The sequence below is a fragment of the Desulforadius tongensis genome, from assembly GCF_016907915.1.
Taxonomy (GTDB): domain Bacteria; phylum Bacillota; class Desulfotomaculia; order Desulfotomaculales; family Desulfohalotomaculaceae; genus Desulforadius; species Desulforadius tongensis.
The window spans coordinates 1-57,671 of sequence record NZ_JAFBCW010000001.1; the positions used below are offsets into that span (position 1 = coordinate 1).

53 protein-coding genes, 1 pseudogene and 1 riboswitch (1 of these 55 running past the window's edge) are annotated in these 57,671 nt (G+C 51.7%); of the genes and pseudogenes, 5 read left to right on the forward strand and 49 right to left on the reverse strand.

Annotation, left to right across the window (positions count from 1 at the left end):
- The 16 genes and pseudogenes from JOC37_RS00005 to uvrC form a co-directional block, all read right to left on the reverse strand.
- Positions 1 to 424 (reverse strand): RNA-guided endonuclease InsQ/TnpB family protein (locus JOC37_RS00005; RefSeq protein WP_204614794.1); only part of this gene is annotated, 424 nt, incomplete at its 3' end.
- A pseudogene (locus JOC37_RS13645) lies at positions 387 to 470 on the reverse strand (IS200/IS605 family transposase); the annotation flags it as partial. The pseudogene JOC37_RS13645 and the gene JOC37_RS00005, both read right to left, overlap by 38 nt.
- A gap of 344 nt (positions 471 to 814) precedes the next feature.
- Positions 815 to 2,917, reverse strand: coding sequence for a sodium-translocating pyrophosphatase (locus tag JOC37_RS00010; RefSeq protein WP_204614926.1), 2,103 nt, complete (start codon positions 2,915 to 2,917; stop codon positions 815 to 817).
- Positions 2,918 to 2,965: 48 nt separating this feature from the next.
- The gene (secG, locus tag JOC37_RS00015; RefSeq protein WP_204614795.1) at positions 2,966 to 3,193 is read right to left on the reverse strand and encodes a preprotein translocase subunit SecG; all 228 of its coding nucleotides are present in this window, start codon (positions 3,191 to 3,193) and stop codon (positions 2,966 to 2,968) included.
- A 163-nt stretch (positions 3,194 to 3,356) separates the two neighbouring features.
- A complete protein-coding gene (gene eno / locus JOC37_RS00020; RefSeq protein WP_204614796.1) occupies positions 3,357 to 4,646 on the reverse strand; it encodes a phosphopyruvate hydratase in 1,290 nt (429 codons plus the stop codon).
- A gap of 75 nt (positions 4,647 to 4,721) precedes the next feature.
- A complete protein-coding gene (gpmI, locus tag JOC37_RS00025) occupies positions 4,722 to 6,272 on the reverse strand; it encodes a 2,3-bisphosphoglycerate-independent phosphoglycerate mutase (protein WP_204614797.1) in 1,551 nt (516 codons plus the stop codon).
- Between the two features lie 15 nt (positions 6,273 to 6,287).
- The gene (tpiA, locus tag JOC37_RS00030) at positions 6,288 to 7,043 is read right to left on the reverse strand and encodes a triose-phosphate isomerase (protein ID WP_204614798.1); all 756 of its coding nucleotides are present in this window, start codon (positions 7,041 to 7,043) and stop codon (positions 6,288 to 6,290) included.
- A gap of 21 nt (positions 7,044 to 7,064) precedes the next feature.
- On the reverse strand, positions 7,065 to 8,246 hold the full coding sequence (locus JOC37_RS00035; protein WP_204614799.1) for a phosphoglycerate kinase: 1,182 nt from the start codon (positions 8,244 to 8,246) through the stop codon (positions 7,065 to 7,067).
- 73 nt (positions 8,247 to 8,319) lie between these two features.
- Complete coding sequence (gene gap, locus JOC37_RS00040) at positions 8,320 to 9,387, reverse strand: type I glyceraldehyde-3-phosphate dehydrogenase (protein WP_204614800.1); 1,068 nt, start codon at positions 9,385 to 9,387, stop codon at positions 8,320 to 8,322.
- Between the two features lie 120 nt (positions 9,388 to 9,507).
- Positions 9,508 to 10,914 carry an RNA polymerase factor sigma-54 gene (gene rpoN / locus JOC37_RS00045; RefSeq protein WP_204614801.1) on the reverse strand — a complete coding sequence of 469 codons (1,407 nt, stop codon included), beginning with the start codon at positions 10,912 to 10,914 and terminating at the stop codon, positions 9,508 to 9,510.
- 70 nt (positions 10,915 to 10,984) lie between these two features.
- A complete protein-coding gene (gene whiA, locus JOC37_RS00050) occupies positions 10,985 to 11,932 on the reverse strand; it encodes a DNA-binding protein WhiA (protein WP_204614802.1) in 948 nt (315 codons plus the stop codon).
- Between the two features lie 43 nt (positions 11,933 to 11,975).
- Positions 11,976 to 13,286 carry a gluconeogenesis factor YvcK family protein gene (locus JOC37_RS00055; protein WP_207754819.1) on the reverse strand — a complete coding sequence of 437 codons (1,311 nt, stop codon included), beginning with the start codon at positions 13,284 to 13,286 and terminating at the stop codon, positions 11,976 to 11,978.
- A 21-nt stretch (positions 13,287 to 13,307) separates the two neighbouring features.
- Complete coding sequence (gene rapZ / locus JOC37_RS00060; protein ID WP_204614804.1) at positions 13,308 to 14,162, reverse strand: RNase adapter RapZ; 855 nt, start codon at positions 14,160 to 14,162, stop codon at positions 13,308 to 13,310.
- A 23-nt stretch (positions 14,163 to 14,185) separates the two neighbouring features.
- On the reverse strand, positions 14,186 to 15,160 hold the full coding sequence (locus JOC37_RS00065) for an ROK family protein (RefSeq protein WP_204614805.1): 975 nt from the start codon (positions 15,158 to 15,160) through the stop codon (positions 14,186 to 14,188).
- A 69-nt stretch (positions 15,161 to 15,229) separates the two neighbouring features.
- The gene (locus tag JOC37_RS00070) at positions 15,230 to 16,033 is read right to left on the reverse strand and encodes a Cof-type HAD-IIB family hydrolase (RefSeq protein WP_204614927.1); all 804 of its coding nucleotides are present in this window, start codon (positions 16,031 to 16,033) and stop codon (positions 15,230 to 15,232) included.
- 26 nt (positions 16,034 to 16,059) lie between these two features.
- On the reverse strand, positions 16,060 to 17,922 hold the full coding sequence (uvrC, locus tag JOC37_RS00075) for an excinuclease ABC subunit UvrC (RefSeq protein ID WP_204614806.1): 1,863 nt from the start codon (positions 17,920 to 17,922) through the stop codon (positions 16,060 to 16,062).
- Positions 17,923 to 18,115: 193 nt separating this feature from the next.
- Here uvrC and JOC37_RS00080 point away from each other — a divergent pair, with 193 nt between their 5' ends.
- From JOC37_RS00080 to JOC37_RS00090, 3 genes are read left to right on the forward strand one after another with little or no spacing between them, the layout of a single operon-like run.
- Positions 18,116 to 18,772 carry a TetR/AcrR family transcriptional regulator gene (locus JOC37_RS00080; RefSeq protein ID WP_204614807.1) on the forward strand — a complete coding sequence of 219 codons (657 nt, stop codon included), beginning with the start codon at positions 18,116 to 18,118 and terminating at the stop codon, positions 18,770 to 18,772.
- Positions 18,756 to 19,733, forward strand: coding sequence for an HlyD family secretion protein (locus tag JOC37_RS00085; RefSeq protein ID WP_204614808.1), 978 nt, complete (start codon positions 18,756 to 18,758; stop codon positions 19,731 to 19,733). Before JOC37_RS00080 ends, JOC37_RS00085 begins: the two co-directional genes overlap by 17 nt.
- 3 nt (positions 19,734 to 19,736) lie before the next feature.
- Positions 19,737 to 20,918, forward strand: coding sequence for an ABC transporter permease (locus JOC37_RS00090; RefSeq protein ID WP_204614809.1), 1,182 nt, complete (start codon positions 19,737 to 19,739; stop codon positions 20,916 to 20,918).
- A 22-nt stretch (positions 20,919 to 20,940) separates the two neighbouring features.
- Here the strand turns inward: JOC37_RS00090 and uvrA are convergent, their stop codons facing one another.
- From uvrA to JOC37_RS00110, 4 genes are all read right to left on the reverse strand, one after another.
- Positions 20,941 to 23,790: an excinuclease ABC subunit UvrA gene (gene uvrA / locus JOC37_RS00095; RefSeq protein ID WP_204614810.1), complete on the reverse strand. Its 2,850-nt coding sequence runs from the start codon at positions 23,788 to 23,790 to the stop codon at positions 20,941 to 20,943.
- Positions 23,791 to 23,864: 74 nt separating this feature from the next.
- Positions 23,865 to 25,856: an excinuclease ABC subunit UvrB gene (gene uvrB, locus JOC37_RS00100; RefSeq protein WP_204614811.1), complete on the reverse strand. Its 1,992-nt coding sequence runs from the start codon at positions 25,854 to 25,856 to the stop codon at positions 23,865 to 23,867.
- A 279-nt stretch (positions 25,857 to 26,135) separates the two neighbouring features.
- Positions 26,136 to 26,513 carry a helix-turn-helix domain-containing protein gene (locus tag JOC37_RS00105; RefSeq protein WP_204614812.1) on the reverse strand — a complete coding sequence of 126 codons (378 nt, stop codon included), beginning with the start codon at positions 26,511 to 26,513 and terminating at the stop codon, positions 26,136 to 26,138.
- A gap of 197 nt (positions 26,514 to 26,710) precedes the next feature.
- Positions 26,711 to 28,108 (reverse strand): sugar ABC transporter substrate-binding protein, encoded by a 1,398-nt coding sequence (locus JOC37_RS00110; protein WP_204614813.1) that lies wholly within the window; start codon positions 28,106 to 28,108, stop codon positions 26,711 to 26,713.
- A 129-nt stretch (positions 28,109 to 28,237) separates the two neighbouring features.
- Here JOC37_RS00110 and JOC37_RS00115 point away from each other — a divergent pair, with 129 nt between their 5' ends.
- Entirely contained in the window at positions 28,238 to 28,513 is a 276-nt protein-coding gene (locus JOC37_RS00115) for a DUF2508 family protein (RefSeq protein ID WP_204614814.1), read from the forward strand.
- On the opposite strand, the gene JOC37_RS00120 is transcribed toward JOC37_RS00115, so the two are convergent.
- On the reverse strand, positions 28,510 to 29,070 hold the full coding sequence (locus tag JOC37_RS00120) for a uracil-DNA glycosylase (protein WP_204614815.1): 561 nt from the start codon (positions 29,068 to 29,070) through the stop codon (positions 28,510 to 28,512). The two genes, JOC37_RS00115 and JOC37_RS00120, sit on opposite strands and share 4 nt — an antisense overlap.
- 363 nt (positions 29,071 to 29,433) lie before the next feature.
- On the opposite strand from JOC37_RS00120, the gene JOC37_RS00125 reads away from it, so the two are divergent.
- Positions 29,434 to 29,706 carry a DUF3243 domain-containing protein gene (locus tag JOC37_RS00125; RefSeq protein ID WP_204614816.1) on the forward strand — a complete coding sequence of 91 codons (273 nt, stop codon included), beginning with the start codon at positions 29,434 to 29,436 and terminating at the stop codon, positions 29,704 to 29,706.
- A gap of 57 nt (positions 29,707 to 29,763) precedes the next feature.
- On the opposite strand, the gene JOC37_RS00130 is transcribed toward JOC37_RS00125, so the two are convergent.
- From JOC37_RS00130 to JOC37_RS00265, 28 genes are all read right to left on the reverse strand, one after another.
- Positions 29,764 to 31,020, reverse strand: a complete 1,257-nt coding sequence (locus tag JOC37_RS00130) for a PDZ domain-containing protein (protein WP_204614817.1) — start codon at positions 31,018 to 31,020, stop codon at positions 29,764 to 29,766.
- A 92-nt stretch (positions 31,021 to 31,112) separates the two neighbouring features.
- Positions 31,113 to 32,255 carry a S41 family peptidase gene (locus JOC37_RS00135; protein ID WP_204614928.1) on the reverse strand — a complete coding sequence of 381 codons (1,143 nt, stop codon included), beginning with the start codon at positions 32,253 to 32,255 and terminating at the stop codon, positions 31,113 to 31,115.
- A gap of 92 nt (positions 32,256 to 32,347) precedes the next feature.
- Positions 32,348 to 33,475, reverse strand: coding sequence for a murein hydrolase activator EnvC family protein (locus JOC37_RS00140; protein WP_338017305.1), 1,128 nt, complete (start codon positions 33,473 to 33,475; stop codon positions 32,348 to 32,350).
- A gap of 17 nt (positions 33,476 to 33,492) precedes the next feature.
- Entirely contained in the window at positions 33,493 to 34,386 is an 894-nt protein-coding gene (gene ftsX, locus JOC37_RS00145) for a permease-like cell division protein FtsX (RefSeq protein ID WP_204614818.1), read from the reverse strand.
- A complete protein-coding gene (gene ftsE / locus JOC37_RS00150) occupies positions 34,376 to 35,062 on the reverse strand; it encodes a cell division ATP-binding protein FtsE (RefSeq protein WP_204614930.1) in 687 nt (228 codons plus the stop codon). Before ftsE ends, ftsX begins: the two co-directional genes overlap by 11 nt.
- A gap of 188 nt (positions 35,063 to 35,250) precedes the next feature.
- Positions 35,251 to 36,195 (reverse strand): transketolase family protein, encoded by a 945-nt coding sequence (locus JOC37_RS00155; protein ID WP_204614819.1) that lies wholly within the window; start codon positions 36,193 to 36,195, stop codon positions 35,251 to 35,253.
- A gap of 49 nt (positions 36,196 to 36,244) precedes the next feature.
- Positions 36,245 to 37,063 carry a transketolase gene (locus JOC37_RS00160; RefSeq protein ID WP_204614820.1) on the reverse strand — a complete coding sequence of 273 codons (819 nt, stop codon included), beginning with the start codon at positions 37,061 to 37,063 and terminating at the stop codon, positions 36,245 to 36,247.
- Positions 37,064 to 37,084: 21 nt separating this feature from the next.
- Positions 37,085 to 37,936, reverse strand: coding sequence for a YitT family protein (locus JOC37_RS00165; protein WP_204614821.1), 852 nt, complete (start codon positions 37,934 to 37,936; stop codon positions 37,085 to 37,087).
- Positions 37,937 to 38,055: 119 nt separating this feature from the next.
- Positions 38,056 to 39,172, reverse strand: a protein-coding gene (prfB, locus tag JOC37_RS00170) for a peptide chain release factor 2 (protein ID WP_204614822.1) whose coding sequence is annotated in 2 segments (ribosomal slippage) — positions 38,056 to 39,099 and positions 39,101 to 39,172 — 1,116 coding nt in all. Because the reading frame shifts where the segments join, the coding sequence is not laid out codon by codon here.
- Positions 39,173 to 39,212: 40 nt separating this feature from the next.
- Entirely contained in the window at positions 39,213 to 41,858 is a 2,646-nt protein-coding gene (secA, locus tag JOC37_RS00175) for a preprotein translocase subunit SecA (protein WP_204614823.1), read from the reverse strand.
- Between the two features lie 113 nt (positions 41,859 to 41,971).
- Complete coding sequence (gene hpf / locus JOC37_RS00180) at positions 41,972 to 42,508, reverse strand: ribosome hibernation-promoting factor, HPF/YfiA family (RefSeq protein WP_204614824.1); 537 nt, start codon at positions 42,506 to 42,508, stop codon at positions 41,972 to 41,974.
- A gap of 181 nt (positions 42,509 to 42,689) precedes the next feature.
- Positions 42,690 to 42,887, reverse strand: a complete 198-nt coding sequence (locus tag JOC37_RS00185) for a cold shock domain-containing protein (RefSeq protein ID WP_204614825.1) — start codon at positions 42,885 to 42,887, stop codon at positions 42,690 to 42,692.
- A gap of 277 nt (positions 42,888 to 43,164) precedes the next feature.
- The gene (locus JOC37_RS00190) at positions 43,165 to 43,887 is read right to left on the reverse strand and encodes a double zinc ribbon domain-containing protein (protein WP_204614826.1); all 723 of its coding nucleotides are present in this window, start codon (positions 43,885 to 43,887) and stop codon (positions 43,165 to 43,167) included.
- An 86-nt stretch (positions 43,888 to 43,973) separates the two neighbouring features.
- A complete protein-coding gene (locus JOC37_RS00195) occupies positions 43,974 to 44,375 on the reverse strand; it encodes a hypothetical protein (RefSeq protein ID WP_204614827.1) in 402 nt (133 codons plus the stop codon).
- Positions 44,376 to 44,434: 59 nt separating this feature from the next.
- Entirely contained in the window at positions 44,435 to 44,653 is a 219-nt protein-coding gene (locus JOC37_RS00200; RefSeq protein ID WP_338017306.1) for a DUF2922 domain-containing protein, read from the reverse strand.
- Between the two features lie 29 nt (positions 44,654 to 44,682).
- Positions 44,683 to 44,907 (reverse strand): DUF1659 domain-containing protein, encoded by a 225-nt coding sequence (locus JOC37_RS00205; protein WP_204614828.1) that lies wholly within the window; start codon positions 44,905 to 44,907, stop codon positions 44,683 to 44,685.
- A gap of 157 nt (positions 44,908 to 45,064) precedes the next feature.
- Positions 45,065 to 46,255 (reverse strand): GAF domain-containing protein, encoded by a 1,191-nt coding sequence (locus JOC37_RS00210; RefSeq protein ID WP_204614829.1) that lies wholly within the window; start codon positions 46,253 to 46,255, stop codon positions 45,065 to 45,067.
- A gap of 520 nt (positions 46,256 to 46,775) precedes the next feature.
- Complete coding sequence (locus JOC37_RS00215) at positions 46,776 to 47,054, reverse strand: glycosyltransferase (protein WP_204614830.1); 279 nt, start codon at positions 47,052 to 47,054, stop codon at positions 46,776 to 46,778.
- Positions 47,055 to 47,127: 73 nt separating this feature from the next.
- A complete protein-coding gene (gene metK / locus JOC37_RS00220; RefSeq protein ID WP_204614831.1) occupies positions 47,128 to 48,315 on the reverse strand; it encodes a methionine adenosyltransferase in 1,188 nt (395 codons plus the stop codon).
- 155 nt (positions 48,316 to 48,470) lie between these two features.
- A riboswitch (SAM riboswitch) is annotated at positions 48,471 to 48,575 on the reverse strand.
- Positions 48,576 to 48,636: 61 nt separating this feature from the next.
- Positions 48,637 to 48,879 carry a YlmC/YmxH family sporulation protein gene (locus JOC37_RS00225; RefSeq protein WP_204614832.1) on the reverse strand — a complete coding sequence of 81 codons (243 nt, stop codon included), beginning with the start codon at positions 48,877 to 48,879 and terminating at the stop codon, positions 48,637 to 48,639.
- A gap of 55 nt (positions 48,880 to 48,934) precedes the next feature.
- A complete protein-coding gene (murJ, locus tag JOC37_RS00230) occupies positions 48,935 to 50,500 on the reverse strand; it encodes a murein biosynthesis integral membrane protein MurJ (protein WP_204614833.1) in 1,566 nt (521 codons plus the stop codon).
- Positions 50,501 to 50,665: 165 nt separating this feature from the next.
- Positions 50,666 to 52,900, reverse strand: a complete 2,235-nt coding sequence (locus JOC37_RS00235; protein ID WP_204614834.1) for a S8 family serine peptidase — start codon at positions 52,898 to 52,900, stop codon at positions 50,666 to 50,668.
- A 130-nt stretch (positions 52,901 to 53,030) separates the two neighbouring features.
- The gene (locus JOC37_RS00240; protein WP_204614835.1) at positions 53,031 to 54,488 is read right to left on the reverse strand and encodes a phosphoglucomutase/phosphomannomutase family protein; all 1,458 of its coding nucleotides are present in this window, start codon (positions 54,486 to 54,488) and stop codon (positions 53,031 to 53,033) included.
- Positions 54,489 to 54,793: 305 nt separating this feature from the next.
- Positions 54,794 to 55,699, reverse strand: coding sequence for an NAD-dependent epimerase/dehydratase family protein (locus tag JOC37_RS00245; RefSeq protein WP_207754821.1), 906 nt, complete (start codon positions 55,697 to 55,699; stop codon positions 54,794 to 54,796).
- Positions 55,700 to 55,792: 93 nt separating this feature from the next.
- Positions 55,793 to 56,203 carry a type VII toxin-antitoxin system HepT family RNase toxin gene (gene hepT, locus JOC37_RS00250; RefSeq protein WP_204614837.1) on the reverse strand — a complete coding sequence of 137 codons (411 nt, stop codon included), beginning with the start codon at positions 56,201 to 56,203 and terminating at the stop codon, positions 55,793 to 55,795.
- Entirely contained in the window at positions 56,196 to 56,603 is a 408-nt protein-coding gene (gene mntA / locus JOC37_RS00255; RefSeq protein ID WP_204614838.1) for a type VII toxin-antitoxin system MntA family adenylyltransferase antitoxin, read from the reverse strand. Before mntA ends, hepT begins: the two co-directional genes overlap by 8 nt.
- A 98-nt stretch (positions 56,604 to 56,701) precedes the next feature.
- Positions 56,702 to 57,577, reverse strand: a complete 876-nt coding sequence (gene galU / locus JOC37_RS00260) for a UTP--glucose-1-phosphate uridylyltransferase GalU (protein ID WP_204614839.1) — start codon at positions 57,575 to 57,577, stop codon at positions 56,702 to 56,704.
- Positions 57,578 to 57,659: 82 nt separating this feature from the next.
- Positions 57,660 to 57,671 carry the final stretch of a glycosyltransferase family 4 protein gene (locus JOC37_RS00265; RefSeq protein WP_204614840.1) on the reverse strand. Its footprint extends 1,068 nt past the window's final position, so only the last 12 of its 1,080 coding nucleotides appear in the window; the start codon falls outside the window, past its right edge; it ends in the stop codon at positions 57,660 to 57,662.

The following is a 57,671-nucleotide window of genomic DNA, read 5'->3' on the forward strand; positions in this document are numbered from 1 at the left end:
GTTTGAGCTTACCGTTTCGGAAAGACGCGCCCAGACCATCGCCGAACTGGGTGAAGGTGAGGGACTTGTATCTACCCTTACCCTTGAACCTGGGGCAGCCGGGAGTTTCCCCGTTTTTTACCCGGCGGAAGAAACCGGCAAAGGCTCTTTCCACCCGGAACAGCACTTCCTGGGCCACCTGGGAGTGAACTTCTTTGAAAAAGTGGTTTTCCTTCTTGGCTTCTTTAAGCCAAACCTGCTGTTCTGTCCGGGTAACTGAACATTTTTCTTTTTCCCATGCTTCTTTGCGTTGAGCCAAGGCAGTGTTGTATATCCGGCGGCAGGTTTCCAGCCAGCGCAGGAGTTTGTGCTCCTGTTCCTTATTGGGGTAGATACGGAACTTGTAGTTACGGATTACCTTGGGATTGAACGTATCGTTTGACATCCTCGAGTTTCACCTCACCCACGGTGGACAAAAAATAACTGGGAGATTTCATAGCTTTATTCTACAGGAAGTACTAATGCAAAACAATAGTTCTCCGGAAAAACACGGCCCGCCTTTCATCCCCGCCCTTCGCTCTCTCTTCGCGAGCAAGGAAAGCTCAGGACGGGGACTTCCCGGCGGGAAAGTTAAAGGTAACCTCTTTTTTGCTGTTAGATTGTTTTTTGTCTGCATGTTTAGTATAACCTAAAAAGTTTACAACATCATGACTATTATTTGACAATTTTGTAACAGAACTGACAATCAATCAGCTGTGTTAGTTAACGGCAGACATGCCGGGCAAACAACCAAAAAACGCCGAACAAAGCGTCCGGCGTTTTGTTGTTTTTGTTTTTACAGCTTGGTGAGCAGGGGACCGAGAATCAAGGAAATGGTACCTGCAACCTTGATCAGCGGGTTCATGGCAGGACCGGAAGTATCCTTGGACGGGTCACCAACAGTGTCACCGATAACAGCAGCTTTGTGCGGATCCGAGCCTTTACCACCGAGGTTACCCTGCTCGATCCACTTCTTGGCGTTGTCCCAAGCACCACCAGCATTAGCCAGGAACAGAGCCAGCAGCACACCTACTACAGTCAGACCGGCCAAGAAACCGGCCAGAGCCTTGGCACCGAGGATGAAGCCAACGAGAATCGGGCTGCCTACAGCAATAAGACCGGGGAAGATCATTTTACCGATAGCAGCACGGGTAGCGATGTCTACACAGCGAGCATAGTCAGGCTTGTTCTTGTACTCCATGATGCCAGGAATTTCGCGGAACTGGCGGCGAACTTCCTCTACCATGTCAAATGCAGCTTCACCAACGGCACGCATGGTGCGGGCAGCAACCAGGAACGGTACGGCACCACCGATGAACACACCAACCAGAACCATGGGCTCAGTGAGGTTAACTACAAATTCTTCCAAACCAAACTTGTGCTTAACACCGTCAACATAAGCGCTGAACAGAGCCAGAGCGGTTAAAGCAGCGGAACCGATGGCAAAACCTTTAGCGATAGCTGCGGTGGTGTTACCAACAGCATCCAGTTTGTCTGTTTTCTCACGCACTTCCGGCGGCAGTTCACACATCTCTGCAATACCACCGGCGTTGTCAGCAACGGGACCGAAGGAGTCCATAGCTACAACCATACCGGCGGTGGACAGCATACCCATAGCAGCCATGGCAATACCGTAGATGGACCACATAACTCCTGCTTCTGGAGTGGGAGCAAAGGATTGAACCATAGCGAATGAGAAGTAGATAGAACCTGCAAAGAACAGCATGGGGAACATTACAGATTCCATACCAACAGCTAAACCGTGAATTACGTTGGTAGCCGGACCGGACTTGGAAGCCTCGGCGATCATCATAACAGGCTTTTTACCGGCAGCGGTGTAGTATTCGGTCAACCAACCAATAGCTACGTTAACAATTAAACCGGCAGTAACAGCCAGGAAAATACCGGTACTTACATTACCGTAGGCAATACCGTTTTCAGCAACCCCGTCAGCCGGGAAGATTTTTTGAGTTAAGAACCAGGTAAATATCGCAGTAAGAATGTTGGTTACCCAAATACCCACGTTCAAAGCAGCCTGCGGGTTGCCGTTTTCACTGGTACGCACAAAGAAGGTACCGATAATGGCAGCAACGATACCCACAGCACCAACCAAAAGCGGGAATATGATACCGGCAAAACCAAACAAAGCGTTACCAATCAGCATACCAGCAATGGTGGTAGCTGCATAGGATTCAAACAGGTCCGCACCCATACCAGCTGTGTCACCAACGTTGTCACCAACGTTGTCAGCAATGGTAGCCGGGTTGCGGGGATCGTCCTCAGGAATACCTGCTTCTACCTTACCTACCAGGTCACCGCCAACGTCAGCAGCTTTGGTGTAGATACCGCCGCCAACCCGGGCGAAGAAAGCGATGGCAGAAGCACCAAATGCGAAACTGTTAATTACCAGGGGACTTTGGAAAATAATGTACAGTACGGAAACACCCAGCAGGCCAAGACCAGCAACGGACAGACCCATAACGGCACCGGCCTTGAAGGATACATCTAAAGCAGCAGCTAAACCTTGGCTGCGGGCAGCTTCGGTAGTACGGGCGTTTGACTTGGTGGTACTGTTCATACCAATGTAACCGGCAATGGCAGAACAAACGGCACCAACCAGGAATGAAATAGCGGAAGGAGCACCTACGGGCAGGTGACCACCTTCAGGAACTTCAATAACATATCCAACACCCCATAAAGCAGCAAAAATTACAAGTGCAAAAGGAATCAAAGTTTTGTACTGGCGGTTCATGTAAGCCATGGCACCTTCTTGTACCGCCAGGGAGATTTCACGCATTTTGGGAGTACCCATGTCCTTTTTCAGAACATTAGCCAGAGTGAAAAGTGCAAATAACAAAGCAAACGCACCGGCCCCGGCAGCATAATACGCCAATGTCATATTTTGCTCCACTTGAACATTACCCTCCTTAATCTTACAACTTTCTTTTTATTTCCAAGCAACCAAAATCAAAGAAAGCACCGCAAAAGCAACGCTTAGGGCAACCGTGACCCTGCTTAGCATTTCGTCCATGCCTTTTTTCTTTCCGAACAAGGTCTCCGCGCCTCCGGCAATGGCACCGGACAAACCGGCACTTCTACCGGACTGTAATAAAATCGATGCTATAAGTCCTAGTGCAACCAGTACTTGAAGACCGATCACAATGCCCTCGAGCAAAAAATTCACCTCCTTGTTAAGTATAATTTTCCAAAGTTATTATAGCATAACGTGAAAAATGTATCAATCATATTCTGTTTGGTTATTTAGTTTTAATGTTATGCCGGAATAGTTATAATTTTAAAAAAGCGAAACGGGAAAGGGGCGGAAAATCTCCAGCCCCTTATTTTTCAAGGTTGTAGAAAACTTTTGAGCCCTTAAACCTGGCGAAACGGTAAAGTTCTTCTTCAATTCTCAGCAGCTGGTTGTACTTGGCCACCCTGTCAGTGCGGGAAGGAGCCCCGGTCTTGATTTGCCCCGCACTGGTGGCCACCACCAGGTCGGCTATGGTAACATCCTCAGTTTCACCGGAACGGTGGGAAACCACGGCAGTGTAGCCTGCGCGCTTGGCCATTTCAATGCAGTCCATGGTTTCTGTCAGTGTACCGATTTGATTCACCTTAATCAAAATTGAGTTTGCTACTTTTGTAGCAATCCCCTGGGATAAACGCTCTGTATTGGTAACAAATAAATCGTCACCCACCAGCTGTACCCTGCCGCCCAGGTGCCGGGTAAGCTGTTTCCAACCATCCCAGTCATCTTCAGCCAGCCCGTCCTCGATGGAAATGATGGGGAACTTTTCTACCAATTGAGCGTAATAATCAATCATTTCTTCAGCGGTTTTGCTGACCCCTTCGCCTGCCAGCAGGTACCGGCCATCCTTGTACAGCTCCGTTGCCGCCACGTCCAGCGCCAGCATTACGTCTTCCCCCGGTTTGTAACCGGCAGCGTTAATGGCTTCAACAATAACCTCCAGCGCTTCCTGGTTTGAAGCCAGGTTGGGGGCAAAACCACCTTCGTCGCCCACCGCTGTGTTCATGCCCTTCTTCTTCAGCACCTTTTTCAGGTTGTGGAATATTTCCGCCCCCATGCGCAGTGCCTCGCTAAAGCTCGGGGCACCCACCGGCATAACCATAAACTCCTGGATGTCCACATTGTTGTCAGCATGTTTACCGCCGTTTAATATATTCATCATCGGCACCGGCAATTCCTTCGCGTTGGTACCGCCCAGATACTGGTATAACGGCAGGCCCAGAGATTCCGCCGCCGCTTTGGCCACCGCCAGGGATACTCCCAGTATGGCGTTGGCACCCAGCTTACCCTTGTTTGGCGTACCGTCCAGCTCGATCATCAATTGATCGATACCCAGCTGGTCGGTGGCATCCATGTCCATTATTTCCGGGGCAATGATGCTGTTAACATTCTCCACTGCCTTGGTTACACCCCTGCCCAGGTAGCGGTCGGTATCACCGTCCCGCAGTTCCACCGCTTCATAGGCCCCGGTGGAGGCACCGGAGGGAACTGCAGCCCGTCCCACAGTACCGTCTTCCAATACAACGTCCACTTCTACGGTGGGGTTGCCCCGGGAGTCCAGTATCTGCCGTGCATACACATCTACAATGGTTGTCGACATGGTGTTTTAGCCTCCTTAAATAATAGGTTCAATTTGAGCCGTTCTTATTTCCCATCACCCATTTTACTTCCTTTACTAATACTTTTCAATAAGAGAACGCCCCGTCATTTCCGGCGGTTTGGGTATCTGCAGCAGCTCTAAAATGGTGGGAGCTATATCCTGCAGGCTGCCCCTGCGCAGCTTGGCATGGCGCAGCCGGCCATGGCTGATTAAAAGAAATGGCACCGGTTCCGATGTATGGGCGGTTAAAGGATTGCCCTTTTCATCCTTCATGCGCTCGGCATTGCCGTGGTCAGCGGTAATAATGGCAGTGCCCCCCCGCTCCAGGATGGCATCTACCGCCTTCCCCAGGCATTCGTCCACCGCCTCTATGGCTTTAACCGCCGCTTCCATGTCCCCGGTGTGCCCCACCATATCGGTGTTGGCATAGTTCATAATTATTACCCGGAACCGGTCTTTTTCCAGATTTTCCAGCAGGGCAGCGGTAACTTCGTAGGCACTCATTTCCGGTTTCTGGTCATAGGTAGCCACCTTAGGTGACGGAATGAGCACCCTTTCCTCTCCGGGGTTGGGCATCTCCACCCCGCCGTTAAAGAAAAAGGTCACATGGGCATACTTTTCTGTTTCCGCCAATCGCAGCTGTTTAATATTGTTTTTGCTCAACACTTCACCCAGGGTGTTAACCAGCTTCTGGGGTTTGAAAGCCACCGGGGCAGCAATGGTTTTATCATACCGGGTCATGCAGGTAAAGTGCACCCCGGGGTGTTCACGGGGGCGTTTAAAGCCGTTAAATTCAGAATCGGTAAAGGCCCTGGTTATCTGCCTGGCCCGGTCGGGGCGGAAGTTGTAAAAGATGATGCTGTCACCGTCCACCACCGCGGCCAGCGGGCTGCCGCCGGGGCCAATAATAACGGTGGGGGTTACAAACTCATCGGTTTCTTCCCGCTGATAGGCTTCTTCCACCGCCTCTTCAGCACTCCCGGCCCTATACCCTTCCCCCATTACCATTGCCCGGTAGGCTTTTTCGGTGCGCTCCCAGCGCTGGTCCCGGTCCATGGCATAGTAACGGCCCATTACGGTAACAATTTTGCCCACCCCTAACCGGGCACATTTTTCTTCCAGCGCTTTGATGTATTTCCGGGCGTTGGCCGGCGGAACATCCCTGCCGTCCAGTATGGCGTGAATATATACCTGTTTCAAGTGCTGCTGTCGAGCCAGTTCTAACAAGGCAAAGAGATGTTCTATATGGCTGTGCACCCCGCCGTCGGACAGCAGCCCCATCAGGTGCAGCGCCCCGTTATTCTCTTTGGCCGAGCCCATGGCGGCCAGCAGTTCTTCGTTGGTAAAAAAACTTCCGTCTCTAATGGAACGGGAAATGCGGGTTAATTCCTGGTACACCACCCGGCCCGCCCCAATGTTCAGGTGCCCCACCTCTGAGTTGCCCATCTGCCCGGCGGGTAAACCCACATCCTCCCCCGATGCACTGAGAACGGTGTGCGGGTACTGCTGACAGTATTTATCCATGTTGGGCTTATCGGCCAGTGCAATGGCGTTTCCTTCTTCCCGGGCACTTATTCCCCATCCGTCCAGTATAATTAAGGCCACGGGCTTAACCTGTGCAGTCAAAATTTTTCCTCCTCGTTACACCTTTCCGGATTCCTTTATAATACCGGCAAAACTGTCCGGCTTAAGGCTGGCACCACCCACCAGCGCTCCATCAATGTCCGGCTGCGACATTAACCCGGCCGCGTTTTCCGGTTTTACGCTGCCGCCGTATTGTATTCTCACCTTGTCTGCACTGTCACCGGCCAGTTCTCTAATCACCCCGCGGATATAAGCGATAACCTGTTGGGCATCCTCCGCCGATGCCGTTTTCCCCGTGCCAATGGCCCACACCGGCTCATAGGCAATTACCAGTCCGGCCACCTTTTCAGCATCCAATCCCTTTAATGCCGCTTCGGTTTGGGCACGCACCACCTGTTCGGTGCGGCCGGCTTCCCGTTCCGGCAGCGTTTCACCCACACAAACAACCGGTGTCATCCCGTGCTTAAACACAGCCTTTACTTTCTTGTTCACCGTTTCGTCAGTTTCACCGAAGTACCGGCGGCGCTCAGAGTGGCCAACGATCACGTATTGGCATCCCACCTCTTTCAGCATGGGAGCGGAAATCTCACCGGTAAAGGCTCCTTCATCTTCCCAGTACACATCCTGGGCTCCCAGCGCAATGTTGGTCCCCCGGGCCGCTTCCGCCACCCCGTGCAGTGCAGTAAAGGGCGGGCACAAAACAATCTCCACACCGGCACCGGCCGCCAAAGAAGCCAGTTCTTTTGTAAAGTCCACCGCCTGCTGCACCGTTTTGTGCATCTTCCAGTTCCCCGCTATAATGAGCCTTCTCATCCAACCCCCCCTTTTTCCCTGCTAAGCATCCTGCAGCGCTGCTACACCCGGCAGCTCCTTACCCTCCAAAAACTGCAGCGAAGCGCCGCCGCCGGTGGAAATGTGGCTGATGCGATCTGCCACCCCGGTTTTCTTAACCGCTGCCGCCGAATCACCGCCGCCCACCACGCTGACGGCATGGGATTCGGCCAGTGCTCTGGCCACTTCTTCGGTGCCCCCGGCAAAGGCCTTCTGTTCAAATACACCCATGGGCCCGTTCCAAACCACCGTACCGGCCTTCTGAACGGCAGAGGCAAACTTTTTGGCACTGTCGGGCCCTATATCCAGTATCATATAATCCTCCGGCACCTTTTCCACCGGTACCGTTTTAATAGCGGTGGGAGATTCCAGTGAATCAGCCACCAGGGCATCGTCGGGCAGCAGCAGTTCAATTTTATTGGCCGCAGCCTTCTGCAGCAGTCCCTTGGCCAGATCAATTTTGTCTTCTTCCACCAGCGACCGGCCCACATTAAACCCTTTAGCTTTCAAAAAGGTGTTGGCCATGCCCCCACCAATAATCAGCGTGTCAACCTTATTCAGCAGGTTTTCAATAACACCGATTTTATCCGAAACCTTGGCCCCGCCAATGATGGCCACAAAGGGATGTTTAGGATTATTTACCGCTTCCCCCAGCATCTCCAGTTCCTTCTGCATCAGAAAACCGGCCACCGCGGGCAGATACCGGGCTACCCCGGCGGTGGAGGCATGGGCCCGGTGAGCAGTACCAAAGGCATCGTTAACATATACATCGGCCAGCTCTGCCAGCTGTTCGGCAAATTGGGGATCGTTTTCCTTTTCCCCGGCATAAAACCGGACATTTTCCAGCAGCAAAACGTCCCCCTCCCGCATTTGGGAAATCGCTTTTTTCGGTTCCTCACCGATGCATTGGTCAACCTTGGTTACCTCCCTGCCCAGCAGTTCAGAAAGGCGCCGGGCCACCGGGTCCAGGCGAAATTCTTCTTTCACCTGTCCTTTGGGGCGCCCCAGGTGGGAAACCAAAATCACCTTGGCCCCCCGATCTATCAGATATTTAATGGTGGGCAGCGCGGCACTAATGCGGGTATCGTCGGTAATCACCCCGTCTTTTAAGGGCACGTTAAAGTCTACCCTCACCAGCACCCTTTTCCCTTTAACATCAATATCTTTAACAGTCTTTTTAGGCAATAAAATCACCTTCCGAAACAATTATGTATTTTCTAGGGGCTCAATAAATTGAGCCCCCGTAATCAAACTTCGATTAAAGTTTTTCCGCAATGAATTGAACTAAATCAAGCACCCGGTTTGAGTAGCCCCACTCGTTGTCATAGAAGGCCACCACTTTAGCCATATTACCCTCCATCACCATGGTGGATAAAGCATCTACAATAGAAGAATGCGGGTTGCCGTTATAATCGGTGGAAACCAGCGGCAGCTCGCTGTAAGCCATAATACCCTTCAACTGGTTCTCGGAAGCTCTTTTCAAAGCAGCGTTTAATTCCTCCACCGTGGTGGATTTCTTCAGCACACATACCAAATCTACCACCGACACGTTGGGAGTGGGTACCCGCATGGCAAAACCATTTAATTTACCGTTCAGCTCCGGCAGCACCAGACCCACAGCCTTGGCCGCACCGGTGGTGGTGGGAATGATGGACATGGCGGCAGCCCGGGCCCGGCGCAGGTCCTTATGGGGTAAATCCAGGGTGTTTTGGTCATTGGTGTAAGAGTGTACAGTGGTCATTAAACCTTTCTCAATACCGAAATTATCATTAATCACCTTGGCCACCGGGGCCAAACAGTTGGTGGTACAAGAGGCGTTGGAAATAATATGGTGATTGGCCGGATCGTACTTATCTTCGTTAACACCCATAACAATGGTGATGTCCGGCTCCTTACCCGGTGCAGTGATAACCACTTTCTTTGCTCCCGCTTTTAAATGCCTGGCGGCATCGTCCCGTTTGGTGAAACGCCCGGTGGATTCCACAACAATATCCACGCCCAGGTCTCCCCAGGGCAGTTTTTCCGGATCAGCTTCGGCAAAAACCTTTACTTCCTGGCCGGCAACAATTAAAGAATCCTCAGTGGCTTCCACTTCCACATCAAGAATACCGTGTACCGAGTCATACTTCAGCAGGTGAGCCAATGTCTTGGAATAAGTCAAGTCATTTACCGCCACAAAATCCAACCCCGGTTTTTGTTCCGGTGCTTTTATGCGGCGGGATTTATGGTTAACACCAACCACTTCAAAAGCCCCTGTTTCGATAGCAGCCCGAAGCACAAGACGACCAATTCTCCCGAACCCGTTAATACCAACCTTTACTGTCATCGGTTAAATCCAACCCCTTTCAAATGTAAGTAATAATATCTTTTTGTGTCATACTATTTATATATATAATACTGTATACTATCTCATAATTCCTTTTTTATGATTAAAAAATCATCTTTTTTAATACCTTTTGCGTTTTCCTGCCGCAGGTATTCCCAGCTCATCCCTATATTTGGTAACAGTGCGCCGGGATATTTTTACCCCCTGCTGAGCCATCAGATCGGCAATTTTTTGATCGCTGAGCGGTTTTCGAGGGTCTTCGCCGGCAATAATTTCCTGCAGCAGCTTTTTAACACTTTTAGTTGATACCTGCGTTCCTCCCTTGTGCCCGATGCCGGTGGAAAAGAAAAACTTCATTTCAAACACCCCCCGGGGTGTTTGCATATATTTATTGGCGGCAGCCCTGCTCACCGTGGATTCATGCATTTTTACCTCGTCGGCAATATCCTTCAGGTTCAGCGGTTTCAAATATCTAATACCGTAATCCAAAAAATCCCTCTGCCGCTCCACCAGTTTTTGAGCCACTTTATACAGCGTCAACCTTCTCTGTTCAATGCTGCGGATCAACCACAGGGCAGAGTTCAGCTTGGACTGCACATATTTTCGCACACTGCTGTCAATTTCCGGGTTGTTTTTTTGTACTGCCTGCCGGTAAAAATTATTCACTTTAACCCGCGGGGCAGAAATATCATTCACCAATACAATGTACTCGTTTTCAATTTTTTCCACCAGCACATCGGGAACAATGTACTTGGTGTCATCGGAGTTGGAAAAATTACGACCTGGTTTGGGATCCAAAAGTTTTAATTTATCCGCCGCCTGCTGTACCTGTTTAACATCAACCCCCAGCGCGTCGGAAATTTTATCCAGACGGCCCCGGGCCAAATGGGGCAGGTAACTACGAATAATTTGTTCCAAAAGCCGGTCTTCTAATCCAAGATATTTCATCTGCAGCAGTAAACATTCTTCCAGCGTGCGGGCACCTACCCCGGCAGGTTCCAGCGACTGCAGCACTTCAATGGCTTGAACCACTTTTTCCGGGGATATACCCAGCTGCTGCGCCGTTTCTTCTTCACCGGCCTTTAAATAGCCGTTGTGATCCAGGCTGTCAATTAAGTAGGCCACCACAGGCTGCAGTTCTTTAGGGCAGCCGGATATAGCCAGCTGAAAATTCAAATGCTCAGATAAACTGGGAGCTTTGGCTGTAAAGGCTTCAAAACCGTATTCCCGGGAGGCGTATTCCTTCTCCCGGGCGGGATATCCCAAATCGCTGCTGTCCTGAAAGTATTCCTGCCAGTCAATATCGTACTTGTCTTCATCATCTCTTTTCCCTTCTCCGCTTGGTTCCGTCCCAGCGGTGCCCCCCTGCTCATTAAATTCCAACAGGGGATTTTGCTGCAGCTGTTCATTAACGTACTGGGTTAATTCAACAGCAGACATCTGCAGTATTTTGATGGCTTGACGCAGCTCGGGGGTCATTACCAGCTTTTGACTCTGTTCTAAATTTAATCCGTAGTCCAAACGCAAGCCCTATCACTCCCTTAGTCTATCCAGCACAACAATAACCATACATTCATCGGCGGCAGCAGATAAAGTTTTATCTCAGGCCTTTCCTGCGCAGTTGGTTGGCAATTTTATCTATCTTGCGCATCCGGTGATTAATGCCCGATTTTCCCACCGGCGGCTGCATCAATTCTCCCAGCTCTTTTAAACTGATATCCGGGTGAGCAATTCGCAGCTCCGCCGTCTCCCGCAGTGCGGGAGGCAGTTTATCCAAACCAATGGTGCGGGCAATATATTTAATATTCTCCTGCTGGCGCATGGCGGCATTGATGGTTTTGTTTAAGTTAGCCGTTTCACAGTTTACCAGCCGGTTCACTTTATTACGCATGCCCTTGTAAATGCGCACGTTTTCATAGTTCAAAAGTGCTGTGTGCGCCCCCATCAGGCTTAAGCACTCCACTATTTGATCGCTTTCTTTTAGGTAAACCACATGCCAGTTTTTACGGGTACTTATTTTGGCCTCCAGGCCCATTTTTTTCATCAGCTGAACAATTTCTTGGGCATGATGGCCATCGGTGGATATAATTTCTAAATGGTACGTTCCTTCCGGGTTGCTTACCGAACCACCGCCTAAAAAAACTCCCCGCAGGTATGCCCTGCGGCAGCATTCCCTGGCCAGCATGCCGGCCTTTATTCTGGTGGTGGGCAGCCGGTCCTGTTCATTCCACATGCCCAGTTTAACCAGTATTTTTTCCACCTCCGGTTGAGGCGGTATGCGCACCAGGTAAACGTTGTTCTTCTTTAACCTTACCTTGCGCTGCACCATCACTTCCGACTGCAGCCCGAATAATGTTTTAAACAGCGTCAGCACCTTGCGAGCCACGGCAGCATTTTCGGTAACAACGGAAATGGCCAGCTTCTGGCCGGCAATTTGTATACTGCCATCCATTTTTATCAGTGCAGCCAGTTCAGACAGCCGGCAGCACTGCCGGGGGCCAATAATTCTGGCCAGCTCATCTTTTGTAACCACAGAGAAAGACATGGCATCAACCCCACTTTCTGCCAGTGACAATTATAACATAATTTTACTTTTCATTTTTAAAGCAGTCTTTCATAAACTTCACCCGCTCGGAGGAACTTTGAGCCGCAAATATAATCTTTAAAATGGCCCGGGCCAATTTTTCCGGGTGGTGGCGCACCACGTCCGTTTCTAATACCAAATTCTCCCTAATGGGCCGCACCCCCATGCGCTCCAGCCTGCGGGTATCTGCTTTCACAGGAGCAGCCCCCTCGCTGCGGTAGCGTCTAAGCAGCCGCTCGGGGATTCTGCCGCTGTTCACAATCACATAGTCCACCAGCCTGCCGCCGTGCTTTTCAATGGCCTTCAGGTGGTCGCTGGCGGTGTAATTTTTAGTTTCTCCCGGCTGGGTCATAACATTACAGACGTAAATCTTCACAGCCTTAGACTGTCTAATGGCCCCGGGTATCCCCTTCATCAGCAGGTGGGGCATGACACTGGTATACAAACTGCCGGGGCCGAGCACTATGGCATCGGCCTCTTTAATGGCCGTCAGCACCTCCGGCAGCGGTTCACAGTCCGCCGGTTCCAAAAAAATGCGCCTTATTTTTTTTCCGCTGCCGGAAACGGAGCTCTCTCCCCGCACCACCGTTCCGTCGGACAGCTCGGCGCCCATCACCACGTTCTGCAGGGTAGAAGGCAGCACCCGGCCGCGGATGGCCAGCACCTTAGACAGTGCCCTGATACCGCTGTAAAAACCCCCGGACAGGTCGGACAGAGCCACCAGAAACAGGTTGCCCAAACTGTGACCGGCCATTTCACCGCCGGTAAAACGGTACTGCAGCACCCGCTCCATTAAACTCTCCTTATCGGCCAGGGCCACCAGGCAGTTGCGTATATCTCCCGGGGGCAGTATACCGAGATCCCCCCGCAGCCGCCCGGAACTGCCGCCGTCGTCGGTGACGGTAACAACGGCGGTTATGTTGCTGGTGTACTCTTTTATCCCTTTGAGCATTGTTGACAGGCCGGTTCCCCCGCCCATCACCACTATCTTGGGACCATACTGCAGGTATCGCTTGGCATAAATCACATCTACCACACTGCGCTCCCTGCTGGGGGACAGCTCTCCCACCACCAGGCCGAAGGCCTTCAGCAGTGCATAGCCGGCGGTGATTAAACCGGCTGTAAAAATCACAAAACCAGCTAACCAATTAGCAATTCCCACCCTGGTTTCGGCCAGCATGGTGGCCGCTTTTGAAATGCTGTAAAACAGCCGGGGATAAAAAAAGCCGATTCCCAGGGCAATTAACATCGTTCCGGCCCAACCCAAGATAATCCAGCGTTTGATACCCATACCCGGGTAAAGCCATTTCAGCATCTTCCACACACAAACACACTCCTAAGTTTCTTTTATGTCCCGGTGCCTAACGGCTACTTTGTAGCCTTTTTTTCTCAAAAACTCTCCCAGCCAGTTGGCCAGCGTTACCGAGCGGTGCATGCCGCCGGTACAGCCAATGGCTATCATTAAGGTAGCCTTTCCCTCCTTTATGTAGTGGGGAATTAAAAATTCAATCATCCCGGCATATTTTTCTTTAAACTCGGTGGTTACTTCCGAACTGCACACATGCTGCTGCACCTTGGGATCGTTGCCGGTGAGGTGGCGCAGCTCCGGCACGTAATAAGGGTTTGGTAAAAAGCGCACATCCATAACCAAATCCGCATCCAGCGGAATGCCGTGTTTATAGCCGAAGGACATGACGGTAATAAACAGGTCGCTTTCGCTGCGGTTTTGACCATAAATGCTGTAGATTTCTTCTTTTAGCTGTCTTGCGGTCAGTTTAGAGGTATCAATAATTTTATTGGCCATACCCCGCAGTTCTTTCAGGCGGGCCCGCTCTGCTTTGATATCCTCCAGCACTTCGCCGCCGGACAGCGGGTGACGGCGGCGGGAGGCTTTATACCGCTGTACCAGTATTTCATTGGAGGCCTCCAAAAATAGTATTTCATAAACAATATTTTTATTATCCAAATCACGCAGTACATCAAAAACGGTGTCAAAAAATTCTCCGCCCCGGATGTCCACCACCAGGGCAATTTTTTTCAGCGCCGACTGTTCACACAGTTCGGCAAATTTGGGTATTAAAGCAGGGGGCAGGTTGTCCACCACAAAGAAGCCCAGGTCTTCCAGGCTCTGCACCGCGGTGGTTTTACCGGCCCCGGATAATCCGGTAACAATTAGTAATCGTGAAGACATAAATGAACTCTCCTTAGGTATGTTTACATCTCACCCTTAACTGCCTGCAGCGCCAGTGCCACCGCACCCAGCGCCCCGGCTTTAGAACCCAGCGCCGCCGGCACCAGCTGTAAGTTCTGCAGCGGAACTTTAAATGCCCTCTCCCGCAGTTCCCTTTCCATCTCCGGCCATATCAGTTCCCTGCTTTCCATTACACCGCCGCCCAGCACCACCAGCGGCGGGTTGATAATATTGACTATATTGGCAATACCAATGCCCAGCGCCCTGGCCGCACCGCTCATTATCATTTTCGCTTCGCCATCACCCCTTTGGGCGGCACCGGCCACCGCCCGGGCGTCAACATCTTCCACCCGGCCGCCGGCAGCCTGCAGTATCCCCTTCCCGCGGCCCTGTTCGATTAATTCCACCGCCGCCCGGGCAATGGCTGTGCCCGAGGCCAGTGATTCCAAACACCCGGTATTGCCGCAGGTACACTGCGGGCCGTCGGGCATAATGGTCATATGCCCGATTTCTCCCGCCCCGTGGGATACACCGCGGTATATTTTTCTGTCAATGATAATGCCGCCGCCTATACCGGTGCTTACCGTTATGTAAACCATATCATCAATCCCGCTGCCCGCCCCGTAAACGTGTTCACCCAGTGCCGCGGCGTTGGCATCATTTTCCACATACACCGGCACCTGCAGTTCATTCTGCAGTATTTCTTTCAACGGTATGTCGTACCAGCCAAGGTTGTTGGAAAAGTATACAAGCCCCCGTTCCGCATCCAGTTCCGGGCCGGGTACACCCACCGCCACGGTCAGCAAACCCCGGGGATCGGCGGCACACTGCTGCCGCACCGCCGCAGCGCTGTTAACAAGCCGTTCCATTACTTTTTCCGGCCCGGCGGCAGCACCGGTGGGCACCTTTATCTCCGCGCAGATACTGCCGTGCATATCCGCCAGTACGGTAAATATTTTGGTGCCCCCCAGATCCACACCAATCACGTAATTGGTCAAGTTTCAGTCCCCCTGTCCAAGGCAGCCTTTTCCATATGGTTTTATATATTAAGCAGCTTTATTCCGTAATTAAGCATTTAAAACCAATTTTTCCAGCGCTTCCGCCACGCCGTCCTCATCATTGGAGGGGGCCACATAGCCGGCCAGCGCTTTAATTTCCTCCCTGGCGTTGCCCACCACCACGCCCATTCCGGCATAACGCAGCATTTCTACATCGTTATCCCCATCGCCTATGGCCATCACCTGGTGGCGCTGCACGCCAAAGTGCTCCGCCAGCATGGCCAGGGCATCACCTTTGGTGGCCCGGGGATGGGAAAATTCTAAAAACTGGGGCTTGGATTTGGTAATGTGCAGCTGCTCTCCAAAAAGGGGCTTTACTTCCCGCTGCAGTTCATCTATTTCCCGCTCCGATGCCACAGCCAGCACTTTGGTGGGCGGCTGCTGTAAAAACTGCAGCAAATCCCCCACCGGGTGGGCTTTAATGCCGCTTATCCGGGCATAAATTTCCGCCTCCGGGGTGATTTTTTCTACATACAGCGTGTCATCAATGTACACGTTAATGTGATAGCGGTATTCTTTTATTTTGGCCACCACCCGTCTGGCCAGCTCCAGCGGCACCGGGCGGTGCAGCAGCACTTCCTCCGACAGGGCATTTTTTACCAGCGCCCCCTGGTAAGTAATCAAGGGCAAATTTATACCCAGCTTTTGGGCATAGGGTTTTGCAGAGCAAAACATCCGCCCGGTGGCCAGTGTGATATGAATACCTTTTTCCCGCACTTTACGCACCGCTTCTATAACCCGGGGGGAAATATTCAGGTCGCTGTCCAGCAAAGTATCATCCATGTCTACCGCAATTAGTTTATAAGTACTCAGATGATCACTACCTTTCTTTAATAATGTTACTCCTCTCTGCCCGGTCTAAAAAATTCATATACCGCTTTGGCCGCTTTTTTATTCATGCCCGGGACCTTTTCCAGCTGGTGCAGTTCTGCCCTTTGTATTCCTTCAATGGTTTTAAACTCTTTCAATAAAGCTTTCTTGCGCGCCGGTCCCACTCCTTCTATTTCATCCAGCAAAGATTTCAAATTGCGCTTGGTTCGCAAACTGCGGTGATAGGTTACCGCAAAGCGGTGGGCCTCGTCCCGCAATCTCTGCACCAGGTATAAAGCTTGTGAATTTCTGGGCAGCACCACCGGCTCGCTGCCGTGCTCGGTAAAAAGCAGCTCCTCTTTTTTGGCCAGGCCGAAGGTGGGAATGTCCCCCACCCCCAGTGATTTCATCACCGCCCGGGCAGCGGACAGCTGTCCCTTACCCCCGTCTATAATTACCAGGTCGGGAAAGCGGTGAAACTTGGCCTCTTTGGTGGAAATTTGCCCGCTGCGCAGCAGCTTCTTCTCCTCCAGGCCCCGGGAGAAACGGCGGTGGATAACCTCCTGCATGGCGGCAAAATCGTTGGGGCCCTCCACCGTGCGAATTTTAAAGCGCCGGTACTCGCTTTTTTTCGGCTTACCCTCTTCAAACACCACCATGGAGGCCACCTGCTCCGCCCCCTGGATATTAGAAATATCGTAGCACTCCATGCGCAGCGGGGGCCCGGGCAGCCCCAGGGCGGCGGCCAGCTCGGCGGCGGCCTCATTCAGCCTGCCTTTATTCCTTCCCTCCAGTTCAATTTGCTTCAGCACCAGCAGGGCATTTTCAGCGGCCATCTCCACCAGCCGGGCCTTTTCTCCCCGTTTGGGTGTTTTCACCGTCACTTTGGAACCCCGTTTTTGAGACAACCAGCAGGCGATTAATTCCGCTTCTTCCCCCACATCTTCGGATAGTAAAATACTGCGGGGAATAAACTCCACCCCGGCGTAATACTGCTTCAAAAAACCGGCCAGCACCTCTCCCCGGCTCAAACCGCCGGTGTTTTTCAGCAAATGGTGCTCCCGTCCTATCAGCCTGCCGCCCCGGATAAAAAACACCATTACACACACCTCATCCAGGCCCCCGGCCATGGCCACAACATCCTGGTCCTCCAACCCGGCAGAAACCATCTTCTGCCGCTCCATCACCTTTTTCACCGCCTGCAGCTGATCTCTCAATTCTGCCGCCTTTTCAAAATCCAGGGCCGCGGCCGCCCGGTGCATCCGTTCTTCCAATCTTTTCACCAAGTCCCCGTGCCGGCCCTCTAAAAATAAAATTATTTCTTTAATGGCCTCCCGGTACTGTTCTTTATCTACATTTTTAGTACAGGGCCCCTGGCAGCGGTTAATGTGGAAGTTTAAGCAGGGCCTGCTGCGGGAGGCAAACTGCCTATTGCTGCAGGTGCGAAAAAGAAACAACTTTTTTAACAGTTTCAGCGTTTCATTCACCGCCCCCACCTGGGTGTACGGTCCAAAGTAACGGGAACCGTCCTTTACCGGCCGCCGGGTGGTGAACACCCGGGGGTAATCTTCGCCCAGCGTCACCTTGATATAAGGATAACTCTTGTCATCCTTAAGCAGCACGTTGTAACGGGGGCGGTGTTCTTTAATCAGATTGCATTCCAGTATCAATGCTTCCACTTCTGAATCGGTGACAATATATTCTATATCAGCAATGCGCTCCACCAGGGAACGGGTTTTGGGCAGCCGGTGGGCGCTGTTCTGAAAATAGGAGCGTACCCTGTTTTTTAACACCTTTGCCTTGCCCACATATATTATTTCCCCCCCGGCATCACGGTAAATATAAACACCGGGCCGGGCGGGAATATGCTTCAATTTTTCTTCCCAATTCAAAACCCCACCCCCTCACTATAATTTTAACCCAAAACAGCATTGAATTTGAAAACATTTAATGCCACATAACTGATTGACAACAACGAAGCAAGGCAATAAAATTAATAAGTAACTGATTAGTTACTTACCAATTGTTGTTATTTTAATGCTGCCGGGGACAGCAGGATAACATCTTCATGATCGGAGGGGTGATATGTCTTTTAGGGAGCGCAATCCCGAGGAATCAAAACAGCGCATTATCAAGGCCGCCGAAAAGATCTTTGCTGCCAAGGGACTGGACGGGGCCCGGGTGGACGAAATAGCCGCCGCAGCCCAAATTAACAAACGCATGATTTACCACTATTACGGCAGCAAAGAGGGCCTGTACATGGAAATACTGCGGAAAAATTACAACAAAGTTATTAAAGTGGGCCAAAGGGCCACCAAGCTGAAGGGCTCTGCCCTGGAAAAGGTAACCCAGGTAATCCGCCAGTATTTTTATTTTTTGGCAGAAAACGAAGAATTTGTGCGGTTAATCCAGTGGGAATCGCTGCACCACAGCCGGTATGCCAGGAAAATACTGCCGGACATAGCCCAAGTTACCCTTCCCAAGCTGAAGGCCATTCTCAAAGAAGGGATACAGGAAGGTGTTTTCCGCAGCGACCTGGACATCCGCCACCTGGTAATCAGCATCAATGCCGTCACTATGATGTATTTTGCCCGGCGCGACGTGTACAGTTTTCTATGGCAGCAGGATATGATGCACCCAAAAACGCTGGAAGAACGCCTGCAGCATATCATAGATTTTACACTGCACGGCATATTAAATCACCGTCAAGGGGAGGGAACTACATATGAAAAAAACAGCTAAAATACTCACCATTTTCGCCCTGGCACTGTTTTTAGGCACCCTGCTCACCGGCTGCCGCTCAACAACCGGTGAAAATAATGTGCTGCACGGCACGGTAGAGGTCACCGAGGTGGATTTAAACACCAAAATCCCGGGCCGGGTATTAAAAGTGCTGGTTGAGGAAGGAGATACCGTTAAACAGGGGCAGGTGGTGGCCAAATTAGATGACAAAGACCTGCTGGCCAAGGAAAAACAGCTCAAAGCCCAGGTCAGCGCTGCCAGGGCAGCCTGGGAACAGGCCAAACTGGCCTACCAAATAAAAAGCCAGGTAAACCAGGAAACACTGGCCAAAGCCAAGGCCCAGGCAGAGGTTATGGCCAAAACTTTAAAACGGATGGAACAGCTTTATGCCGAGGGTGCCATTCCGGAACAAAAGCTGGATGAAATCAAAGCCCAGGCCGAAGCAGCCCGGGCCAATGCCGCTTCAGCCGAAGCGGCGCTGCTGGAAGCACCGGTGGCCAAAGCTCAAGCTGAAGCAGCCCAGGCCAAATACGAGCAGGCTAAAGCCGCCCTGGAAGAGCTGCGGGTTAATTTAGAAGAAACCGAAATTAAATCACCGGTTAAAGGCACCGTTACCGAAGTGCTGGTGGAAGAGGGAGAACTGGTTTCCACCGGGCTGCCCCTGGTAACGGTCACGGTGGACAGCGAAAACTGGGTTAACCTGAAAGTACCGGAAACAAAACTGAAGTTCTTTAAAGAAGGCCAAGAAATACCGGTAACGGTAACCGCATTTCCGGATCGAAAATTCACCGGTAAAGTTGTCAATATCAGTAAAAAACCTAACTTTGCCACTTCCCGCGCCACCAACGACCGGGGAGAAAAGGATATTATCACTTACAATGTTAAAATTGAAATTAATTCCCCCGATTTACGGCCGGGTATGAGTGTGGACATAACCCTACCCCAGGAGCAGGGGGAATAAAAAATGCTTACAAACACATTAAAAATTATCAAACGTGAATTTGCATACATTTTAAGCAACAAGCGTTTAATGCTTATTTTAATCGGGGTTCCCCTGCTGTATATAACCCTTTTTGGTATCATGTACAGCCATCATATAGTGAAAAACATTCCCACCGCCGTGCTGGATTACAGCAATACCGGCCTTTCCCGCGCACTGGTACAAAGTTTTAAAGACTCGGAAAAATTTGCTGTGGTGGCCACAGCCAACAGTGAAGCGGAACTGCGCCGGTTGATAGAAGACAAAAAAGTAAAGGTCGGCCTGGTTATACCCCATGATTTTGCCAAAAACATTAAACGGGGCAAATCTACCAAGGCGATGATCATCGTCAACGGCACCAACATGCTGTACAGCAACGCCGTGCTGTCCAACGCCAATGAAATTATCCAAACGGTATCGGTGGGAGTATCAGCCAAATTACTGCAGGGTAAGGGGCTGCTGCCGGAAAAAGCAATGCAGACCACCCTGCCGGTGGAGTTTTCCATACGCATCTGGTACAACCCCACCTTCAACTACCTGAACTTTTTACTGCTGGGTCTGGCCGCCACCGCCATCCAGCAGGTTGCTCTGATGTATTCCGCCATTGCCTTCACCAGGGAAAGGGATACCGGTGCCCTGCCGGAACTGCTGCAAGAGGGCTATTCACCGGCCAGCCTGGTGCTGGGCAAGGTGCTGGCTTATTTTATAATTAATATGGTTACGGTAAACACTTTGATAGCCGAATGCTACTGGTTGTTTAAAATCCCCTTCCGGGGAGATATACTGCAGTTAATAAGTATAGAAGCCGTTTTCTTCCTGTGCATTTTAATCCTGGGAGTATTTTTATCCATCGTCTGCCGCAGCGAACTGGAAGCCACCCAATACGCCATGCTGGTGGCAATACCCTCTTTCCTGTTCTCCGGTTTCACCTGGCCGGTGGAAGCAATGCCCCCGCTGGCCCAGGGCATCTCGGCAGTGCTGCCGCTGACGTACTTCTGCAACACTTTAAGGGATATTGCCCTGGCAGCACCCAATTGGCAGGTTGTGCTGCCAAACATAGCGGTGCTGGGAGCAGCATCACTGGTGCTGCTGCCGCTGTCAATACTGGCATTAAAATGGCAGTGCAGCAGGCTTTTAAATGCCGGCCAGCAGCAGGTTAAGGCCTAAAAAATTACTAACGGGCGGGTATTCACAAAATAGGAATACCCGCCTTACTGCGTTTTTTATCCCTTTCCAGTACCGGTTTCAAATAGCGGCCGGTGTGTGATTCCGGCACTGCAGCCACTTCTTCCGGGGTGCCGGCGGCCACCACCCGGCCTCCCTTGTCGCCCCCCTCCGGGCCCAAATCGATAATATAATCGGCGGTTTTTATCACTTCCAGGTTGTGTTCAATTACCACCACCGAGCTGCCGTTGTCCACCAGCCTGTGCAGCACCTTCAGCAGGCGGTGAATATCCGCGGCGTGCAGGCCGGTGGTGGGTTCATCTAAAATGTACAGTGTTTTGCCGTTGGAACGGCGGGAAAGTTCGGCGGCCAGTTTCACCCGCTGGGCCTCACCGCCGGAAAGCTCGGTGGCCGGCTGTCCCAGGCGAATATAGCCCAGGCCCACATCCTGCAGGGTCTGCAGTTTGCGGTGAATGCGGGGAATGTTCCGGAAAAACTCCACCGCCGTGTCCACCGTCATGTCCAGCACATCGGCTATGGTTTTTCCCTTGTATTTAACCTCCAGCGTCTCCCGGTTGTAACGCCGGCCCCTGCACACCTCACAGGGCACGTATACATCGGGTAAAAAGTGCATTTCAATTTTTATAATCCCATCCCCCTGGCAGGCTTCGCAGCGGCCGCCCTTAACATTAAAGCTGAAGCGTCCCGGTTTGTAACCCCTCACTTTGGCTTCGGGCATTTGGGCAAACAGTTCCCGGATATAGGTAAATACACCGGTGTAGGTGGCCGGGTTGGAGCGGGGTGTCCTGCCGATGGGGGCCTGATTAATATCAATTACCTTTTCCAGGTTTTCAATCCCTTCAATCCTTGCACACCGGCCGGGCCGGACCTTAGAGTGATGCAGCCGCTGGGCCAGCCCTTTGTACAGCACCTCGTTGATCAGGGTACTCTTGCCGGAACCGCTTACACCGGTAATACAGGTGAATACCCCCAGCGGGATGCTGACATCAATGTTCTTCAGGTTATGCTCGCCGGCTCCCACCACCTTTATTTCTCTGCCGCCGGGCTGCCGGCGGGCGTGGGGCACCGGAATAAACTTTCGGCCGCTCAAATACTGCCCGGTAATGGAGTTTTCACTGCCGGTGATTTCTTCCGGTGTACCCTCGGCCACCACCCGGCCGCCATTTTCACCGGCCCCGGGGCCGATGTCAATTATATGATCCGCCGCCCGGATGGTGTCTTCATCATGCTCCACCACAATCAGCGTGTTGCCCACATCTCTCAGCCGCTCCAGTGTTTTAATCAGGCGCGCGTTATCCCGCTGGTGCAGGCCGATGCTGGGTTCGTCCAGTATATACAGCACGCCGGTCAACCCGGAGCCTATCTGGGTGGCCAGCCGGATACGCTGGGCCTCACCGCCGGATAACGTTCCCGCCGGCCTGTCCAATGTCAAATAATCCAAACCCACATTAACCAAAAAGCCCAGCCGCTCGTTAATTTCCTTCAGTATCTGCCGGGCAATGATCATCTCCCGCTGGCTGAGCTGGAGGGTTTGAAAAAAACGCTGCAGCTGCAGCACCGTCATGGCCGTTATTTCCGTGATGTTTTTGCCGTTAATCAGTACAGACAGCGCCTCCGGCTTCAACCGGGCCCCGCTGCATTCCGGGCAGGGCCTGGTGGTAACGTACTGCTCCAGTTCCCGCCGGCGGTACTCGGAAGCGGTTTCTTTATACAGCCGGTTAAGGTTGTTTATCACCCCTTCAAAGGGCGCGTTATACCTGTGCACATTGCCAAAACTGTCCCGGTGTTTAAACTGGATTACCTCCCCGCCGGTACCGTACAGAATGCGGTTTAAATCCTGCTGCTTCATTTCTGCCACCGGCACATCCAGACTGAAGCCGTAATGTTTTGCCACCCCTTCCAGGTAGTTATAAGCATTGGTGCTTCTAATCCAGCCTTCTATGGCTCCTTCTTTAATGGATTTACTTTTATCCGGTATTACCAGGTCGGGGTCAATTTCTTTGTGAATACCCAAACCGGTGCACACCGGGCAGGCACCAAAGGGGCTGTTAAAGGAAAACAGCCGGGGAGCAATCTCCGTTATACCGATGCCGCAGTCCACGCAGGCAAAGTTTTCACTGAACACCCGGGGTGAATCACCGATGACATCCACCAGCACCACCCCTTCGCCGGCCTGCAGTGCCGTTTCCAGGGAATCCGCCAGGCGCTTTTCCACACCCGGGCGAATAATTAAACGGTCTATTACCACTTCAATGGTGTGCTTTTTATTCTTTTCCAGCTTAATATCTTCGCTAATTTCCCGCACTTCACCGTCAACGCGCACCCGCACGTAACCGTCTTTTCTGATTTGCTCCAGTATTTTAACGTGTTCACCCTTTTTACCCCGTACCACCGGGGCAAGCAGCTGTATCCTGCTTCTTTCCGGCAGTTCCATCAACTGGTCAACCATCTGCTGTACCGTCTGCCGGGTAATGGGTTTCCCGCACTTGGGACAGTGCGGTTTCCCCACCCGGGCAAACAGCAGGCGCAGGTAATCGTAAATTTCCGTCACCGTCCCCACCGTACTGCGCGGGTTATGGCTGGTGGTTTTTTGATCGATGGAGATAGCCGGGGACAGCCCTTCTATATAGTCCACATCCGGCTTGTTCATCTGACCCAAAAACTGCCGGGCATAGGCGGAAAGGGATTCCACATAGCGCCTCTGGCCCTCGGCATAGATGGTATCAAAGGCCAGTGAGCTCTTGCCGGATCCGGAAAGGCCGGTAAGCACCACCAGTTTGTTGCGCGGTATCTCCACGTCAATGTTCTTCAAGTTATGAACGCGGGCACCTTTAATCACAATTTTATCCAGCATACATTAAATCCCCCGTTATTTCAGTATTAGGTACATTATAACCAACCAGGTATTAAGTAAAGCAGCATTAGCATCTATCCTGTAGTATATCCCCTAACCTTCAAGCGCAGCTCAATAATGGTATCCCTAAGCTGGGCGGCCTTCTCAAATTCCAGTTCTTTGGCCGCCCGTTTCATTTCTTTTTCCAGGTGGGCTATCAGTTTCTTCATCTCTTTCCTGCTCATTTTATTCACTTTTTCACTGGTTACATACTTGGCCGGAGTTTCGGCCGCCCTGGTGGCTTCAATAATTTCCCGCACCGCCTTGCGCACCGTCTGTGGGGTGATATGGTGTTCTTTATTAAATTCAATTTGCTTTTGACGGCGCCGGTCCGTTTCATCTATGGCTCTGCGCATGGATTTGGTAATTTTGTCCGCGTACATAATCACCTTACCTTCGGCGTTGCGGGCCGCCCGGCCGATGGTCTGGATCAGCGAGCGCTCACTGCGCAGGTAACCTTCTTTATCCGCATCCAAAATGGCCACCAGGCTCACCTCCGGCAGGTCTAAACCCTCCCGCAGCAGGTTAATGCCCACCAGCACGTCAAATTCACCCAGGCGCAGGTCCCGCAGTATTTCCATCCGCTCGATGGTATCTATGTCGGCGTGCATGTATCTCACCCGGACGCCCATTTCTTTAAAGTAATCGGTGAGGTCTTCGGCCATTTTTTTGGTCAGCGTGGTAATCAGCACCCGCTCGTCCTTTTCCACCCGCCGGCGAATTTCATTCAGCAGATCGTCAATCTGCCCCCTGGTGGGCCGCACAAATATCTCCGGATCCACCAGGCCGGTGGGACGGATGATTTGTTCCACCACCTGCTGGCTGCGCTTTAATTCATAAGCACCGGGGGTGGCAGAAACGTATATGCACTGGTTGACCCGCTGTTCAAATTCTTTAAAGGTCAGCGGGCGGTTATCCAGGGCCGACGGCAGGCGAAAGCCGTGTTCCACCAGGGTGGTTTTGCGGGAACGGTCTCCCTCATACATTCCGCCCACCTGGGGTACCGCCACGTGGGACTCATCTATAATCATTAAAAAATCATCCGGAAAAAAGTCCAGCAGTGTGTAGGGCGGTTCACCGGGTGCCCTGCCGGTTAAATGCCGGCTGTAGTTTTCAATACCGGTGCAGTAGCCCACTTCCCGCATCATTTCTATGTCGTATTTGGTGCGCTGTTCCAACCGCTGGGCCTCCAGCAGCTTGCCCTGGTCCCGCAGTTCCTTTAATCTTTGCTCCAGTTCTTCTTCAATGGAGGCAATGGCCCGCTCCATCTTTTCGTCGGAGGTGGCAAAGTGACTGGCGGGAAATACCGAAATGTGACTGCGCTCGCCAATAATCTCCCCGGTGAGCACGTCAAATTCCACCATTCTTTCTATTTCATCGCCAAACATCTCCACCCGCAGCGCCTGCCCGGTGGCAGAGGCAGGAAAGATTTCTATTACATCCCCCCGTACCCGGAAGGTGCCCCGGGTAAAATTGACATCGTTGCGATTGTATTGAATATCCACCAGCTTGCGTAAAATTTCATCCCGGTCGTAAAAACCGCCGGTGCGCAAAGACAGCACCAGTTCCCGGTATTCGTTGGGGTTACCCAAACCGTATATACAGGACACGCTGGCCACCACAATTACATCCCGCCTTTCCAGCAGGGCACAGGTGGCGGAGTGGCGCAGCTTGTCTATCTCATCGTTAATACTGCTGTCCTTTTCTATGTAGGTATCGGTTTGGGGAATATATGCCTCCGGCTGGTAGTAATCAAAGTAGCTGACAAAATACTCCACCGCGTTGTGGGGAAAGAATTCTTTAAATTCACTGCACAGCTGGGCAGCCAGTGTTTTATTGGGTGCCAGCACCAGGGTGGGCCGGTTTACCCGGGCAATGACATTGGCCATGGTATATGTTTTACCGGAACCGGTAACACCCAGCAGGGTCTGGTGTTTTAGCCCCCGGTTAATCCCCTCCACCAGCTGGGAAATCGCTTTCGGCTGATCCCCCCTGGGGCTGTATTCCGATACCAGTTGAAAGGTCATACTTTCACCACCTAAATATTAAAAAGTAATTTTATTAAAATTATACCATATTAGTCTATTTTTTAAAAACAAAACCTACTCTTATTATTAAAGTAAGGGCTTGACAAATCAAGCCCTCTACACTACCAACATAATTGAAGGTTATCACCGTCAGAACCCCGTCCGAGCGCTCGGACTGCTCTCTGCAGAGCTCTATCATCCCAGAGGGTAAGAGCTATTTTATACGGTTAAATACGGTTAACCGTTATTCGATGGAATTACCCATTTACACAAAATAATTTACACTCCCAGAGAAGTTCTGTTTTCAATTAATTTCTCCATTACTTGTAGAGTGATTTTTAATTCTTGTTTGTCCAGTAGCTTTGCCAAATGAATAATCCTATTATATTCTGGATGTTTTTTTGTATCAAAATTATTTGGCAGTTTCTCAATTTCTAATGTGTTATAAAATTCATCAAGACGCATGCTTAGAGCTGTACATATATCAATAAGTCTTTTTACCGAAATGCTTTTTTGCCCTCTTTCAACTTCACTGATATAAGGCTGTGAAACGCCGGAGATTTTTTCTAAGCGTTTCATTGATAACCCCTGTGCTGTTCTTAATAACCTTATATGCTTTCCTATGGCTTGATCTATATCGCTTATCTTTTTCTTCATGTTATTAAATGCCCCCATTCTTTTTCTTATAATTTGTAGTTTTTACACTAAAATTATTGAATATCGCTTTTGAGATTCGCTAAATGCCTCTTTAGCAGTTATAATTTTGTCAGGCGATGCTACATATGGAAAAACTCATCATTTTACTAAAAAATAGAGCACTCACTGAGTGCTCTCAGACTGACAAATCAAGCCCTTTACTGTCCCTGCTGCTGTTTACTCTGCTGTCCTTGTCCCTGCTGCCCGCCGGTTTGGCTTTGAATGGACTGTACTTCCCCGTCTATCTGCACTTCCACCACCCTGCCTTCACTGGTGGTGATGCGCAGGGTGGTTTTTTGCTGTCCCTGCTGCTGTCCCTGGGACTGCCCCTGTCCCTGCTGCTGGGACTGCCCTTGGGATTGTCCCTGGGATTGGCCCTGCCCCTGCTGCTGGGACTGGCTTTGCTGTCCACCTTCTCCCTGCTGTTTCTTTTTCTTTTCCACCCGTTCCTGCAGCAGGTAAACATTATCCTGTTTTACCAACCGCGGGGGCACTATTTTGGCCGGCACTGTATAATCACCGTTGTTTATCCTGGTATCATATTGAAAGACCCTGCCCTCCGCCAAATCTTTGGCTGCATCATAGGCCAACCTGGCCAGCATGTCCGGCCGGTTATCCACTTCGGCATCGTGTTCCCCGCTCATTAAGGCTTCAGCGGCTTGGGGCGCGCCCCCAACCCCCACCGTTATCACCCTTCGTTCCATACCAAACTGCTTTAACACTTCCACCGCTGCCATGGCCAGGCTGCTGTCATTGGCCAGCACCGCGTCTATCTTTTTACCACCGGCCAGCAGCTGCTGCATGGTGGCTTTGGCCAGGTTGGCATCCCAACGGGGATGGGGCTGGGACAGTACCACCTCTATATTTTTCATATTTTTTAAAACGCCGTTTACTGCCGCGGTAATTTCCCTGGCCATTTGATCGCTGCTGTCACCCTGCAGCACCACCACTTTCACCGGCCCGCCCTCCTGCAGCCCCATCGCCGCCTGCTGGTGGTCGGGTATAACCATCTGCCGGTTCTGCTGCCCGGACTGAGCGGGCACCTGCGGGTTCAACACCACCGGGCCCTGGTTAAGCTGCTGCAGGCCTTTTTGCAGAACAGCCTGCAGGTAATTAACCTGCAGCTCACCGGTACGGCGGTGGTCAGAAGTTATGTAACCATCCACCGGCGTGTTAACGGGCAGCGTTTCCAGGGCAATCACTTTAATATTGTTCTGAGCCAGCTGCCGCACCAAATCCGGGGCTATAGAAGGATCCGTTACCTGCAAAATCACCACTTTAACTTTCTTTTCGATTAACTTTTGAATGTCCTTCTGCTGCTGAGCCGGGTCACCCCCGGCATCCATCCAGATTATCTGAACTTTATCTTTCTTTTTCGCTTTATCAAATATCTTTTTCATTACTTTATTGCCGTCACGCTGCATGTCCGCCAGGCTGACGCCAATTTTAGGTCCCTGCATGGGAAGGGGCTTTTTTTCTCCCCCACCGCCGGGGCACCCGGTGCAAAGAGGCAGAAAAAGCAGCAGTACCAGTATACAGGCCAATCGGCGAAACATAACCTCACCCTCTCAAACATCTGTTACTGGTATTATGCTTATTTTAGCTTTTTTTATCGTAGCCAATTTTTTTCTTCATAAAACTTGTCCCCGGGCATATATAGTAGTAACTGTTTGAGGAGGGTGGTTATGAGAAGCAGTTTATCAGAACAGCTGTGGGAAGTGAGAAATTATATTTACCAACTGATCGGAAAGAAAGACCGGCAAAGGCCCAAATTAATGGAAATGATCGAAAAAGCCCGTACAGACTGGATACATGCCGCGGAACAGCTGAACTTCTGCGACCGGGATATGGTGGAATACGTTATCCATGAAATCCACGCCAAGGAAAGGCGCTACATGGCCCTGTTAATGCAGGCCAAAAAGGACGGGTTAACAGCGTGGAATGAAAATGAACTGAGTTAATTATTCATTATCTTTTTATACTCATCCCTAATTTTTTGAAAATCTTCCCATACCGGCTTCTTTTTGCTGGGATCCCGCAGTAATGCCGCCGGGTGATAGGTGGGCATTATTTTTATGCCGCTTTTGCTCTCCAGCCACTGGCCGCGCATTTTGGTAATCCTGGCATCCGGCTTAATTAAGTTCTGCAGCGCCGTGCTGCCCAGCAGAACCACAATCCGGGGCGAAATGGTTTCTATCTGCTGCCACAACCACGGCAGGCAGGCCCTTGCTTCTTTACGGTTGGGCACCCGGTTGCCCGGCGGGCGGCATTTGACAATATTGGCTATATAAACATCCTCCCGCTTTATTTCCGCCGCTTCCAATATTTTATTCAACAGCTGTCCGGCGGCGCCCACAAAGGGTTTACCCTGCAGATCCTCATCCCTGCCGGGGCCTTCCCCTATCAGCATTAATTTAGCCTTCGGGTTGCCGTCTCCAAAGACAATATTTGTCCTGCCGTCGGCCAGGCCGCAGCGCCGGCACCCCTGAATTTCTTTTTCAATTTGTTTTAAACTCATGCTACCCCTCTCCTGCTAAGGAAGTTCGAAAAGTCCGCGCGAAATCCACTTCGAATTTCTGCGTTGGCTCGGCTTTTGCGGTGCTCACGTATCAATATACGCTCCGCTCCTCAAAGCCTTCGCCGCCTTGAACCTCTCGTGTCTATCGTGCTCCTTTTCAAACAACACCTTTAATGCTGTATTCGTTTAATTATTTTAACACCGGCATTGTTAATTCCTGCAAAAGCCGCTCAAAGTTTGACCGGCTTAATTTTTTTGCATAATAATCGTTAAATATTAGAAAAATATATTACAAGTAATCCTCTACAAATTAATCACCGTACCTAATCAACAGGGTAAAAATATATTTAAGGAGGAAACGTTATGGGATTCAGCTTCGATCTAAAGCAGGCCAACACCAGTTGGGACAACTGGAAAAGCTACCTGGGACAGGCGGTGGAGTTTGCCGAAGAGCTGGGCATATCTGAAGACCGCATTGTCAGTTTGGCCACCCAGGCGGGGGCAGTGCTGGCAGAAAACGTGCCGCCGGCAAACCCGGAGCAGCGAACCATGAAAGAATTGTGGGAAGTGGCAGACAGCGAAGAGCGGCAGGTAATCGGCCGCTTGATGACTAAAATTGCCAAGAAAAACAGGTAATTTTAAGGGCGTGCATACGCCCTTAAAATTACCGTCCCCCACCGCAGCCCGCGGTTCTCAATTATTTATCTTCTCCAACAGCTTTCTTTTTAATTTTCTAAACCACCTTTTTAACAAAAAGCCCGCCCCGGTAAACTCCATATAAGATCTTTCGCCCCCCTCCGGCACCGGTAAAATACCGAAGGGAGTTCCCGGCGTTAAATTTACCAGCTCCCGGCGGTACAGCTGCCTTTGGCCGCTGGTAAAGGATATTTCCGCCAGCCCAAGATTCTGCTGCAGCATGTATTCCAGGTAGGCCTTGTTGTAAACGGGGATACCGTTAAAAGTCAAAATCACGTCTCCGGAACGCAGCCCCGCTGCCCAGGCGGCGGTGCCGGGAACCACATCCAGCACCCGCACTCCCTGCTCCGCCGGTACATAAATGGGTTTGTTGGCCAGTTCCAGTTTTTTATTTAGGTATATTACCGCTTCGTGACCCAGCGGCGAAAACAGCGCTGCCGCCAGGGCAACAGCGGTGTACCGGTCTGACAGCACCGCCAAAATCAACAGCACCACGCTGTAGAGGGCCAGGTATTTGGCAGAAAGGCGGGATTTCTCCCGGGGCTTCCTGGCCGCCGCTATATCACCGTAGCCCAAACCGGCCACCACCGGAAACAGGCTGTAAATCAATGTGTCCCGATGGGCGGTTATTTCCGGCTTAATCAGCGGCCACCATTCCGGCATTTCTATGCCGGTTTGTACTAAATCCCCCTGCCCCACCACCACCAGTGCCACCACCGGGATGGGCCAGAAACGCTGCAGGGCAAATCCCCCCACCAGGCGGTTGGCGCCAACTTTTATGTAAGCGGGCACCGCCCCCAGGTGGCCGCTAAAATATATCAGCACGCTTTCCACCATGTGCAAAATGGCCACTAAACCCAGCACCTGGGGAACGCTAACCGCCGGCCAGCCAAAAATTATTTTTGAAAGGGCTAAAATACCCCCGGCATAGGCAAAACAAAGAAACCGGGCATCTATAAGCATCAGCAGCACCGCCAGCGGCCAAATATACTGCAGCCCGGAACCGGATAAAGTTAAGCCCACAAAGAGCATTAAAAAACTGCCCAACAGCCCCCCTAACAGCCCAAACCCGGTGGCCTGCAGGGCATCGGGCCACCACCGGCCGTGTTCAAAACCAAAGAATTTCTGCCTCAGTTTCAGCATGCGCCGGTACTGCAGGGCCACCAGGGCCACCACCAGGTAAAACAGCGGGTTAACAATAAATGAAAGCATTTGTTTCAGCACTAGGGGGAAAATTTCCAACAGGGGAAACAAATATTTCACCTCAACAAACAAATTTTGTGCCGGTTGACATTTTAAAAAAGAGCCGCGGAGAAAAATTCCGCGGCCCTGCTTTTAGCGGTAACTCAGCCTGCCAGCTGTTCTTTCATTAAATCCAGCGCCTTTTGCAGCTGCAGGTCTTTAGCGGCACCCCGGGGCTGTTCCACCGTTATATCCGGTTCAATGCCTTTTTTATTGATGTCATGTTTATCCGGTGTTAAATAGCGGGCGGTGGTTAACTTTATGCCCGCCCCGTTATCCAGCGGGAAAACCGTCTGCACCACCCCTTTGCCGAAACTGGTGGTGCCCACCAGCGTGCCCAGGTGGTGATCTTTAATCGCCCCGGCCAGTATTTCCGCGGCACTGGCGGTATGCTGGTTCTGCAGCACCACCAGCGGCAGGTTCAGCCCCGGTTTATGGGCTTCAAAGGTATAATCTTCCCCGGCTTTATAGTCTATATGTACTATCGGCCCCTGGAAAAGAAACTGGTCGGCCACTTTCACCGCCGATCTCAATTCACCGCCGGGATTGTTGCGCAGGTCTAAAATCAGCGCTTTAATGTTTTTACTTTTTAATTCCTGCAGTGTATCGCTCAACTCGTTAGGAGTATTATCGTTAAAACTGCTTAACACTATGTAGCCAATTTCTGTCCCTGCCAATACTTTTCCTTCCACCGTGGGCACCCGGATTTCTTCCCTGATTAAGTTATTAAATTCCTTCTGTTCACCATTTCTTAACACCGTCAGGGAAACTGCCGTACCCACCGGCCCCCGCATCAGGTCAATGGCGGTGTCCAGGTCGATGCCCTTGGCATCCTTTTGGTCAATTTCGATAATTTTGTCCCCCGCCTTGATGCCCGCTTTATAGGCGGGAGTCCCCTCGTAGGGGCGCACCACCGTAAGATAATCACCTTCAATTCCCACCAAAATACCCAAACCGCCAAAGGAACCGTGAATTTGTTCATTCAGCTTTTTAAAAGTTTCCGGATCGAGATATGTAGAATAGGGATCATCCAGGGATTCCACCACCCCCCGAATGGCTCCCTCCACCATCTGCTCGGTGGTTACCGTTTCTAAATACTGGGTACGGATCAGCGATATTACCCTTACCAGATTGCCTAAATCTTTGTAATTGGAAAGCACTGTGTAGCCGGCTGCCGCCACCAGCAGGCAAGTTACCAATCCAACGGCAATTAATATTCTGCCCAGTGTCCCGGACCTCAACCCCATTCTCCTCAATTAAGTACGTCACCTGCCCAATTTTTTTACGCTTATTATACTACACCACATAACCATAAATTACAACTGCGGCAGTTCTTCATCTATTTTAAATATTTCATCGGGTTAACCGGGGTGCCGTGCTCGCGCACCGAAAAGTCCAGGTGCGGGCCGGTGGACATGCCGGTGCTGCCCACTTTGCCGATTACCTGGCCTTTATTTACCCACTGGCCGGTGCTCACCAGCTGCTGGGAAAGGTGGGAATAAAGCGTGGTTACTCCCCCGCCGTGGTCCAGCATCACAACCTTACCGTAACCGCGCATGGTTTTAACGGCAATAACCCGGCCTCCCTGGGCAGCCACCACATTGGCCCCGGTGGGGGCGGCGATATCAATGCCGTTGTGCATGCGGTTCTTTTTCAATATGGGGTGATAACGCATGCCAAAGTAAGAGGTTATGGTGGTATAGCCGGGTACCGGCCAGGTGAACTCCCCGCCCACATATTCCCGGCCGCCGTTTTGTTCGGCAATCCGGCGCAGTATTTCCTGTTCCTGCTGCTCCAATCTATTTAGTTCTTCTTCAAATTGTTTTAAATTCTGCTGCACTTCCTTTAACAGTTTAACCCTTTCACCCTGCCGGGAGGCCAGCTCCCTCCGGGTCCGTTCCTGCTGCTGGCGCATGGCGGCCAATTCTTTAATTTTAACTTCTAAATCGCTTTTCTTAACCGCTATCCGCTCCCTTTCCGCCGCCACCCTGTCCATAATTTCCTTGTCCTGCTCCACAATTCTCCGCATCAGTTCCATTCTGTTAACTAAATCGGAAAAACTCTGCGCCTCCAGCAGTACCTCCAGGTAGCTGACATCCCCGGCCTGGTACATTCCCTTTAGGCGTTTCATCAACAGGTCGGTGCTTTCCTGCAGTTCCTTTTCCGCTTTCTTCAACTGAGCTTCGGTTCTTTCCAGTTTATCCTGGGCCAGCGCTATGCGGTAGTTGAGATCGGCAATTTCATTTTCCTTTTGGTTAATGGAAGCATTAAGCGCCGCCACCTGCCGGGTTATACTCCAAACCTCGCTTTTTTTCTGTTCCACCATTTGTTTCGTCTGCTGCTGTTTTTGCTGCAGCTCCTTTAGTTTTTCCTGCAGGCCGGTTTCGGAGGCAGAAGCCAGAGTGCTGAATGCCAGGCAGGCAGCTAAACCAAAGGCTGCAATTTTCTTTCCCATGCCGAAACTCACAGCTTATCCTCCCCTGCTTACGCTTTTTTATCAGATAAAAACCGATGAATAGATATCAAACTGCCAAAGATACCGATTAAAATTCCCAGCCCCAGCAGCGCCCCCGGCACCACGGTGAACACCTCTTCACCGGGCACCAGATTGATAAAGGGCAGAGATACTTTTATCTTGTCCACCAGAGCAATATAACCCAGGTAAACAACGGCCACCGCCAGCAGCGCGCCGGCCAGTCCCATTATTAAACCTTCCATCAAAAACGGCGCCCGGATGTACCAGTTGGTGGCTCCCAAAAGTTTCATGATGCTTATTTCCCGCCGGCGGGCAAACACCGACATGCGGATGGAGGTGGAAATTAAAAATAACGCCGAAACACCTAAAATGCCCATCAATGTCCAGCTGGCCACCCGCAGCCACTGGGTCACCGACAGCAGTTTTTCCACCACCCCTTTACCGTAACGCACCATTTCCACCCCGTCCAGCTGTTCAAAGCTGCCGGCCAGCGCCGGTACCTGGTTGGCATCTTCAGCTTTAACGCGGTAAGCATCGGGCAGCGGGTTTTTTTCCAGGTCTTCCAGCACCTGGGCCCGGCTGCCCAGGCTTTTTTTCATTTCCTGCAGTGCTTTTTCTTTGGGTATAAACTTTACCTCCGCCACCCCGGCGGTGGATTTGATTTTTTCTCCTATTTCCTTAACATCGGCAGCTGCCAATTCTTCCTCCAAAAACACACTGATTTCCACCTTGGATTCCAGGCGCTGGGTCAGGTAACCGGTATTCATCACCAGCAGCACCGAGCCGCCCAAAATAACCAGCGAAACTGCCACAATGGATATGGAAGCTACAGTCATCCAACCATTGCGCAGTATTGATACCAGTGCCTCGCGGATGCAGTACAGTATGGTACTAATTCGCAAAGCTGTACACCCCGCTCTCTTCGTCGCTGACTATTCTGCCGCCGGAAATCTTTACCACCCGGCGCTTCATGTCGTCCACAATGTCCCGGGCGTGGGTGGCCATTATTATCGTGGTGCCGTTCCTGTTGATGACGTTAAACAGTTCCATTATCTCCTTAGCGGTATCGGGATCCAAATTGCCGGTGGGCTCATCGGCCAAAATCAGCACCGGGTTGTTGACAATGGCCCGGGCTATGCCCACCCGCTGCTGCTCGCCGCCGGAAATTTGAGCGGGATAACAGTTGGCCTTTTCCAGCATACCCACCCGCTGCAGAACCAGCGGCACCGCCTTGCGGATATATTTCCGGGAGGCCCCCGTTACCTCCAGGGCAAAACTGACATTTTCTGCCACCGTCTTTTGGGGCAGCAGCCGGAAATCCTGAAAAACCATCCCTATTTTTCTTCTTAAGAGGGGAATTTCCCGGGACCGCAGGCGCACAACATTGCGGCCGTTAAACATCACCTGGCCCCTGGTGGGCAGTTCTTCACGGTAAATCATTTTCATCAGTGTGGATTTACCCGCCCCGCTGGGACCCACTAAAAAAACAAACTCACCCTTGCGAATGCGCAAAGTGATGTCGGATAATGCCTTTACTCCATTGTCGTAGGTTTTGGTCACGTTGTAAAAATGTATCAAATGCTGCACCACCTTGACATTACTGTCATTATATTCCAAAACAAAAACCTGTCCTGTTTTATATGCTTTCGACGGTAATAATCATTTTCCTTTTGGAAAAAGGTAAATATTGCAAGCATATAATGGAAAAGGTGAAAAAAGGTCAAAAAAAGGTCGCCTGCGGCGACCTTTGGGGTGTTATACAGCTGCTATTTCATCTTTTTTTCTATTACCCTGCTGACGGCATCTATGATGCTTTGGGCCGTCAATCCGTAATGGGCCATCAATTCTGCCGGTTTGCCCGATTGGCCAAACACATCTCTTATCCCTACCCGCTTCAGCGGCACCGGGCAGTGCTCGCTCAACGTTTCTGCCACCGCACTGCCCAGGCCGCCGATGATGCTGTGCTCTTCGGCGGTTACAACGGCCCCGGTTTCCCTGGCCGCTTCCACCACCGCCGCGATGTCCAGCGGTTTAATGGTGTGTACGTCCAGCACCCGGGCGCTGATGCCCTCCCTGGCCAGGAGATCGGCAGCTTCCAGCGCTGCAGACACCATAATGCCGGTGGCAATGATGGTTACATGGCTGCCTTCCCGCAGTTTAACCGCTTCTCCCGGGTTGAATTTGAAGTTTTTATCGTGAATTACCGGCACGCCGGAACGTCCCAGGCGGATGTATACCGGCCCGTCAATTTCTGCCGCTGCCCGGATGGCCCCGTCGGTTTCAACGGCGTCGGCGGGAACAAACACTGTAAAGCCCGGCAGGGCCCGCATGATGGCGATGTCTTCCACCGACTGGTGGGAACCGCCGTCCTCCCCCACCGTGATACCGGCGTGGGTGGCAGCAATTTTAACGTTTAACCGGGGATAGGCTATGCTGTTGCGCAGCTGGTCGTAAGCCCTGCCGGTGGCAAATACCGCAAAGGTGCTGCAGAAAGGTATTTTGCCCGCTGCAGCCAAACCGGCGGCAGTGGCCATCATGTTGGCCTCGGCAATGCCCATATTGAAAAACCGTTCCGGGTAGTGTTTGCTGAAATCATGGGTTTTGGTGGATTTGGACAGGTCAGCATCCAGCACCACAATGTTGGGGTTTTCTTTACCTAAAGCCAAAAGGGTTTCGCCGTAGGCTTCCCTGGTAGCTATTTTTTTACTCAACTGTACAAACCTCCAGTCTTCATTTTCATTCCCTGCCAGTGTTACACTGCTAAGCCAGTTCTTTCAGCGCTTCTTCCACCTGCTCGGCACTGGGGGCTTTGCCGTGCCAGCCCACCTGGTTTTCCATAAAGGATACCCCTTTGCCCTTTACTGTTTGGGCCACAATGATGGTGGGCTTGCCGGTGGTGCCCTTTGCTTCATCAACGGCCTTTAATATTTGCTCCATGTTGTGACCGTCAATTTCAATTACGTGCCAGCCAAAGGCCCGCCACTTGTCAGCCACCGGTTCCGGAGACATCACTTCTTCTATGCGGCCGTCTATCTGCATTTTGTTGTAATCCAAAAAGGCGGTCAGGTTGTCCAGCTTGTAGTGGGCCGCCGCCATGGCCGCCTCCCATACCTGGCCTTCCTGAATTTCACCGTCACCAAGCAGCACATAGACCCGGTAATCTTTTTTATCCAGTTTACCGGCCATGGCCATGCCGTTGGCCGCTGACAAACCCTGTCCCAGCGAACCGGTGGACATTTCTACCCCCGGCAGCTTTTTCATATCCGGGTGCCCCTGCAGCCTGCTGCCCAGCCGGCGCAGGCTTTTCAGTTCTTCCTTTTCAAAGTAACCCCTTTCGGCCAGGGCAGCGTAAAGCACCGGGGCAGCGTGTCCCTTGCTCAGCACAAACCTGTCCCTATCCGGCCAGTTTGGCTCCCGGGGATTAATGTTCATCACTTCGAAATACAGGGCGGTAACAATGTCCGCCGCAGACAGCGAACCACCGGGATGACCTGATCCGGCTTCACCTAACATGGTGACAATGTCCCGGCGAATGATTTTGGCTTTGGCCTGCAGTTCTTCCAGCCGGTTCTGATTCATTACTGTTCCCTCCAAAAATATTTATTTTTGTTGTACAGTTATCTGCTTAAAGCCCTCTCCAATCACTTCATGCACGTCGGCGGTGATGACAAAGGCCCTGGGGTCGGCCCGGTAAATTATATCCTTTAACTTTGTCACTTCGCTGCGGTGCACCACCGAAAGCAGAACATACCTGTCGGCACCGGTGTACATGCCTTGGGCATTCCAAACGGTGGCCCCCCGGTCCAGCTGTTTCATTATTTCTTCCCCCACCGCCTGGGGATTATTGGTTATAATTATAAATCCTTTGGCGTAGGTAAATCCCTCCTGCACCACGTCAATCACTTTGGATATTATAAAAATGGTAATCATGGCGTACATGGCCAGTTCCCAGGATTTAAACACCAGGCCGGCGGCCGCCACCACCACGGCATCCACCATAAATAAAAGCTGCCCGATGTTAAGCCCGGTGTAAGAGCGCAGTATGGCAGCGGCCAGGGCGGTTCCGCCGGTGGTGCTTTTGTTGCGGAAAACAATCCCCAAACCGATACCGTTTAACACCCCGCCGTAAATGCTGGCCAGCAGCAGGTTATCTGTGGGCACCGGCAGGTGCGGGGCCGTCAGGTCAACCGCCAGCGATAGGGCAATGGTGCCGAACAGCGAGTTGAGGGCAAAGGAAAATCCCAGCCGCCAAATGCCGATTATGTACAGCGGCACGTTCATTGCCAGCATGACAATGCCCACCGGCACATTAAACACATAATAAATAATGGTGGCGGCACCGCTGACACCGCCGGCGGCAATTTTATTGGGTACTAAAAACAGGTTCATACCCACAGCCACCAGTATTACTCCCACCAGTATCCCGGTATATTGTTTTATCCAGTTATACATCGCATCAACCCCATATACACCATAAAATGTATAGGGTTATAGTTCCCCATTTCTTTTTTCAAATTACAAATTCCTGCATTAAGCCGAAAAAGCCGGGATTCATCCCGGTTTTTTCGGCTTTATCCCTCCACATTCCTTTGGGCCATTTCTCTTAAATAGGCCCGAATAAAGGGGTCTATATACCCGTCCATTACCTGTTCCACATTACCTATTTCCACACCGGTGCGGTGGTCTTTTACCAGCTTGTAGGGATGAAAGATGTACGATCTTATTTGGCTGCCCCAGGCAATTTCCTGCTGCTCGCCCCGCAGCGCCGCCAGTTCCTGCTCTCTTTTCTGCAGTTCCAGGTCTAAAAGCTTTGCTTTCAGCATTTTCATGGCGGCGCTGCGGTTGGTTATCTGCGAGCGCTCGCTCTGGCAGGACACCACTATGCCGGTGGGAAGGTGGGTAATGCGCACCGCAGAGTCCGTCTTGTTCACGTGCTGACCGCCGGCTCCCCCGGCCCGGAAGGTGTCAATTTTTAAATCTTCATCTTTAATTTCTACTTCCACGTTTTCCTCCGCCTCAGGCATTACATCCACCGAGGCAAAGGAAGTATGCCGGCGGCCGGCGGTATCAAAGGGGGAAATGCGCACCAGCCGGTGCACCCCTTTTTCCACCCGCAGGTAGCCAAAGGCGTTGGGACCGCTGATTTCCAGCGTGACACTTTTTACCCCGGCTTCATCGCCGGGCAGCATGTCCAGTACCGAAACCCGGTAGCCGTTGTTTTCCGCCCACCGGGTGTACATGCGCAGCAGCATTTCCACCCAGTCCTGGGCTTCGGTTCCCCCGGCCCCGGCGTGCAGTGTAACGATGGCACTGCCCCGGTCGTACTTGCCGCACAGCAGCACCTCCAGTTCCATATTTTCCACCCGCCCGGCCAGGTGGGTGTAGTTCCGGCGGGCCTCTTTAAAGGCCTCTTCGTCCTTTTCTTCTTCACTTAACTGCACCAGCACCGCCAAATCCTCCACCTCCTGCTGCAGCCGGTTAAAGGCTTTAACCCGGTCTTTGAGGTGGGAAAGTTTTTGGTTTATTTTTTGCGCCCTGTTTTGATCATCCCAAAATCCCGGGGCCAGCATCTGCTGTTCCAACTGTTCTATTTTCTCAATCTTGCCGGCAATGTCAAAGAGAAACCCTCAAATCTGCCAGGCGCTTTTCCAGCACCTTTATATCCCGCTTTAATTCCGAATAGTCCATGGCTGAAATCCTCCGTTCACTGTATTTTTGCTCATTTTCTTTATACATTTCTGCCGCAGCACTTTTTGTACTTCTTACCGCTGCCGCAGGGGCACGGTTGGTTGCGGCCCACCGTTTCCTTTCGGCGAATGGGCTGCTTGGGTTTGTCTTCATCCTGATACCTGTTTTCCACAACGTTGCGCTTTTGTTCCGGCTGGACTTCCCGCACCACGCTGACCCGGAAAATGTAGCGCACCACGTCATCCTGAATGCTGTCAATCATGTTTTGGAACATTTCATAGCCTTCAAATTTGTACTCTGTCACCGGGTCCTTCTGGCCGTAGCCCCTCAGACCGATCCCTTCCCGCAGCTGATCCATGGCATCCAGGTGGTCCATCCACTTGGCATCCACCGTGCGCAGTATAATCATGCGCTCTATCTCCCGCATGGTTTCGGTTCCCAGCTCTTCTTCCCGTTTTTCATAAGCCTGAAGAGCCTTTTTCAGCAGCAGGTCCACCAGTTCCTGGCGTTCCATTTCCACGTCGTCAATGTCGCTCAACCGGATGTCGTGGTTGGGTAAGAAAAGCTGCTCTGCCTGGCGCAGCAGCCCTTCCCTGTCCCATTCCTCGGGGTAAACCCCCTCCGGACAGTAGGTATCCACCGTGCGCTGCACCACCTGGGCAATCATATCCTGGACGTGTTTTTTCATATCTTCCCCGGTGAGCACCCGGCGGCGCTGTTCATATATCAGTTCCCGCTGCTGGTTCAGCACATCGTCCAGCTGCAGCACGTGCTTGCGGATGCTGAAGTTGCGGCTTTCCACCCTTTTTTGGGCCGTTTCAATGGATTTGCTGACCAATTTAGCTTCAATGGGCGTGTCTTCCTCCAGCCCCAAGCGTTCCATCAAACCGGCTATGTTGTCTGAACCGAACAGCCGCATCAAATCGTCTTCCAGCGAGATAAAGAACTGGCTGGAGCCCGGGTCTCCCTGGCGGCCGGCACGGCCCCGCAGCTGGTTGTCAATGCGGCGGCTTTCGTGGCGCTCGGTACCTATAATGTGCAGCCCGCCAACTTCAACCACCTTCCGGTGCTCCTGATCCGTTTCTTTTTTGTATTTCTGCACCAGCTGTTGATAGGTGCTGTCTTTTTCCAACTGCTCCAAATCCAAATCTACGCCCCGGCGGCGCATCTCTGCCTGGGCCAGGAATTCCGGGTTGCCGCCCAAAAGGATGTCGGTACCGCGGCCGGCCATGTTGGTGGCAATGGTTACCGCACCCAGGCGGCCGGCCTGGGCCACAATTTCCGCCTCTTTTTCGTGGTGCTTGGCGTTGAGCACCTGGTGCGGAATGCCCCGCTTTTTGAGCATTTTTGACAGCAGTTCAGATTTTTCAATGGTTACGGTGCCCACCAGCACCGGCTGGCCTTTTTTATGCCGGGCCGCGATTTCCTCTACCACCGCGTTAAATTTGGCCCTTTCGGTTTTATAAACCACATCGGGCAGATCTTCCCTAATCATCGGTTTGTTGGTGGGAATGGGCACCACGTCCAGGCCGTAAATGCTGCGGAATTCTTCTTCTTCCGTCAATGCCGTACCGGTCATGCCGGCCAGTTTTTTGTACATGCGGAAGTAGTTTTGGAATGTAATGGTGGCCAGGGTTTGCGATTCCCGCTCGATTTTAACCCCTTCCTTGGCTTCAATGGCCTGGTGCAGGCCGTCACTGTAGCGGCGGCCAAACATCAAGCGGCCGGTAAACTGGTCCACTATCACCACCTGGCCGTCTTTTACCACGTAGTCCCGGTCCCGCTTCATCAGCCCGTGGGCTTTTAAAGCCTGCTGCAGGTAGTGGTTGATTTCGGTGTTTTGATCGTCATATAAATTCTCTATGCCCAGCAGTTTTTCCGCCTTTTCTATTCCTTCTTCGGTAAGGAGCACGGTGTGGGCCTTTTCGTCCACCGTGTAATCAACATCCTTCTGCAGCTTGGGCACCACCCTGGCCATGGTGTAATAGAGGTGGGTGGGTTTATCCGCCTGGCCGGATATAATCAGCGGGGTGCGGGCTTCGTCAATTAAAATGCTGTCCACTTCGTCCACAATGGCATAGTGCAGATCCCTCTGCACCATCTGCTCGGGCCGCAGCGCCATGTTGTCCCGCAGGTAATCAAAACCGAATTCATTGTTCGTACCGTAGGTAATGTCGCACCGGTACGCCTGCTGACGTTCTTCCCATTCCAAACCGTGCACAATCAGGCCCACGGACAGCCCCAGGAAGCGGTACAGCTGGCCCATCCACTCGCTGTCACGGCGGGCCAGGTAGTCGTTCACCGTTACCACGTGTACCCCTTTGCCGCTGAGGGCGTTAAGGTACACCGGCAGGGTGGCCACCAGTGTTTTACCTTCACCGGTTTTCATTTCCGCAATACGGCCCTGGTGCAGCACGATACCGCCAATTAACTGTACATCATAGTGCCTCATGTCCAGCACCCGGCGGGAGGCCTCCCGCACCACGGCAAAGGCCTCGGGCAGAATATCTTCCAGCGTGCTGCCGGCCTCCAGCCGGCTTTTAAACTCTGCCGTTTTGGCCTGCAGTTCACCGTCCGGCAGCGCCTTCAGCTCCGGTTCCAAATCATTAATCTTATCCACCAGCGGCTGTATTTTTTTTATTTCCCTGGCATTTTGGTCAAACAGCCCTTTAAGAAATTTCAACATCGGAGAACAATCACCTCACGTTAAAGAGAGGAACCTAATAAGGTTCCTCTTCCTTGTTAGAGTATATCAATTTATTTTATCACTAAAAGCGCGCTGCTTCAAGATTCAGGAAATTAAATGAAATCCGGTTCAATCAGGCCGTAGTGGCCGTCTTTACGCCTGTACAGCACGTTTACCTGTTCCGAGTCCGCATTGGAAAACACGAAAAAGCTGTGTCCCAGCAGGTTCATCTGCAGGATGGCTTCATCCACCGACATGGGTTTAACCGCAAAACGCTTGGTTTTTACCACCCGGGGCTCATTCTCCCGCTCTGCCGGGGCAGTTTTCGGCACCGCTTTGCCGTTGCCGCCGCGCTGTCTTCTTTCAAATAATTTACCCTTATATTTTTCTATCTGTTTTTCTAACTTATCCACCACCAGGTCAATGGAGGTATACATGTCCCCGGTGGATTCTTCACCTCTTAAGATCAGGCCGTTTACTTTTATAGGGATGGTAACTTCTACTTTTTGTTTATCTCCTTCCACCAGCAGAGTTACCTGGGCGTCACCCAGATCATCAAAAAACTTTTCCAGCTTGTTAATGCGCTTTTCTACATAGTCCTTCAGTGCCGGTGTTAATTCAATGTTCTTACCCCTAGTGTTAATCTTCATACTTTACCAACTCCCTTCGGCAGAGTTTAAGGATAGTATTCCCAAAACAGCCTTCCGGCTTCCCGGGCCGGAGAAATTATTTCTTATATCTTATCACAAATAAACTGCGGGGTAAATCAAACCCTTAAGACTCCGTAAATATTTAAAGGGTACGGTTAAACCGTACCCTGTTGTTCTCAAATTACAGCTTCACTACGTTGGCCGCCTGTGGACCGCGGTCTCCTTCCACTATATCGAACTCAACCTGTTCCCCGTCTTCCAGGGTTTTGTAACCATCCTGCTGAATTGCTGTGAAGTGAACGAATACGTCGTTTCCTTCCTCACTTTCAATGAAACCATAACCTTTCTTCGCGTTGAACCACTTAACTTTTCCTAACACAAAACATTCCTCCTAAAAAAATAAAAATAAACCACCTGTTATAAGCAGGTGTCTAATTCTATCATACCCAAGTGGTGCTGTCAACAGCATTCGGCGGTATTTATTGCCCGGGGCTTTGTCGAAAAAAATTTTTTATAAACAAGGGCTGTGGGTATAATTCTGTGGATAATGTGGATAAGTCTGTTAATAACCTCTAAAATCAGCACTTTTAATGTGGGTAACTTTATTAATACGATCATATTTTGTCATTTTCTGGTTTTCACCGGCCTGCTTTTTGTCACCTGCCGCCGGCTTTTGGCGTTGCAGCCAGCGTCAGCGCCAGCACCGCACCGGCCCCGCCCTGTCGCAAAACATCAGCAGCTGCTGATATTGTACTGCCGCTGGTGATAACGTCGTCAATAATCAGCACCGTCTTTTGGTAAATATTTACATTATGTGCTAAATAAAATGCCCCCCGCAGGTTCTCTTCCCGCTGCCGGCGGTTTAAATTAATCTGGGGTACAGTGTCCCCGCGCTTCTTTAACCCGGTGCACAGCGGCTTATTTAAACCGGCGGCCACCACCTGGGCCAGCAGGTGGGCCTGGTTAAAACCCCGGCGCCTTAATTTTGCCTCCGCCATGGGAACAGGCACCACCACATCCACCTGCCGGTAAACCGGTTCGGCGCTGATTTTTTCTACCATCAGTTTTCCCAGCGGTTGGGCCAGCTGCTGCCGGCCCCGGTATTTAAAGCGCTGTACCGCTTCCCTGAGGGGACCGCTGTAGGGGCCCACCGACCGGACCATTGTAAAGGGGCAGCTCCGCCCGATACAGTCAGCACAAACCGGATCACCGGCAGTGGGCCGGCCGCAGCGGCAGCAGTGGGGTTCCTTCTGCCTGGCCCTAAGCCAGCCGGCACATTCCGGGCACAGGGCACCCCCCGGGAAGCGGCGGCCGCACAGCGGGCATTGTTCCCGGGGTGGAAAAATCAGGTTCAGCAGTGCTGCTAATAAAGGCCCCACGCCGATCATCTCCTTACTAAAGCAGCTTAAAACCCCACAATATTCCATGATTTAATTATATAACACTTTACAGCATCCTTGGTAAATCACTTCCTGCCTCTTTTTATGTCATACACGTGGGCTTCCACCCTTTGGGCCAGCAGGCGGTCCAAATCGTTATACACCATGCCCAGTATTTTTCTGGCTTCACGGTTCAGCTGCATTTTCACCCTGGCCACGGCCTCCCGTTTAAACGCCCCGGCCTGTTCCGGCGTCAGTTTGCCGCCGCGGTTCAGGGCCTTGGCTTCTTCCACCAGCGGCATCAGCGATTTAACGGCACCGTCCACAGCGGTTTCAACGGCCCGCAAATAGGTTTCCAGCCAGGGCACCCGGCGCCGGTATCTCAAGTAATTGGCGGACTGGTGGATCAGGTACACCAGCCAGCCGCCCAGCACCGGAATAAGGGCTAACAGCAGGTCGATTAACATCTCCCGCGGAAACAACTCCAAAAACATCCCCCCTTTTTATTTCCGGGCAGGTCAAAAAGACCCGCCCGGCGTTAAGCAGCCTAATTTACGCTTAATTCTGTAACTTCACGGTTGACAATTCTGGCGCTGTCAACGGCCACCAGGTCACCGCCCTGGGAAGTAAATACATTTTTAGCAATGATGCTTTCCATGGCGGTTTTTACTTCCCCGGCGGTAAGGCCCTCCTTGGGCTCGGGAACACTGATGGTTACTCTTTTACCGGAAGCATTGATAAACCTCATTTCTAAAGTGGCAGACACCGCTCATCACTCCTTTGGAAATTATTTTTTTACTCGTTATCCAGGGCGTTCTTATTGATGCGAAAGATGCCGTTCAGTGCGTACTTCTGCAGCCCCGCCAGTATGGTGCCCGCGTCATACACGTCCTGGTCGGCGGCATTAACTTTAATGTTGTTAAAGGATTTTCTGCCGAACACCGGGTCACCATTTTCATTGACTCCCTTTTCCAGGTACAGCTGCAGAGTAGATTGAACCATGTTTTTAACCACTGCCATCTTCAGTAATTCCCCCTTTCAGTTTAGCTGCGGGCCGGCCCGCTGTTTTCATCGATCGATGGTTTAAGTTTACGGTATAAAAGGGGAAAAATAAAAAACCGGCTAACAGCTAGCCGGTAGGCAGGTAACAGCTATTTGATTGCAGGTAACCGTTATTTTAACCCTTGGGGTCAAAAAACAACGGCAGACGGTTGGATAGTATGGCATTGGTAACAGCCACCGAGGCCTGTCCTCCCATAATGGTCAGGGTGTGCAGGTGGTGCCGGTCAAAACTGCGCGGGCGCCTGCTGCCCAGCACAATTACCCCCACCACACCGCCGGTTGACACCAGCGGCACCGCCATCAGCGAGCGCATCACCCGGGGCAGGCCGGGCTTTTCCCTCAGCTCCGGCCGCCTGCGGGTATCCGCCACCAGCACCGGCTGCCGGTTTTCCGCCACCATGCCCACAAAGCCTTCTCCGGGATAAACGGGCATAAGCCGCAGTTTGCCGGCCCAGGGGCTGTCCACTATCACCGGGTCAAAATATCCCTTTTCCTCCCGCCACAGGTAAAATACCCCCGTATGGTAACCGGCCACCCGCTTGAATTCTTTTAATATCAGCTTCATCAATTCATCCAAACCGGTTACCGCCAGCCTGCTGGACACGTTATAAAGGGCGGTTAAATCCCGGTTGACCAGTTCCAGGTTCACATACAGCCGTAAAATGTACTGGCCGGCAATTACCGGTATAAACAGCAGCACCACACCGGCAATGCCGTTTTTCCCGTACATCATGGCCATCAGTATGCCCACCGGGGCGGTGAAGAAATAGGTTAAAGCATCCCATTTCAGTGTATCTATCCATGTTACAGAAGGGTAAATATCCCGCCGGGGCAGGTAGTAGTAATACATTAACAGCTGGTTGATGAGATAGTACCCGGCCACAAAGGCCAGCAGCGGCAGCATGTTGGCCGCCGTTATTTTATTGTCCCCGGCACCGCCCAGGTAATTATACAGGTAAAAGGCACCGTAAGCCGCCAGCACGTACTGGGCGGCGTTAAACAGTGTGGTGCGCAGCGGATTGCCCCGGTTGACAATCCCCCCGGCAATAAGGGAAGATATCCCCACCACGTAAACGGATTCGGTGCCGCCGTATATCAGGAAGGTGGCCAAAACCACGGCAAAACCACCGGAAACCAGTACCTGGGGAAAGGTAACGGCAAACCAGTCGGCCAGAATTATTAACGCCGCCATAAACACCAGTTCCCGCCCCAGGTCGATATTTAAATCCGGAAATAACAGTACCAGAATGTAAACACCGGCACCAATCACCAGCCAGGTGTACAGCACATGCAGCAGTCGCAGCAATTTTAAAACCCCCGCCAAATAAGGTTTAGTGAATTAATTCGACACCAAAACATTGTTACCTTTATTTACAGACATAAAATGACCGAAACTGTATACTATTGCCTTTATATACCGCAAGATTAGTTAAATTTGCAAAAATAAAAGGGTTTAAGTAAATACATGTAAAATTTATAAAATTCATAACAATTGCAATGGGCTATAAATGTTAAGAATTGTAGGGGTGGTATTGATTTTGGGATTTATCATATGAAGAAGGAATTATTTCCTCAAAACAAGAATGAAGTAAATCAAGAAACTGAAAAAAATAAAAAAATTTTTATAATCAGTTGACAATGGGCATACTGATTAATAATATAATAATGCAGGGCTTTTCAGGCACTGCTTAACTTAGGAGTAGGGCTTTTCAGGCACTACTCATGAAATTAAAACCACTCTAGTTCTTAATAGAGTGGTTTTTTTATTGCTTAAAATCAACCAGCACAGACAAAATAAACCGGTTCTGGAGGGGGTGGGCGGCAGCCTAATTTTGTTTTGGCCCACCGAGATTATATTTAACACGCAGTCTTTTTAAAATTTCCGGCGTATCGTCACCGCTGCCGGTATCCACCACTATTAACTGCCGGTGGGGATACTTTTTAACCAGCTGGCTGATAAAATACTCCACCCAGTCTTCCTGATTGCAGAACCATATTTCCAGCTGCCCGTCCGGCTGTTTTTGGGGTAAATAAAAATACTTCACCGCAGTCCACAGCAGCCACAGGGCAAAGGCGGCCGCAAATAATAAAAACTGTCCCGGCATTCCATCACCCCCATACTTCAGAATATGTACGGGAGCAGCGGCCGGTGCCGGGACAGTTTTTGGAAAAAGTTGATTATAATGCGTCTGCTCTCAGTGCTTCCGCCTTGTCAGTACGCTCCCAGGGCAGGTTCAGGTCGGGGCGGCCGAAGTGGCCGTATGCTGCCACCTGGCGGTAGATGGGCCGGCGCAGGTTCAAGTCCCTGATGATGGCGGCCGGGCGCAGGTCAAAGTGTTTTTTCACCAGTTCCACCAGTTTATCCTCCGCCACCCTGCCGGTGCCAAAGGTATCCACCATTACCGATACCGGGCGGGCCACACCGATGGCATAGGCCAGCTGGATTTCGCAGCGCTGGGCCAGGCCGGCGGCCACAATGTTTTTAGCCACATAACGGGCAGCATAGGCCGCAGAACGGTCTACCTTGGTGGGATCTTTGCCGGAAAAAGCGCCGCCGCCGTGGCGGGCATAGCCGCCGTATGTATCCACAATTATTTTTCTGCCGGTAAGGCCGGCATCTCCATGGGGACCGCCGATAACAAATTTGCCCGAGGGGTTGATAAAGTACCGAACCCTGTCATCCAGCAGTTCTTTGGGCAGTACCGGCAGTATCACCCTGTTGATAATATCTTCCCTGATGGTTTCCTGGGAAACATCCGGGTGATGCTGGGTAGAAACCACCACGGTGCCCACCCGCACCGGTTTTCCGTTCTCGTACTCAACGGTAACCTGGGTTTTGCCGTCCGGGCGCAGGTAATCCAGCTCCCCGCTTTTACGCACTTCGGAAAGTCTTCTGGCCAGTTTATGGGCCAGGGCTATGGGCATGGGCATCAGTTCATCGGTTTCATTGGTGGCATAGCCAAACATCATCCCCTGGTCACCGGCGCCGATTGAATCCAGCTCTTCTTCTTCCACCTGTCCTTCCCGGTATTCCAGCGCCCTGTTTACACCCTGGGCAATGTCCGGGGATTGTTCATCAATAGATGTAATCACAGCACAGGTGCTGCCGTCAAAGCCAAATTTAGCCCTGGTGTAGCCAATATCCAGTACGGTATCTCTTACCACTTTGGGGATGTCCACATAGCAGTCGGTGGTAATTTCCCCTCCCACCATCACCAGCCCGGTGGTAACAAAGGTTTCACAGGCCACCCTGGCCAGCGGGTCTTTGGCCAGAATTTCATCCAGTATGGCGTCGGAAATTTGGTCGGCAATTTTATCGGGGTGTCCTTCGGTTACTGATTCTGAGGTAAACAGTGTTTTTGCCAATTGAAAACCTCCTTTGTCTTACCCTGAAAAGGTTATCTTACTAAGCCGGCAGCTGCGGCTCATCCATAAACACTCACTTATCTTAAAATGAAGCAGCTTAAAAAAACCTCTCCACAAGGAGAGGTTTTTATGCACACAGGCATAATAAAACTAACTCCTCATCTTCCGCAGGCATCACACAGCCGGCGCAGGAATTGGCACCTTGCTCACCAGGTTGCCGGGTTTCATCGGGCCAGTCCCTCCACCTCTCTGGATGAGATAAGTTCCGTTAATTTGTAAAATTCGTATATATATTAACAGACATTATCAATAATGTCAATTTTATCTCGGTATAGCTTCAATTTCCACCAGTATGGCATCAACACCAAATTTAACCACCCGCTCCCAGGGTATTACCACTTCACGGCCGGCGCGGAAAACGCCCATTTTCCGGGAGGGCGAAACCACTATGGCCGTTACTTTACCGGTGTTGAGGTCAAAGTGCATGTCTGTTACCGCCCCCAGTTTAGACCCGTCCGTTACATTTATAATATCCCTTTTGGCCAGCTCGGTAGCTTTATACACACTGCCACCCCCTTTATTCCCAGCATATGCCGGGAACGGGCAAAGGGTTACAGTGTTACCTGGTGCGGGAGGCTAGGAAACGTTTACCATAACTGAAAATCAAAAATGCTTCTTCAATGCGCAGCACAACGGCCGCCAGCACGAAGACCCCGGCCCCGGCCAATACCGAAACGGTCACCTGGGCAGCCAAACCCAAAGTCCCATAGCCGGCAAGGGCAGTATGGGCATAAATGTTAACAAAGCGGACGGCCAGTGCCATAATGCCGGAAGCCAGCAGCACCTGCAGTGTAAAGCGCACCATTTTCCAGTTCCACAAATTTTTCACCCTGCGGGATAAAAACCAGGACAGCATGGCGGTGTTGGCCAGCGCGGCAATGGAGTTGGCCAGCGCCAAACCGCCGTGCTGCAGCGGCCCGATTAAAATTAGGCTGAGAACCAGGTTGATAATAATCGTTACCACCGTCAGCCTAACCGGGGTTCTGGTATCCTGCAGGGCATAAAATCCCCTGGTTAAAATGACGTTGGCCGCCTGTCCCACCAGGCCGATGCTGAAAAACAGCAAAGCATAGGCGGTCATCTCGGTGGCCCGGGCATCAAATTCTCCCCGCTCAAACAGCAGTTTAATGATCGGGTAGCGCAGCACCATCAAACCCACCGCCGAGGGAACGGACATCATCACCACTATCCGGAAGGCCCGGCGCAGCGTGGCAGCCATATCCCCGCTGGAAGGGTCCACCGCCTGGCGGGTCAAAGTGGGATAAAAGGCGGTGCCGATGGCCATAACAAACAGGCCGATGGGCAGCAGTATCAACCGGTTGGAAAAGTTGAGGGCGGAAATGCTGCCCGCCGCCAGCCCCGATGCCAGAATGCGGTCAACAATTATATACGCCTGGTTAACCGAAACTCCCAGTGCCACCGGCAGCATCAGCGACATCACTTTTCTTACATCGGGATGACTCCAATCAAGACTGAAGCGAAATCTAAAGCCGGAACGGTACAGCGCCGGCAGCTGGATTAAAGCAGCCACCACCATGCCTAAAACGGTACCGATGGCCAGGCCGTACACCCCCATTATCTCCCCCAGCGTCAGGGTGGAAATAATGACCACAATATTAGAAGCCACCACGCTGAAGGAAGGAACAGCAAAGATATTGTTGGCATTCAACAGGCCGTTAAACAGGGTGGACAGCCCCATAAACACCAGTATAGGGAACATAAGACGGGTTAATTCCTGGGCCAGCAGCACCGTTTCCCGGTCTTTTATACCGGGGGCCAGCAGCTTTACCAGCAGCGGGGTGCTGAATATACCGATAATTGTAATAATGATAAAGATCAGCGCGGTGAGGTTGGTTACCGTGCCGAACAGCTGCCAGGCTTCCTTCCTCTGCCCCCGGGATTCATATTCACTAAAAATGGGCACCACCACAGTGGCCAGCGCCATCCCCAACACAGACATCAGCACGTAAGGAATGGTGTAGGCCACCAGGTAGGCATCGGTAACGCCGGTGGCCCCGAACTGCTCGGCAATTACCATTTCCCGCACAAAACCCAGCAGGCGGGACACCAGGTTTATAACCGCAATAACCACCGTCGCCCGGGCAATAACTTTTCCAGCGGACATAGCAACACTCTCCATACCTGTTATTTATATCATGCCATTACAACCGGTCTTTTACACAAAAAAGAAGGGTAACCATAATCAAGTTACCCTCGGATGTGGCAACAGCATATAATTCTGCATAGTTGAAATTATTCCTGCCGGGTAATAAAAAATAAACGGGCAAAATTACAACCATCCCATCATGCGGGATAAAACTGCCGCCGCTTCCGCCCTGGTGGTGGTTCCCTGGGGAACAAACCTGTCCCCGGCGCGCCCGGTGAGAATTTCGTATTTCACCATCATCGATACCGATGGGCGGGCCCACAGGCTGATCTGCTCCAGGTCACTGTACCGTTCCAGGGTTTTGTCCTCCGCTTGGTAGGGCACCATTCCCCCGCTGACAGCCCTGGTTATCATCACCGCCATCTGCTCCCTGGTAATGGGGTCGTCAGGCCCAAAGGTGTGCTCTGAATAACCCACCACCAGGCCCGCTGCCACGGCGGAACCCACCGCCCCCCTGTACCAGGCGTTTGGGGGCAGATCATTAAATTGTTCGGCATCAGCGGGAGATTCCACCAGCTTCAGCGCCCGCACCAGCATGGTGGCAAACTGGGCCCTGGTTAACCGGTCATCGGGACGAAAGGTGCCGTCGGGATACCCTCCCAGCACTTTAAGCCGGGACATGCGGGATATTACCCCCTCCGCCCAGTGGTTTTTGGTGTCGCTGTACGCCGGCACTTTTTCAGCGGGCAGGTGGCTTTTCAAAGCGGCATAGGCTAAGTCATACACCGCCTCCAGTTTGGGGGCGGGCCGTTTTTCTCCCCGGGGCAGGTAGTATATATTGGTTCCCACAGGCAGATCCTTTAACGGTACACTGCCGTCATACCTGCTGTTATTCACTAACTTAACCTGGATTTCCCCGTCCAGTTCCAAAATTCTTCCGGTGATGGTTTTAATATACCGGCCGCCGGAGCCGCTGCTTTTAACCTCACCCCGCAGCGGCAGCTGCCCGTAAATAAGGCTGAACGGTTGGGGCCCCTGCACTATCCTGCTGCCCATCACCTCAATGCTGTACACACCGTTTTGGACATTGTCTATGGTAATAACCTCAACATTGTTTTTCTTATCCCCGCCGATACTATTGTTGCCCCACAATTCGCGCCCATCGGGGGTAACAATTCTTAAATCCAGGTCATTTACCAGGGCACTGTCTGCCCCCGGCCGCTGGGGATAATCATTCCACACCAGCGTTACCCGCAGCGGCACCCCTTCCTGTCCCTGGTACCGAAACTGGTATCTTTGACCGTTACTGACCTTAAAACCATCATAATAGGCGGTGGCATCATCCTCCAGCGCCATCAGGGATGCCTGCAGGTCAATCATACCGAAGCCCTGGGCGTTCCTCGGCTCACCAGGCAGTTCCCTGGCCCCGTGAATCAGCGCTGCCTTTAACAGCGCCGCCGACGGTTTAATGCGTTTCACATCTGTAAAATACTGCCTAACCAGCGCTGCCGCGCCGGTGGCCAGGGCGGTGGACATGCTGGTACCGGATAAATAGGAATAACCGCCCTTGCCGCTGTTTTTATCCCGGGATGCCGACAGTATCCAGGTGCCCGGGGCCACCAGGTCCGGCTTAATCCTGCCGTCGGTGGTGCCCCGGTTGCTGAAAGAAGCCACTTGATAGGGATTGTCCGAGTCTTCATCAATACCCCGGATGCTTTCGGTGGCCCCCACCGTAATGGCGTTCTTGGCCGCCCCGGGAGAAGTAACATACCTGGATACGCCCTCTTCAAAATTGCCCGCAGATTTCAGCACCAGCATATCCGGGTGCTCCCAGACAAACCTGTCCAGCGAACGGGCATGTTCATCGTAAACGCCGTTGTTTTCATTGAATCCCCAGCTGTTGGAGTGAATGCGGGCCCCGGCGCTGTCATAAGCGTCCTGCAGCAGGTCATATACCTCCGGCAGCTGCAGGGTGCCGCTGGCCCGGTTGTAGGCGGCCTGGAAATACAGCCCCGCCTCCGGTGCTATCCCCTTCAGCCGCCGGCCGGATTCTATACCGCTGCCGGCAATGGAGGCCGCAATGTGGGTGCCGTGGCCGAAGGGATCATCCCACCCGTCGCCGCTGTAGTCTTTAATGCTTATAATGCGGTTTCTCAAATCGGGGTGCAGCGTGTCCAGCACGCCGGTGCCGAGGCCGGTATCGGCCACCCCGATAACCTGCCCGGCGCCGCTGAGCCCCAGGCCGTTTCTGATAAAGTCGGGGTTATTCCATACTAAAGGCACGCCCATCGCCACAGCGGAAACGTCATTTTCAGGCCGGGCCGGGCTGCTGCTTATACCGGCCCAGGCGGTATTGACCATTAAAAAAATACAGAGCACAGAAAAAAAAGAACGTCCCCATCTATTTTTAATCAGCACGCGCGCTACCCACTTTCTCAACTTTAGTCACACATGCTAGGTTTTCGACACCCAAACTGCAAATCCTTTTAAATAGGGCAAAAAGAAAAAGGCACCAAAAATGCCTTCTGGTGCCTTTACCGGCTTTCCTTTAAAGCCCCAACCTTTCCTTCATCTCCTGCTGTATTTCCTCCACCCTGTCCATGCTTTCCGCCTCGGCGTAAATGCGGAACAGCGGCTCCGTGCCCGATGGACGAATCAGCGTCCAGGAACCGTCCGCCAGCAGCAGCTTGGTGCCGTCTACAGTGACGCGGCCGGTCACCTTTTGGCCCGCCACCGTACGCGGTTTAAACTCTTTTAACTGTTCCAGTACCCGGTCCTTTTCTGCAGCAGTGGTGCGCAGGTCCAAACGCCTGCTGCACACCCGGCCGAATTGATCGTTCAACTGCTCCGTCAGCTCGGTCAGGCTCTTGCCGTGATAGGACATTATTTCCACCGCCAGCAGACCGGCCAAAATGCCGTCTTTCTCCGGAATGTGACCTTTTATAGACAGGCCGCCGCTTTCTTCCCCCCCCATCACCGCTCCCTTTTCATGCAGGCACTGGCCGATGTATTTAAAGCCCACCGGGGTTTCTTCCACACTCTGGCCGTATTTTTCCGCTATCCTGTCCAGCAGGTGAGTAGTGGCCACCGTTCTGGCCGCCGGCCCCCTCAGCCCCCTGACCTCCATTAAATGGTAGTACAGCAGGGGCAGAAACTGATTGGGAGTGATGTACCGGCCGCTGCTGTCAATAATGCCGAACCGGTCCGCATCGCCGTCCAACGCCAACCCTATATCCGCCCCGGTTTCTTTCATTTTTTGCCGCAGTCCACCCAGCGAATGACCGGTGGGTTCAGGCATCCCGCCGCCAAACAGCGGGTCCCGGTAGTTGTTTATCGCTTCCACATCGGCCCCGGCCTTCTGCAGCAGGGTATCCAAATAGCCGATGCCGGCACCGTACATGGGATCAATAACAACTTTCACTTTCGCCCGGCCGATAACTTCAAGGTCCACCAGTTTAGAAATGTGTTTTATGTATTCATCAAAGGGATCCGTTTCCTGGCGGGAACAGTACTCGGGCCAGTGCTCCCTTTCCACCATCCGCCCGTAACGTCCCTCCGCCTCTTCCAGCACGCCCTGGCAGCGAAAACCATGCTGTTTTTTAATATTTTCCTCAATTTGCTTGGTTATATGGGGCAGGGCCGGCCCGGCATATTCCGGTATAAACTTGTACCCGTTGTACTCCGGCGGGTTGTGGCTGGCGGTGAGCATCACCGCCCCGGCGGCGTTATGTATTTTTATGGCATAGGCGGTAACCGGGGTGGGGGCCGGTTTTTTAATTAAATACACAGGCACACCCTTTTTGTTCATCTCCTCCGCCACTTCTTCGGCAAAGCGGTCGGAAAGAAACCGGTTGTCATAACCGATTACCACTCCCCGTTCCCGCATGCCGCTATCAATTATGTAATCGGCCACCGCCCTGGTAACCAGGCGCACATTGTCAAATATAAAGTCCTCGGCAATAATTCCCCGCCATCCATCGGTTCCAAAGGCAATTTGCAAGGGCATTTTTAATTCCTCCAATCAATTTTATTATTATACATAAATGTTCCTGCTAAAAATACATTTAAATACAAACGATATTTTTCCTGCCTCACAACCGGTTTATGCACCGGTTTCCAAATACAAGTTTAATTTTGTAATTAACTGGTAATAATAGCGTTAGAAAACCATAAGGAGGCACAGCAATGGGCAAAACAACGGTTGTCAAGCTGGACGGCCGCCAGAAAATGTACCGGGATTATTTGAAGTGGCTGCGGTCTAAAAAAGATAAAAACAGTAAGAAATAAAAGACAACCGGCATACCAGGCCGGTTATCTTTTGGAGGCCGCCTCATATGTTTCCTTTAACCCCTGTTCCAGGTTCCACCGGGGCTGCCAGCTCAAGTGCCGTTTTATGCGCTGGTTGGCCAGGCAGCTGTGTACTATCTCCCCCCGGCGGCGGGGGGCATACTCCACTTTCCCCCGGCAGCCGGCAATGTCTTTCAGCAGTTCAGCCAACTTGTTAATGCCGGTTGGTTCCCCGGTACCGACATTCAGTACCTGGTCGTCACCCTGCGACAGCGCTGCCAGGTTGGCACCGGCCACATCCCTTACATAAACAAAATCCCTGGTCTGCCGCCCGTCACCAAATACCAGCGGCGGCTTTCCCTTTTGCAGGCGATCTATAAATTTAGCCACCACACCGCCTTCCCCCCGGGCATCCTGCCTGGGCCCGTAAACGTTGGCATAGCGCAGCACAGTGTACCGCAGCCCGTACATTTGACGGTACAGTTCCAGGTAACGCTCCCCGGTATATTTGGACAACCCATAACCGCTCAAGGGCCGCAGGCGGTGTTTTTCATCCACCGGCAGGTATTCCGGTTCACCGTAAACAGCCGCCGAGGAGGCATATATCATTTTCCGCACCCCAGCCAGCCGGCAGGCCTCCAGCAGGTTTACCGTGCCCAGTATGTTTACCCGGGCATCATTAAAGGGACTTTCCACCGACCGGGGTACGCTCACCTGAGCCGCCTGGTGAATTACTGCTTCCGGCTTAAATTTATTAACCAGCGGGATTATTCTCCTGCTGCATACATCCAAATCGCTGAATTCCGCCCCGGGATTAAGGTTATCCTCCCGGCCCGCGGACAGGTTATCAACCACCAGCACCCGGCAGCCCCGCTCCACCAGCAGATCAACAATATGGGAGCCGATAAACCCCGCTCCCCCCGTAACCATCACTCGCACCAGCACCCGCCTCCGTTTCCGGCTCTACCAAATGGATATGCACCACCGGGGCTGCAAATGCATTAAAAAACCCGGGGCTTTACCTTACCCCGGGATCAATTCCAGTATCTTTCGGGCGAAGTTCTTAAAATCATCCAAATGCTCTTCTATAATCCTCTCCACTATTTTCATGTTCAGTTTTTGATAATCATGAACCGCAATATTGCGAAAACCCACCATTGCCTTTAACCGGTCCGTCAGGCTTTTATCAATAATGTTATTTTGATAAAGCAGTTCAAAGGCTTCACCGCTGGTCTGCGGAATTCCCAAACCCTTTTCAGAGATTATATGCATGGCCAGGTCAATACATGCCTCACAGGCCCTCTGAATATTTAAAATTATTGAATCCTGCTTGGTAAAGTTATTAAGGTTTTGCGGGTTATCATCATATTCCTCATGAATTCTTTTTATACAGCGTTCAATAACCTGCACTTTATTTAAAATAACATCATTCATAAACAGAACCTCGCATGGTTATTTTTTCTATTACCCGCCGGCGCTCCTCATTTAACCGGGCATACTTTTTCAAAGCCAGCATTTGAAAAGCAATTCTTTTTTTCTCATCGGTACAGTAAATTATCCTTCCATTACCCAGCACCTGGACCTGAAAAACCGTTGATACTTCTTCCAGGTCCACCAGGTCAACATCTCTGCCCAACAGCCCGGCAAGACCCTGCCCAATCATAAATAAATCATAAGCACTAAATTTTTTATCACTTAAAAAAGCAATATCAACATCGCTTTCATCTCTCATATTTCCCTTTACCGCAGAACCAAACAAAATAATCAAATACGGCGCAACCCTTTCTACAAGGTAACGCTTTATCAGCTCAACTTCCTTTTCACTAATATTCACCGGCAACACCTCTACATACCATTATACACAGTATCAACACCCAAAAAAACACCCGCCTAAAATGCAAAAGGGCCTGATAAATCAAGCCCTTAAGCGTATTAAGCCATCAATTCTTCCAAGTATTTGCGGAACTCCGCCGCCAGGTCTTCCCTTTCCAGCGCGAATTCCACCGTGGCCTTTAAATAGCCCAGCTTGTCACCCACATCGTAGCGTTTGCCTTCAAAAGCCAGGCCGTAAATGGCCTCCCTTTGAGCCAGCGCCTTTAAGGCGTCGGTGAGCTGAATTTCCCCGCCGGAACCCGGTTTCGTCTTTTCCAGAAACTCAAAAATCCTCGGGCTGATGATATAGCGGCCCATTACCGCCAGGTTTGACGGCGCCTCTTCCACTTTTGGTTTTTCCACCAAATCATGCACCCGGTAAAGGTTGTTTTCCACCACCGAGGCCTCTATTATCCCGTACTTGCCGGTGTCCTGCTGCGGTACTTCCTGTACCGCCACCACACTATAGCGGTAATCATCATACACGTCAATCAACTGCTTCAGACAGGGTTTCCGGCTGCGCACCACGTCATCCCCCAGCAGCACCGCAAAGGGTTCGTCGCCGATGAACTTGCGGGCGCAGTAAATGGCGTGACCCAGCCCCAGGGGTTCCTTTTGCCGCACATAGTGCATATCCACCATGTTCCCTATTTCGTTAACCATTTTTAAAAGATCGTTTTTCCCCTTATTGGCCAGCTGCAGTTCCAACTCCAGCGACCGGTCGAAATGGTCTTCAATGGCCCGCTTGTTGCGGCCGGTAATAATCAGAATATCTTCAATACCCGAGGCTATGGCCTCTTCTATTATGTATTGTATGGTCGGCTTGTCAACTATGGGCAGCATCTCTTTGGGCTGGGCCTTGGTGGCGGGCAGAAATCTCACTCCCAGGCCGGCAGCGGGAATAATGGCCTTGCGAATTCTCTTCCGTACACGCATATGCAAACCTCCGCACTTTATTTACTTAACCCCTAGATGGTCAAACAGGGCTCGATTTATCGAGCCCTGGCACTAAACCGCCTTACAGTTCCAA

Excerpts from the sequence above, each read along its gene's own strand:
- JOC37_RS00160 (WP_204614820.1), bottom strand. The coding sequence starts at position 37,063 with ATGAATCAGAACCGGCTGGAAGAACTGCAGGCCAAAGCCAAAATCATT.
- JOC37_RS00215 (WP_204614830.1), bottom strand. The coding sequence starts at position 47,054 with ATGCCGGGACAGTTTTTATTATTTGCGGCCGCCTTTGCCCTGTGGCTG.
- JOC37_RS00120 (WP_204614815.1), bottom strand. The coding sequence starts at position 29,070 with ATGAGTTTAAAACAAATTGAAAAAGAAATTCAGGGGTGCCGGCGCTGC.
- JOC37_RS00105 (WP_204614812.1), bottom strand. The coding sequence starts at position 26,513 with ATGAAGAAAAAGATAAGCGATATAGATCAAGCCATAGGAAAGCATATA.
- JOC37_RS00240 (WP_204614835.1), bottom strand. The coding sequence starts at position 54,488 with ATGCCCTTGCAAATTGCCTTTGGAACCGATGGATGGCGGGGAATTATT.
- JOC37_RS00090 (WP_204614809.1), top strand. The coding sequence starts at position 19,737 with ATGCTTACAAACACATTAAAAATTATCAAACGTGAATTTGCATACATT.
- tpiA (WP_204614798.1), bottom strand. The coding sequence starts at position 7,043 with ATGAGAAGGCTCATTATAGCGGGGAACTGGAAGATGCACAAAACGGTG.
- JOC37_RS00165 (WP_204614821.1), bottom strand. The coding sequence starts at position 37,936 with ATGTATAACTGGATAAAACAATATACCGGGATACTGGTGGGAGTAATA.
- JOC37_RS00080 (WP_204614807.1), top strand. The coding sequence starts at position 18,116 with ATGTCTTTTAGGGAGCGCAATCCCGAGGAATCAAAACAGCGCATTATC.
- murJ (WP_204614833.1), bottom strand. The coding sequence starts at position 50,500 with ATGTCCGCTGGAAAAGTTATTGCCCGGGCGACGGTGGTTATTGCGGTT.
- hepT (WP_204614837.1), bottom strand. The coding sequence starts at position 56,203 with ATGAATGATGTTATTTTAAATAAAGTGCAGGTTATTGAACGCTGTATA.
- JOC37_RS00125 (WP_204614816.1), top strand. The coding sequence starts at position 29,434 with ATGGGATTCAGCTTCGATCTAAAGCAGGCCAACACCAGTTGGGACAAC.
- JOC37_RS00085 (WP_204614808.1), top strand. The coding sequence starts at position 18,756 with ATGAAAAAAACAGCTAAAATACTCACCATTTTCGCCCTGGCACTGTTT.
- eno (WP_204614796.1), bottom strand. The coding sequence starts at position 4,646 with ATGTCGACAACCATTGTAGATGTGTATGCACGGCAGATACTGGACTCC.
- JOC37_RS00115 (WP_204614814.1), top strand. The coding sequence starts at position 28,238 with ATGAGAAGCAGTTTATCAGAACAGCTGTGGGAAGTGAGAAATTATATT.
- hpf (WP_204614824.1), bottom strand. The coding sequence starts at position 42,508 with ATGAAGATTAACACTAGGGGTAAGAACATTGAATTAACACCGGCACTG.
- rapZ (WP_204614804.1), bottom strand. The coding sequence starts at position 14,162 with ATGTCTTCACGATTACTAATTGTTACCGGATTATCCGGGGCCGGTAAA.
- JOC37_RS00205 (WP_204614828.1), bottom strand. The coding sequence starts at position 44,907 with ATGGCAGTGGTTAAAAACATGGTTCAATCTACTCTGCAGCTGTACCTG.
- galU (WP_204614839.1), bottom strand. The coding sequence starts at position 57,577 with ATGCGTGTACGGAAGAGAATTCGCAAGGCCATTATTCCCGCTGCCGGC.
- JOC37_RS00245 (WP_207754821.1), bottom strand. The coding sequence starts at position 55,699 with ATGGTTACGGGGGGAGCGGGGTTTATCGGCTCCCATATTGTTGATCTG.
- whiA (WP_204614802.1), bottom strand. The coding sequence starts at position 11,932 with ATGTCTTTCTCTGTGGTTACAAAAGATGAGCTGGCCAGAATTATTGGC.
- JOC37_RS00110 (WP_204614813.1), bottom strand. The coding sequence starts at position 28,108 with ATGTTTCGCCGATTGGCCTGTATACTGGTACTGCTGCTTTTTCTGCCT.
- gap (WP_204614800.1), bottom strand. The coding sequence starts at position 9,387 with ATGACAGTAAAGGTTGGTATTAACGGGTTCGGGAGAATTGGTCGTCTT.
- JOC37_RS00010 (WP_204614926.1), bottom strand. The coding sequence starts at position 2,917 with ATGACATTGGCGTATTATGCTGCCGGGGCCGGTGCGTTTGCTTTGTTA.
- secA (WP_204614823.1), bottom strand. The coding sequence starts at position 41,858 with ATGTTGAAATTTCTTAAAGGGCTGTTTGACCAAAATGCCAGGGAAATA.
- JOC37_RS00135 (WP_204614928.1), bottom strand. The coding sequence starts at position 32,255 with ATGGGGTTGAGGTCCGGGACACTGGGCAGAATATTAATTGCCGTTGGA.
- JOC37_RS00055 (WP_207754819.1), bottom strand. The coding sequence starts at position 13,286 with ATGCTGAAATGGCTTTACCCGGGTATGGGTATCAAACGCTGGATTATC.
- uvrB (WP_204614811.1), bottom strand. The coding sequence starts at position 25,856 with ATGACCTTTCAACTGGTATCGGAATACAGCCCCAGGGGGGATCAGCCG.
- uvrA (WP_204614810.1), bottom strand. The coding sequence starts at position 23,790 with ATGCTGGATAAAATTGTGATTAAAGGTGCCCGCGTTCATAACTTGAAG.